This window comes from Streptomyces sp. NPDC005899 (assembly GCF_040629645.1).
In the GTDB taxonomy this organism is placed as follows: Bacteria; Actinomycetota; Actinomycetes; order Streptomycetales; family Streptomycetaceae; genus Streptomyces.
In genome coordinates this window covers 1-57,105 of sequence record NZ_JBEXWB010000008.1, presented here as the reverse complement: position 1 = coordinate 57,105, position 57,105 = coordinate 1, and the positions used below count along the sequence as shown (strand labels likewise).

Genomic DNA, 57,105 nt, shown 5'->3' with positions numbered 1-57,105 from the left:
GGGGGGGGGGGGTCGGGCGGCCGCCGCCCGGGCGCCCCGGCGGGGGGGGCGCCCGCGGCGCCCCCCCCCCCCCCGCCTCGCCGTTCACGGGCGTGCGGCCCGCGGGGTCCTTCGGTCCCTCGCGGGGAGCCGGACGGTCAGGGACCGTTGCCGCCCCGCGCACCACCGTCGTTGCCGCCGTTGCCGCCGCGTGCGCCGCCGTCGTTGCCGCCGATGACGCCCGGCGGGAAGGTGATCCCGCCGATCGGGTCCTGTCCGGGCTTCTCGTTGCCGCCACCGTCGTCATCGCGGCCCTTGTCCTTCTCCGGGTCCGGCTTCGGCTTCGCACGCGGCACCGTGATCGGGTGGAAGGAAGGGGTCTCCGAGGCACTCAGCGCACCCGTCATCGCGGTCTTCCAGATGGGACCCGGAAGGCAGCCGCCGCAGACCTTGTCGTAGTACCGGCCGCCGATGTTGATGTTGTACATCGGCACCTTCTTGCCGATGTCGGCACCGACCCACACCGCTGTGGACAGGTTCGGCGTGTAGCCGACGAACCAGGCGTCCACGCGGTTCTCGGTCGTACCCGTCTTACCCGCGTTGTCGCGGTCGCTGAGTCCGGCCTGGGTGCCGGTGCCGTCCTCGACGACCCCCTTGAGCATCTGGTTGATCGTGTCCGCGGTGTTCTCGCTCATCGCCCGTGAACAGCTGGACGCCGGCACCTTCAGCTTCCTGCCGTTGGTGTCCTTGATCGACTCGATGGCGATCGGGGTGCAGAACGTGCCGCGGTTGGCGAACGCGGCGTACGCGGACGCCATGGCGAGGGGGGTGCTCTCCGTGGTACCCAGCGTGATGGAGGGGTTCTCCGTGAGCGGCTTGCCGTTGCCGCGCTGGTAACCGACCTTCTTGGCCATCGTGAGCGTCTCGCAGAGGCCGGCCTTCTGCTCCAGCATCGCGAAGTAGGTGTTGATGGACTTGCCGAGGGCGCTCGTCATGTCGAAGGAGCCCTTCTCGGACTCCAGCTCGTTCTGCACCGACCAGTCACCGCCGCCGGCGGGGCCGCCGTCGCAGGTCCTGTACGTGTTGAGCGGAAGGGAGGTCTTCCACTCGGTGTCGAAGGTCTGCGCCGGGCTGATGCCCTTCTCCAGGGCGGCCGCCGCGGTGATGGGCTTGAACGTCGACCCGACCTGGAAGCCGAAGGTGCTGCCGCCCATCTTGTTGCTGACAGCGAGGTTGAGCACCGTCTCGTGCTGCTTCTGGTCCAGGCCGTACGGGCGGGACTGGCCCATCGACAGGATCTTGCCGGTGCCCGGCTCGACCTGCACCACCGAAGCGGCGACCTTGTCGTCCTTGTCGACCTTGGAGGTGGCGGCCTCGTTCGCGGCCTCCTGGGCGCGCGGGGACAGCGTGGTCCTGATCGTCAGGCCACCGAGGTTCCAGAGTTTGGAGCGCTCTTCCTCGGTCTTGCCGAAGACGGGGTCGGAGAGGATGGTCTTGCGCACGTAGTCGCAGAAGAACCCCGAACCGCTGACGGCCGTGATGCAGCCGTTCCTGGGCTTCTTCACCTTGAGCTCGATCGGGGCGGCGATGGCCTTGCCGGCCTCGTCCTGAGAGATGTCACCGACGGCGGCCATACGCCGCAGGACCGTGTTGCGGCGCTTGGTCGCCTCTTCCTTGTCGTTGACCGGGTCGTAGCGGGTCGGCGACTGGACGAGGCCGGCCAGCATCGCGGCCTCCTCGAGCTTCAGGTCCTTGGCGTGCTTGGAGAAGTAACGCTGGGAGGCGGCCTCGACGCCGTAGGCCTGCTGCCCGAAGAACGTGATGTTGAGGTAGTTCTCCAGGATCTTCTTCTTGCCGAGCTCCTCCTCGACCTGGATCGCGTACTTCAGCTCACGGACCTTGCGGCCCAGGGTCTGCTGGGTGGCTTCGGCGACCTTGTCCGGGTCGTCGCCCGCCTCCTCGACGAAGACGTTCTTCACGTACTGCTGGGTGAGGGTGGAGGCGCCCTGGGCGGTTCCGCCCGCCTGCACGTTGCGGTTCATCGCGCGCAGGATGCCCTTGAGGTCCACGGCTCCGTGCTCGTAGAAGCGCGAGTCCTCGATCGCGACGATCGCGTCCTGCATGTACGGGGACATGTCCTTGAGCGGGACGACGGTGCGGTCGCGCGAGTAGACGGTGGCGATCGCACCGCCCTCCTTGTCCAGGATCGTCGTCCGCTGGCTCAGCGGTGGGGTCTTGAGGTTGGACGGGATCTCGTCGAATCCCTCGACCGTCCCCTTGGCTGCGAGTCCCAGTGCCCCGGCGGCCGGCAGTGCGATGCCGGCCAGCACCGCCCCGGAGAGCGCGGCGACACCGAGGAACTTGGCGGCCTGCTGGGTCGTGCTGAGACCCCCGCCTGAGCGCTTCTTTGGCATGAGGGCAGCCTAATCCGTGGGTGGCGGCGTTCCGGGGGAGCAGGCGCCTCACGCGGTGTTCCAGTGCCGGATCGTGACATCCGGGGGCCCCCTCCTCCCGGCCGGACCCGTCCCTGGCATCCGCCTCCACCGACGTCAGGCAGGCACCCGACGGGCACACGGGCACGCGTGCCCACGGGCATCGGCCGGCACCGCGCCGTGTCCCGCCGGCCGGTGTGGGGTGTGGTTCCCGACCGGACCGCAACAGGACTGTGCGGCCGGCTTCCCATTCGCCGGACAGGCGGGCAGGCGTTGGCCTAAGCTGCTTTCAACTGTCACAGCAGTCCGATCGCGTATCAACCCCTGTGCACGGCTCTCGCGCAATTCAGCCACATCCGAGGCGCTCCCGAATTCGCCTCATGTGTCACTGTTTGTCCATTGCGACTTGGGCGCTCTGCCCCGATTCAGTCGGGAAGGCCCCGCATGTCTCCGCATCACTCCTCTGGGTGATCTGCCGCGTACGCATAGTCCGTTCGGGCCATTCAAGATTGGGCCCGAAGGGGGTGTTGTGCTGTCGCCACCTTCCGTAACGTCCTCAACTGGTAGCGGTGAATATGCCGTTGCCGCCGTGGGGGAGCCTCGATTCGGGAGAGGACGGCGCCGGGATGGGCTGGGTAACCGACTGGAGTGCGCAGGCAGCCTGCCGCACTACCGATCCGGATGAATTGTTCGTACAAGGGGCAGCGCAGAACAGGGCCAAGGCGGTGTGCACCGGTTGCCCGGTGCGGACCGAATGCCTGGCCGACGCGCTGGACAATCGCGTCGAGTTCGGCGTGTGGGGCGGAATGACGGAGCGGGAGCGCCGGGCGCTGCTGCGCCGCCGGCCCACCGTGACGTCATGGCGCCGGCTGTTGGAGACCGCGCGCGGCGAGTACGAGCGGTCCACGGGCATGCTGCCCGCGGCCGTGGGCCTCGACGACGACGAGTTGCACGAGACGTTGGCCGCCGTGGGGTGAGCGTGTGCGGGACGCTGCGCCACCTCGGCCGACGGTCGTCATGGGGCTGAGCACGGGCGCGACGTGCGCCGGCGCGGAAGATCGCCCCGTGGGGGTGAGGACGGCCGCGACCTGACCGCCGCAGGGCGACGTCGCCGTGGCAGCCTCCGGACCGCTCCTACGGTCCATCCGGCGCGGAAGCGGCCGCGAGCCGTTCCCCGATGGCCCGAAGGCCGGTGAGGTCGTGCACGTCGCCGGGCAGGGCGGCCACTTCGGCGACCGGGACCTCCGGGTGCATCGTCGTGAAGCGGTCACGTGTCAGCCGCTCACGGGCGACGACCTGCATCCGCTCGGCGTGCAGCCGCAGCAGGCCCGCCGCGAGTTGGTCGACGGAGACGGAGACGGTGTCGGTGACCGGGGCGGCTTCCCCGTCCGCCGGGCGTTCGGGCGGCGTGGGCCGGTCGTCGTGAGGTCGGAGCTGTGCCTGCGGGTCGGTTTCCTGTGCGGTTTTGTCCAGCGGATCGGGTGCGCCGGGTGTTCGGTCGCGCGGCTCGGGGGAGAGCGGTGTCTCAGGGGCTTCGGGAGGGGTGACGGCGGGCGCGCCCGCCGGGTCACCAGAGCCAGCCTTCCCGGCCGTCTGATCCACAATGCCGACACCGTCAAGATTTTCTGCGGCCGCGAGCGCCCCCTCCGCGGAGAGCCGGGCGGCCTCGCTGCCGTGCACCCGGTTGAGGACCAGGCCGGCCAGGGGCATCTCCTCAGCGGCCAGTCGCTCGACGAAGTAGGCGGCCTCACGCAGCGCGTCCCGCTCGGGCGTCGCCACCACGAGGAAAGCCGTGCCGGGTGCCTGCAGCAGCTTGTACGTGGCATCGGCCCGGGTGCGGAAGCCGCCGAACATGGAGTCCATCGCCGCGACGAACGTCTGTACGTCCTTGAGGAACTGACCGCCGAGCAGTTTGCCGAGCGTCCCGGTCATCATCGACATACCGACATTGAGGAACTTCATCCCGGCCCGCCCGCCGATCTTCGCCGGGGCGATCAGCAACCGGATGAACTTGCCGTCCAGGAAGGAGCCGAGACGTTTCGGCGCGTCCAGGAAGTCGAGAGCCGAACGGGAGGGCGGGGTGTCGACGACGATCAGGTCCCAGTCGTCCCGCGCCCTCAACTGCCCGAGCTTCTCCATCGCCATGTACTCCTGCGTACCGGCGAATCCGGCGGAGAGCGACTGGTAGAACGGGTTCTCCAAGATGGCGCGGGCCCGCTCGGGATCCGTGTGCGCCTCGACGGTCTCGTCGAAGGTGCGCTTCATGTCGAGCATCATGGCGTGCAGTTCGCCCGAGCCGGCGCCGTCGATCCCCTCGACCCGGCGCGGGACGTTGTCGAGCCGGTCGATGCCCATCGACTGGGCGAGACGGCGGGCCGGGTCGATGGTGAGGACGACGGCCTTGCGGCCTCGCTCGGCCGCCCGCACACCCAGCGCCGCAGCTGTCGTGGTCTTGCCGACCCCGCCCGAGCCGCAGCACACGACGATCCGGATCCCCGGGTCGTCCAGCAACGCGTCCGTGTCGAGACCCGGCGCGGTGCCGGTGCCAGGCACCGGCGTGGTGTCCGTGCCGGGGGCCGGTGCGTCGCCGTCCCGCGGTCCCGGCGTGATGTCCGTACCCGGTGTCATGACCCCGCCCCTCCTCCGGAAGCGCCGCGTCCGGAGCCTCGTCCCCCCGGGCCGCGCCCCCTCCCGTCCCCGGCCGTGTGTTCCGCGATGTCGGCCGCCCCGTCACCCATGTCCTGCTTACGGATCTCGGCCGCCAGGTCGTACAGGCCGGACAGGGTCATACCCTCGCCCATCAGCGGCAGCTCGGCCGTGGGAAGTCCCAGTCCGGCCAGCACCGCGCGCTGCTCGCGCTCCAGGCCCACGCGCTGGGCGTGTTCGGCGGCCTGTTCGACCAAGGGGCGTACGAGCCCCGCCGAGCCGGTCACGCCGGCCCGGGTCAGAGCCTTGGCGAGCTCCTTGCGACGGGCCCCCGACGCCGTGCGGAGCGCGTCCTCGTCCAGCAGGTGGGGCCGCACCATGTTCACCACGATCCGGCCCACGGGCAGCTCGGCGGCGCGCAGCTCCGCGATGCCGTCCGCCGTCTCCTGGACCGGCATCTCCTCCAGCAGCGTCACCAGGTGGACCGCGGTCTCGGGGGACTTCAGGACGCGCATCACGGCCTGGGCCTGATTGTGTATCGGGCCGATCCGCGCAAGCCCCGCCACCTCGTCGTTGACGTTGAGGAAACGGGTGATGCGGCCGGTCGGCGGTGCGTCCATGACCACGTGGTCGTAGACGAAGCGGCCCTGCTTGTCCTTGCGGCGCACGGCCTCGCACGCCTTGCCGGTCAGCAGCACGTCCCGTACCCCGGGCGCGACGGTGGTGGCGAAGTCGATCGCGCCGAGCTTCTTGAGCGCCCGGCCGGCGCTGCCCAGTTTGTAGAACATCTGGAGGTAGTCCAGCAGCGCGCGCTCCGCGTCGATCGCCAGCGCGTGGACCTCCCCGCCCCCCGGGGCCTCGGCGATCCGGCGTTCCTCGTAGGGGAGCGCCTCCGACCCGAAGAGCTGGGCGATGCCCTGCCTGCCCTCGACCTCGACGAGGAGCGTGCGCCTGCCCTCGGCCGCGAGGGCGAGCGCGAGGGCGGCGGCGACCGTGGTCTTACCGGTACCGCCCTTGCCGCTGACGACCTGGAACCTGCTCACGTCTTCGAGCCTAACCAGTCCGCGGGCAGGCTACGCACGAGGCCGCCTGTGCCAGGCATTACAGTCGGCCCATGACCAAGTGGGAATACGCGACCGTGCCCCTTCTCGTGCACGCGACCAAGCAGATTCTGGACACCTGGGGCGAGGACGGCTGGGAGCTGGTCCAGGTCGTGCCCGGCCCGAACCCCGAGCAGCTCGTGGCCTACCTGAAGCGGGAGAAGTCGTAGTGGCGGGCGCCGTAGAGGCACAGCTCGCCGAGCTCGGACTGACGCTGCCGGCTGTCGTACCGCCGCTGGCCTCGTACCAGCCGGCGGTGCGCTCGGGGGTGTACGTGTACACCTCCGGCCAGCTGCCGATGGTGGACGGCAAGCTCGCCGTGACCGGCAAGGTCGGCGCCGAGGTCACCCCGGACGAGGCGAAGGAGCTCGCGAGAACCTGCGCGCTGAACGCCCTGGCCGCCGTGAAGTCGGTCACCGGTGACCTGGACCGGATCGCCCGCGTCGTGAAGGTCGTGGGCTTCGTCGCCTCTGCCGCCGACTTCACCGGACAGCCCGCCGTCGTCAACGGCGCGAGCGAGCTGCTGGGTGCCGTCCTGGGCGACAGGGGTGTGCACGCGCGCAGCGCCGTCGGCGTGGCGGTGCTCCCGCTGGACGCACCGGTGGAGATCGAGATCCAGGTCGAGCTCGTCGAGGACTGAGCCGTACGTCACGCCGATCCCGCCCCGCCGCCCTTCCCGGTGGGGCGGGATCGCGCGCGTCAGGGGCGGCAGCGCGGACCGAACGGCCGCCCCGCCCTCGTGCACCGGCCGGTCTCGAACATCGGCGCGGTTCCGGATAGCCTCCGGGCCATGCCCAACGGTCAGTGGTACCCACCGGAATGGCCCGCCCGGATCCGGGCCCTCGCCAGCGGCGGCCTGGAGGCCGTGACCCCCCGGCGCGCGGCCACGGTGATGCTGCTGCGCGACGGCCTTCCGGGGGCGGACGACCGGGGCCCGGCCGTCCACATGCTCCGGCGGCGGACCTCGATGGCCTTTGCCGGCGGCGCGTACGCCTATCCGGGTGGCGGGGTCGACCCGCGCGACGACGACCACCTCGTGGCATGGGCCGGGCCGCCCCTGGAGAGCTGGGCCGAGCGGCTGGGCCTCGACACGGCCGCCGAGGCGCAGGCCGTCGTCTGCGCGGCGGTCCGCGAGACGTACGAGGAGGCGGGCGTCCTACTGGCCGGGCCGACCGCCGCGTCGGTCGTGAGCGACACCACGGGTGCGGGCTGGGAGGCCGACCGCGAGGCCCTCGTCGCCCGCGAGCTGTCCTTCGCCGACTTCCTGGACCGCCGTGGCCTCGTGCTGCGGTCCGACCTGCTGGGCGCGTGGGCGCGCTGGATCACTCCGGAGTTCGAGCCGCGCAGGTACGACACCTGGTTCTTCGTGGCCGCGCTCCCGGAAGGCCAGCGCACCCGGAACGCCTCCACCGAGGCCGACCGGGCCGTCTGGATGCGCCCCGGGGACGCCCTCGGCGGTTACGACCGGGGTGAACTGCTGATGATGCCGCCGACCGTGGCCACCCTGCGGGCGCTGAGGCCGTACGGGACGGCCGCCGGGGCCCTGGAGGCAGCGGATGCCCAGGACCTCGCCCCGGTGCTGGCAGAAGCCCGTATGGAGGGTGACACCTTGGTCCTGAGCTGGCCGGGACACGATGAGTTCACCAAGCACGTACCGGCTGCGGCCGGGGAGGCGTCCGGTACGGGGGACCCCGGCCGGGCGGACGGGGGCACGCCATGAGCGACGCCGTGGCACTGCCAGGGCAGCCTCGGGGCGGAGTCCTCTCCGGCCCCGCCACGGCCCGTACGGTCAACGTCCTCGCACCCAACGCCTCCGCGATGACACTGGACGGCACGAACACCTGGATCGTCGCCGAGCCCGATTCGGACCTGGCGGTCGTGATCGATCCGGGGCCGCTCGACGACGGGCACCTGCGGGCCGTCGCCGCCGCCGCGGAGCGTGCCGGGCGGCGCGTCGGTCTCACCCTGCTGACGCACGGCCATCCGGACCACGCGGAGGGCGCCGCGCGCTTCGCCGAGCTCACCCGCACGAAGGTGCGCGCCCTGGACGTCGCCATGCGACTCGGGGACGAGGGGCTGGCGGCGGGAGACGTGATCACCACGGGCGGTCTCGAACTCCGGGTGGTGCCCACCCCGGGTCACACCGCGGACTCGCTGTCCTTCCACCTCCCCGCCGACCGCGCGGTGCTGACGGGCGACACGGTCCTCGGCAGGGGCACGACGGTCGTCGCGCATCCGGACGGGCGGCTGGGCGACTACCTGGACACGCTGCGCCGGCTGCGCTCGCTGACCACCGACGACGGGGTCGCCACCGTCCTGCCCGGGCACGGCCCCGTGCTGGACGACGCGCAGGGCGCCGTCGAGTTCTACCTGGCCCACCGGGCCCACCGGCTGGCCCAGGTCGAAACGGCCGTGGAGGCGGGACACCGCACGCCCGGGGAGGTCGTGGCGGCCGTCTACGCCGATGTCGACCGCTCACTGTGGCCCGCGGCGGAACTCTCGGTCCGGGCCCAGCTGGAGTACCTCGCCGAGCACGGACTGATCCGGCCGGGCGAGTAGGTCCGGGCTGTCACCGCCGTCCGGGTCACCGGAACGCGAGAGGCCCCGCAGTCCGGCGGGGCCTCGCGAAGCGGCCGTGCGCAGGGCGTCAGCGCGACCGCTTCGCCAGCCGCTCCACGTCCAGCAGGATCACGGCCCGTGCCTCAAGGCGGAGCCAGCCGCGGCCCGCGAAGTCCGCGAGGGCCTTGTTGACCGTCTCGCGGGAGGCGCCCACCAGCTGGGCCAGTTCCTCCTGGGTCAGGTCGTGCACGACGTGGATGCCCTCCTCGGACTGCACGCCGAAGCGGCGCGACAGGTCCAGGAGCGCACGGGCGACCCGGCCCGGCACGTCGGAGAAGACCAGGTCGGACATCTGGTCGTTGGTCTTGCGCAGCCGGCGGGCGACGGCGCGCAGCAGCGCGGTGGCCACCTCGGGGCGCGCGTTCAGCCAGGGCTGGAGGTCGCCGTGGCCGAGGCCGAGCAGCTTGACCTCGGTGAGCGCCGTCGCGGTGGCGGTGCGCGGGCCCGGGTCGAAGAGCGAGAGCTCCCCGATCAGCTCGCCGGGTCCGAGGACGGCCAGCATGTTCTCCCGGCCGTCGGGGGACGTGCGGTGGAGCTTCACCTTGCCCTCGGTCACCACGTAGAGGCGGTCCCCCGGGTCGCCCTCATGGAACAGCGCGTCACCGCGCGCGAGGGTCACCTCACTCATCGAGGCGCGGAGCTCCGCGGCCTGCTCGTCATCGAGCGCCGCGAAAAGCGGGGCGCGCCGCAGAACGTCGTCCACGAGTTCTCTCCTTGTCGGCCTGTTCAGGGAAGCGTGGTCCCCATGATGCCGGACGGTAAAACAGTGCGATCGATCACAAACCAGTTTGACGCACGGGCGTGCCGGACCCTACGGCAGGGGGCCGATCGGGCATGGATGCGCGATGACCGGGGCGGATGTCGGTCCGTGGCTCTAGGCTGGCGGAGTGTCCGGGAAGCCGGTGAGAGCGCAGGCCAAGGGGGCTGATGGGGTGTCCGAGGACGAGAATTCCGCTGTGGGCGAACAGGCCCCGCGAAGCCGGAAAAAAGCCGCAAAGGGGTCGACCGAGGCGCCACAGGGCCGGAGCGCGGCGCCGTCCGCGAAGGGCGCCGGTGCCGGAGCCGGCGGAGGCCGGCCGGACGCCGCGTCGCGGGCGGCACGGCCGGCGAGGAGCGGCGCGAAGCCCGAGTCACGCCTGGCCATGGTCCGCCGTGCCCGCCGGATCAACCGCGAGCTCGCAGACGTCTATCCGTACGCGCATCCCGAGCTGGACTTCCGCAATCCGTTCGAGCTGCTCGTGGCCACGGTCCTCTCCGCCCAGACCACCGACCTGAGGGTGAACCAGACCACGCCCGCCCTCTTCGCCCGCTACCCGAGCCCCGAGGACATGGCGGCCGCCGTCCCCGAGGAGCTGGAGGAGATCATCCGGCCGACCGGGTTCTTCCGGGCGAAGGCCCGCTCGCTGATGGGCCTGTCGGCCTCGCTCAGGGACGATTTCGGGGGTGAGGTACCCGGCCGCCTGGAAGACCTCGTGACACTGCCCGGCGTCGGCCGCAAGACGGCGAACGTCGTGCTCGGCAATGCGTTCGGCGTGCCCGGCATCACCGTGGACACCCACTTCGGGCGGCTCGTCCGCCGCTGGAAGTGGACCGAGCAGGAAGACCCGGAGAAGGTCGAGGCGGACATCGCCGCGATCTTCCCCAAGAGCGATTGGACGATGTTGTCCCACCGCGTCATCTTCCACGGCCGGCGCATCTGCCACTCCCGTAAGCCCGCCTGCGGTGCCTGCCCGATCGCACCCCTCTGCCCCGCGTACGGCGAGGGCGAGACGGACCCGGAGAAGGCGAAGAAGCTTCTGAAGTACGAGATGGGCGGCTACCCGGGCCAGCGGCTCAGTCCGCCTCCGGACTATCCGGGCAGGCCTGCCCCGCCTTCGGGAGCCGCGTGAGCGGCGGCCCCGCGAGCGTGCCCGACGGCACCGCTCGGAACGAAATGGCCGGCGGCAGGCGTTGGGAGCGACGGGGGTGCCCATGACGGACGTACAGAGCACGAGGACCGCACGAGAGGCGGCCACCAGGGATCCAGGAATGCCGGACGACAGCGCGATCACCGTCTCGACCGAGGGCCTGCCCGGCTGGCTGGGCCCCGTGGCCCGGGCCGCGGGGAGCGTCCGCGCGCAGCAGCTCAGCCGGTTCCTGCCTCCGGAGAGTGGTGCGGGCCGCCAGTCCGCAGTCCTCGTCCTCTTCGGCGAGGGCGAACGCGGTCCGGAGCTCCTTCTGATGGAGCGCTCGGGCAGCCTGCGCTCCCATGCCGGCCAGCCGTCCTTCCCCGGCGGGTCCCTCGACCCCGAGGACGGCGACCCGGGGACCACCGGGCCGCTCAGAGCGGCGTTGCGGGAAGCGGAGGAGGAGACCGGCCTCGATCCCGCGGGTGTCCAGATCTTCGGCGTGCTGCCACGGCTGTACATCCCGGTGAGCAGCTTCGTGGTCACGCCCGTCCTCGGCTGGTGGCGGACGCCCAGCCCGGTCGGAGTGGTCGATCCGGCCGAGACCGCCCGGGTCTTCACCGTCCCCGTGGCGGATCTCACGGATCCGGCCAACCGCGCGACGGCCGTGCACCCGAGTGGCCATCAGGGCCCGGCATTCCTGGTCGAATCCGCACTCGTCTGGGGCTTCACGGCCGGCGTGATCGATCGCCTCCTCCACTACGCGGGCTGGGAACGCCCGTGGGACCGGGACAGGCAGGTGCCGCTCGACTGGCGCGCATGACAGGCTGACCCGTGCTGCGCTGTTCCGGGCCTGGCCCGGACCCCGTCGAACCGGACGGGCCAGGTGACGAATCTGCGAGGCAATAGACGGTGAACGTGCTGGACATCCTGCTGCTGGTCGGCGCCGTGTGGTTCGCGGTGATCGGCTACCGCCAGGGTTTCGTCGTCGGCATCCTGTCCGTGATCGGCTTCCTGGGCGGCGGCCTGGTGGCCGTCTACCTGCTCCCGGTGATCTGGGACAAGACGACCGACGGGTCGGAGGTCTCCTCGACGGCCGCGATCGTCGCCGTGGTGATCGTGGTGGTGTGTGCCTCCGTGGGCCAGGCGTGCACCACCCACCTGGGCAACAAGCTCCGCCGCTACATCACGTGGTCACCGGCGCGGGCCCTGGACGCGACCGGAGGCGCCCTGGTGAACGTGGTGGCCATGCTGCTGGTCGGCTGGCTGCTCGGTCTGCTGCTGGCACAGACCACGCTGCCGACGGTCGGCAGGGCGGTCCGCAACTCATCGGTCCTGCTGGGGGTCGACCGCGTCATGCCGGACCAGGCGTCCAGCTGGTTCAAGGACTTCTCGTCCGTCCTCGCGCAGAACGGCTTCCCACAGGTCTTCAGCCCTTTCGACAACGAACCCATCACCGAGGTCCAGGCGCCCGACCCGGCGCTGGCCGGCAGCCCTGTCGCCTCCCGCGCCAAGAGATCCATCGTCAAGGTCGTCGGCATGGCACCCGGCTGCGGCAAGGTGCTCGAGGGCACCGGGTTCGTCTTCTCCGACCGCCGGGTCATGACCAACGCACACGTGGTCGGCGGGGTCGACGAGCCGACGGTCCAGATCGGCGGCGAAGGCCGGCTCCACGACGCGAGGGTCGTCCTCTACGACTGGCAGCGTGACATCGCCGTGCTCGACGTCCCCGACCTCGACGCCGAGCCGCTGCGCTTCACCGACACGGAGCACGACGCCGCGACCGGTGACGGCGCCATCGTCGCCGGCTTCCCGGAGAACGGCGGCTACGACGTCCGCTCCGCCCGCATCCGTGGCCGCATCGACGCCGGAGGACCGGACATCTACCACCGCGGCACCGTGCAGCGCGACGTGTACTCCCTGTTCGCGACAGTCCGTCAGGGCAACTCCGGCGGCCCGCTGCTCACACCCGACGGCAGGGTGTACGGCGTGGTCTTCGCCAAGTCGCTCGACGACCCCGACACCGGATACGCCCTCACGGCTGATGAGATCCGGGAGGACATCGATCTCGGCAGGTCCGCTGTCCAGCAGGTCGACAGCCAGGGCTGCGCGCTGTAGGCCGTGTCGCCCCGGTGGCGCCCCGTCCGTGCCCCGGGTACCTCGGCACACCGGCCGACCCGACGGCGCAGAGTTCCGTGCATCCGTACCGGTCGTGACGTTCCGCCGAGCCGGCGGGCGTCCCGCGCGTCACGTCCGGGGATGGCGCAGCCGCGCCGACACCCAGCGTGCCCGACGGTGGAGGATGCGCGGAATGCCCAACCGGAGATCATGAAACTCGCTCACATCGTGCACCCGGCTCAGGGAGCCGCCCCCCTCGTGAACGCTCGGACCATCAGGAGCGGTCGAGCGGCGGTTGCGTGCTGCGTCAGTGAAGTCGCGCGTCCAGCCCATACCCGACGTCTGCCCCTGACCCAAGGTCGGTAATCGCGCGCGAGTCAGCCAATCGGCCTATGCGGCAGGCAAGTCGCCGCCCGTCGGACACCTGTTTTACACGGCTACCGATCCGGCTCGGGATCCTTGAGCCAGTTGATGAGTTCGGCTGAGAAACCGGCCGGATCCTCCTCGTGGGGGAAGTGACCCAGACCGTCGAAAAGTCGCCATCGGTAGGGCGCCTCGACGTAGGCCCCCGAACCCGCGGAACTGCGGGTCCTGACCACCGGATCGAGAGAACCGTGCAGGTGCAGCGTCGGTACGCGCACCGGCCGCTTCATCCTCCGGTTGAACTGGATGCCGTCAGGACGGGCCAGGGAGCGCACCATCCAGCGATACGGCTCGACCGAGCAGTGCGCCGTCGACGGGATGCACATCGCCCGCCGGTAGACGTCCAGGGCCGCGTCATCGGGGAATTCGGAAGTGCGGGGACCCGACCAGCCCTGGATGAGCCGTCCGACCAACGCGGCTTCGTCCGCCACCAGCTGACGCTCCGGAACCCACGGCCGCTGAAAGCCCCAGATGTGCGAACCGGCCCGCGACTGCGCCACGTCGGAGAGCATCGATGAGCGCCAGCGACGCGGATGGGGCATCGACGACACCGCCAGCCGGCGTACCAGCTTCGGACGCATCACAGCGGCGGTCCAGGCGAGGTAACCGCCCATGTCGTGTCCGACGAGTGCCGCGTCCGGCTCACCGAGCGACCGGATCACGCCGGTCACGTCGAGCGCCAGATTGGCGGGGTCGTAACCGCGGGGCGTGCGGTCACTGCCGCCCACGCCCCGGAGATCCATCGCGACGGCACGGAAACCGGCGTCGGCCAGTGCCGTGATCTGGTGGCGCCAGGTCCACCAGAACTGCGGGAAGCCGTGCAGCAGCAGTACCAGCGGCCCGTCACCGAGCTCCGCGATGTGGAAACGGGCACCGTTCGCCGCCACGTCGCGGTGGGTCCAGGGGCCGTCGAGGCGGACCGGGCCACCGGTCCCGGCGGCCGGACCCAACGGCACCGTGGGGCCGGCTGCGCTCATATCGGGAACGGTCATGTCGATGAGCGTGCCACAGAACTCGCCTCGTCCTGGACCGGGCGGCTCTCGATGGCCTTGTCCGCGAGGGTGCTCCCCTGCGCGCGCTCGATCGCGCGGGCGGAGACGGCGGGGCGGGGGTGCGGCTTGACGCCCTGGAGGACAGCCGCGGTCTGCTTGGCGGAGGCGATGGACTTCTCCGGCGGCTTGACCTTCTTGAACTTGGCGAGGCCGAACAGGGCGAGCAGGATGCCCAGAAGGATGAACGCGCCACCCACGATCAGGAACGACCAGGCCAGGCCGAGCCCCAGGTTGTGGATCCCGTAGGCCGCCGCGAAGCTCAGCATCGGAATCGCGAACAGGAGCAGCACACCGGTGACGATGAACGCCACGCTGCCGATGGCGCCGCGTTTGACGTCCTGCCGCACCTCGGCCTTGGCCAGGGCGATCTCGTCGTGCACCAGCGCCGACATCTCGGCGGTCGCCGAAGCGAACAGCTGCCCGAGACTACGGTCGGTGCTGCCCGCATAGTTGCTGGGGTCGCTCATCCCTGACTCCCTCTCCTCTTCCGTACATCCGATGTCAGATCATGCCGGACTGTCCGGCTTGCCGCTCGCTCCCCCCGCCTGTTCGGCAAGGCGGCGGTGCTCGGCCGCCTTCCCCTCGTACAGGGCGGCCATCCGCAGGTGATAGTCCGGGTCGTCCTGTTCGTAGACGTCGGGCACACCCGACCGGTCCTCGTCGAGCTCCTCCGCCTCGTACAGGGCCCGGTACCTGCGTACCCGGAGTTTCAGCAGTACACCGGAGAGTACGGCGGCGATCAGCGAACCGAGGAGAACCGCGGCCTTGACTTCGTTGATCATGTCCTCGTCGCCCGTGAACGCGAGCTCACCGATGAGCAGCGAAACGGTGAAGCCGATTCCTGCGAGCGCGGCCAGGGCGAACACGTCCGCCCAGGCCAGATCCTCGTTCAGCCGGGCCTTGGTGAACCGGGTGACCAGCCATGTGCCGCCGAAAACGCCGACGGCCTTCCCGACGACCAGGCCGAGAACCACGCCGAGCGTTTCCGGCCTGGTGAACACGCCGGCCACAGCATCGCCCTTGAGGGTGACACCCGCCGAGAACAGTGCGAACAGGGGCACGGCGATGCCGGCCGACAGCGGGCGTACCAGGTGTTCGACGCGCTCACCAGGGGATTGCGACTCGCCCTCCCGACGACTGCAGCGCAGCATGAGGCCCATGGCCACGCCGGCGATGGTGGCGTGCACGCCGCTGTTGTACATCAGCCCCCAGATGACGAGGGCGAGCGGCAGGTAGACGTACCAGCCCCGGACGCCGGCGCGCAGCAGCACGTAGAAGACGGCCAGGCCGACGACCGCCCCCCCGAGGGCCAAGAAGTCGAGGGTGTCGGTGAAGAAGATCGCGATGATCAGGATGGCGAAGAGGTCGTCGACCACGGCGAGCGTCAACAGAAAGGCGCGCAGCGCCGATGGCAGCGACGCACCGATGACGGCCAGGACGGCGAGCGCGAACGCGATGTCGGTGGCGGTGGGCACGGCCCAGCCGGCCCTGGACCCCCCGCCCACCACCACCGTCAGGGTGTAGACGACGGCGGGGACGGCCATTCCGCACAGTGCCGCGGCGACGGGGAGGACGGCGGCCTTGGGGTCCCGCAGTTCGCCCGCGACCATCTCACGCTTGAGTTCGACGCCCGCGACGAAGAAGAACACGGCGAGCAGGCCGTCGGCCGCCCAGTGGGCCACCGAGAGGTGGAGCCCCAGTGCTTCGGGACCGAAGTGGAAGCTGCTGACGGCCGCGTAACTGGAGCCGAAGGTGTTCGCCCAGATCAGTGCCGCGACAGCAGCGACCAGGAGAAGGACGCCGCCGACCGTCTCGGCACGGAGCGCATCGGCGACGAAGTTCCGCTCGGGCAGGGAGAGCCTGCCGAACAGGGTGGGGCGAGGCGGCTGGGAAGGGGGCGCGGCCACGGGGGACCTCCGGTCGGGGAACGGCAGCTATGGCATGGCGAAGCACATGCCGACCAGACTTCCCGGCGCCCCTGTGGAGATGTGTGTGGAGTTGTGTCGACCGGCGGACCCGCCCTGTCGCAGAAGTCACCACTCTACCCGGATACCGGACTCCGCCCATCGGCTCCGCCCGGGTGCGGCGGGTGTGTCCACGGCGGATCCGCCCCGGGTGAGGTGGCTGTCTCGAGGCGGCTCCGCCAGGGGGTGGGGCGGTGCACCTACCCGAGGGCTCCGCCCGGGGTGAGGCGGGGGGTAGACCCCTGGAAGCAGTGGACGGGCGGGCGCCGCACGCACCGAGGGGCGCGCGGCCTGTTGCCGGGCGCCCCTCGGGGTCGTACGTCTGCGAGCGCTCAGTCCTCGGAGGACGCCGAGGGCAGCTGCGTCTGGATCAGGGACATGACCGAGGAGTCGGTCAGCGTGGTGACGTCACCGAGCTCGCGGTTCTCGGCGACATCGCGCAGCAGGCGGCGCATGATCTTGCCGGATCGGGTCTTCGGCAGCTCGGCGACCGGCAGGACCCGCTTGGGCTTCGCGATCGGGCCGAGCGTGGCGCCGACGTGGTTGCGGAGCTCGGCGACGAGCTCCTCGGAGGTGGTGGCGGTGCCGCGCAGTATCACGAACGCGACGATGGCCTGGCCGGTCGTCGCGTCGTTGGCTCCGACCACGGCCGCCTCGGCGACCGCGGGGTGCGACACGAGGGCCGACTCGACCTCCGTCGTCGAGATGTTGTGCCCGGAGACGAGCATGACGTCGTCGACACGGCCCAGCAGCCACACGTCGCCGTCCTGGTCCTTCTTGGCGCCGTCACCCGCGAAGTACCTGCCCTCGAAACGCGACCAGTAGGTGTCGAGGAAGCGCTGGTCGTCTCCCCAGATGGTGCGGAGCATCGACGGCCATGGTTCGGTCAGCACGAGGTAACCACCCCCGCCGTCCGGGACCTCGCGAGCCTCGTCGTCGACGACCGTCGCGGAGATGCCGGGCAGGGCGCGCTGCGCCGAACCGGGCTTGGTCGCGGTGACACCGGGGAGCGGCGAGATCATCATCGCACCGGTCTCGGTCTGCCACCACGTGTCCACGACAGGGCACTTGTCCGCGCCGATGTGCTTGCGATACCACATCCACGCCTCCGGGTTGATCGGCTCACCCACCGAACCGAGGACGCGCAGCGACGACAGGTCGAACTTGGCGGGGATGTCGTCTCCCCACTTCATGAACGTACGGATCGCGGTCGGCGCGGTGTAGAGGATCGTGACGCCGTACTTCTGGACGATCTCCCAGAACCGTCCCTGGTGCGGGGTGTCGGGGGTGCCCTCGTACATGACCTGGGTCGCCCCGTTGGCCAGCGGCCCGTAGACGATGTAGGAGTGGCCCGTCACCCATCCGATGTCGGCGGTGCACCAGTACACGTCCGACTCGGGCTTGAGGTCGAAGACCGCGTGGTGGGTGTAGGCCGCCTGGGTGAGGTAGCCCCCCGAGGTGTGCAGGATGCCCTTCGGCTTACCTGTGGTCCCGGAGGTGTACAGGATGAAGAGGGGCTGCTCGGCGTCGAAGGCCTCGGGCTTGTGCTCGGCGGACTGCCGGCCGGTGATCTCGTGCCACCAGACGTCCCGGCCCTCGGTCCAGGCGGTGTCCTGCCCGGTGCGCCGGACCACGACGACGTGCTCGACGCTCTCGAAGCGGGAGACGGCGTCGTCCACCGCCGGCTTGAGCGCGGACGGTTTGCCCCGGCGGTAACCGCCGTCGGCGGTGATGACGACCTTGGCGTCCGCGTCCTGGATGCGGGCGGCGATGGCGTCCGCGGAGAAACCGCCGAAGACGACCGAGTGCGCGGCGCCGATGCGGGCGCAGGCCAGCATGGCCACGGCGGCCTCGGGGATCATGGGCAGGTAGACGGCGACCCGGTCGCCCTTGGTGACACCGAGCTCCGTCAGGGCATTGGCCGCCCTCGACACCTCGTCCTTCAACTCGGCGTAGGTGATCGAACGGCTGTCACCCGGCTCACCTTCGAAGTGGATGGCGACCCGGTCTCCGTTACCCGCCTCGACGTGCCGGTCCACGCAGTTGTAGGCGACGTTGAGCTTGCCGTCCGCGAACCACTTGGCGAAGGGCGGATTGCTCCAGTCGAGCGTTTCGGTAGGCTCCGCGGCCCAGGTCAGGCGGCGGGCCTGCTCGGCCCAGAAGCCCAGCCGGTCCGCAGCGGCCTGTTCGTACGCCTCCGCTGTCACGTTGGCGTTCGCGGCCAGATCGGCAGGCGGTGCGAACCGCCGCTCCTCCTTGAGCAGATTGGCCAGGCTTTCGTTGCTCACGACATCTCCCATTCCCAGGGTGTCCGTTGTGTCCCGGAGGACAGCTCATCAGGCTGCGGGCCAGGTGACAAGTGTCTGCCGGGAATTGGTTTAGACCTGTGTTTCGTGTATGGGGCTCCGCTTCCACGCGCATTTCCTGCGGCGCGGAAGCGGAACCACAAGGTCTCACGGACGGGGAGCGGGGGAGGTTCAGACGCCGACCGCGGTGTCGGGCACCTCGCGCGCCGCCGCGGGAGTGGGGGATGTGCGGGACTGTGCACTCGGCGGCGCATGGGGGTCGGTCTCGTATTCGGCCCAGGGAGCGACCCTGGCGAACACCTCGTCAGGTCCCGTCCCGGCACTGGCACCCTCGGTGAGCAGGTAGGCCTGTGCTTCGCCGACGTGGAAGTACATGCCGTGCAACTGCAGGGTTCCGGCGGCGAGTCGGCGCGACACCGAGTCGTGCGCGCGCAGATGTTCCAGTTGCTGCACGACATTGGTCAGGCAGAGTTGCTCCACCGCGTCCGTGGGCAGACGCCCGGCGATCCGGGCCCAGGAGTGGTGCCGGGAGCCCATACGCTCCAGGCTCGGCCGGCCGTGCCGCAGCCACCGCCACAGCGGAGTCACCGGTGCCTCCGGCGGGGCATCCAGCAGGGCCTGCATGGCCCCGCACCCGGAGTGTCCGCAGACCGTGATGGACTCGACCCCCAGCACATCCACCGCGTACTCGATCGCGGCAGCCACGGAGTCGTCGTTGTTTTCCGCGCTGTCGGCTTCCGGAGGCGGCACGAGGTTCCCGACGTTACGCACGGTGAAGAGGTCGCCCGGACCGCTCGCCGTGATCATGCTGGTGATCAGGCGGGAATCGGCGCACGTGATGAACAGCTGGGAGGGGCGTTGACCCTCGGTCGCGAGCCGGGCCAGCTCCTCACGGACCAGCGGCGCGGTGGTGCGCTGGAACGAACTGAGCCCGCTGAGCAACCGGTGCCGGCTCGGTCTGCCGGGCGTGATGGCCGCTGAGGCAATCATCGCCGCTGCACCGAAGGCGTCCTGGGGGGTCGCTTTCGCCAGGGGGACGCCGATGGTGCGGTCGGTCGCGTTGCCAGGTCGGGTGGCGTCGTCGGCGGTGTGCGCGGCCAGTTCGTGACAGTGGTGGTTGCGCCATGGCGTCCATGGGCGGCAGCAGCTGTGGGCGGCCGACCCGGGCTCGGCGATCCGGCCCCCCGCGCGCCCGGTCAGGATGGTCCTGCCGCCGATGGAGGTCCGGGCGGTGTACCAGTCCTGGATGGTCTCGTACGCGGCGTGGTCCATGAAGAACCCGTCCAGCTCCAGGATCACGTCGGCACTCACCGGCAGGTGGTTGAGCAGCCGGCTGAGCCGGGGGACCGCAAGGAAGGTCAGCTGCCCGCGCACGGAGACCAGATACCGGCCGTCCTCCTCGGTGACCGTGATGCGCGTGCGGGCGAGGCGCTGGAGGGCGATGGCCACTGCCGCCAGGATCCCGACGGCCACGCCCATGAGCACGCCCGCGGTGATCACCCCGCTGATCGTGGCCCCGTAGACCACGAACTCGCGGTGTCTGTGGACGTTGCGGATGTGGGCGAAGTTGACCATCTGGATCCCCACCACCATGACGAGGGCGGCAAGGGCGGCCAGCGGAATCCACTCGAGCACCGTGACGAGCAGCGCGGCAGCCAGCAACATCCAGACCCCGTGCAGCACGGTGGCGGCCCGGCCCGTCGCTCCGGCCCGCACGTTGGCCGAACTCCTGACGGCGCCCCCGGATACGGCGAGCCCGCCGAGCGCCCCGGACAACACGTTGGCGATGCCCTGGGCGCGAAGTTCCCTGTCGAGGTCGGAACGTTTGACGGGCAAGGACGGAGTCGCCCCGTCCCTGGCGATGGCGGATGCACGATCGGCAGCCAGTTTGTCCACGGACACGGCGGCGAGCAACGATTCCAGGCTGGCCACGAGCATGACCGTGAACACCGCGGTGGCGAGGGCCGCCACAGGACCGCGCGGCAGTTCGCCGAAGGCGTGCGAACTCCAGGAGGGGAGGTCGACCCGGGCGATCCCGGGCATGGCCACGGCTGCGACGGCCGTCGCGACCCCGACGGCGACGAGCGCGGCGGGAATTCTGCCGAGTGCTCCTCCGAGGCGTCCGGGCAGTCGCGGCCACAGGACGAGCAGGGCGATGGTCAGTGCTCCGACGGCTGGTGCGGCGGGGCTGATGCGTGCCAACTGGGCGGGCAGTGCCCAGGCGTTGTCGAGGGCGGAACTCTGGGGGGTGCCACCCAGCACCACGTGCAGCTGGGCGAGCGCGATGGCCACACCGATGCCCGCGAGAGTGCCGTGCACGATGGCCGGGCTGACGGCGAGTGCGCTGCGAGCCGCCCTCAGTGACCCCAGCAGGATCTGCAGCAGCCCGGCGCCGACGGTGATGGCGCACGTCGTGCGCCAGCCGTACAACTGGATCAACTCGGCTGTGACCACGGTGAGCCCGGCGGAGGGACCACTGACCTGAAGGGGCGTGCCACCGAGTAGGCCGGCGACGATACCGCCGATGGCCGCGGACACCAGCCCGGCTGCGAGCGGGGCACCCATGGCGACGGCTAGACCGAGCGACATGGGAACGGCGATCAGGAAGACCGTGATGGACGCGGACAGGTCGGCACCCGAGACGCGGAACCGGTGACCGTCAGGTGGTGGCGGGCTGTGCGGTCGCTTGAACCCCGACGAGCGGGATGGGCGCGAACTGCGTGATGAGCGGTCGTTGCGTGCAGGGGCACAGGCAGGCATGGTCCCTCTCCTCCGGGGCAGCGCGGTCGCGTGTTCGATAGGGGCGCGGCCGTGGGTCACGGCATGCAGCGGTGGAATGTGGCAACTCTCGGTAAATGAATCGTAATGCTAAGTAAAGAAAACTGTCCATGCTTTCGAGCAGATAGCCTCTTATCTACCTCTTTCAGGTGATTAAGCAGCTTTTCATCTGATGTGTCGTACCGATCTTCCGGCAAGTGCGTGCGACGTTGGCCGCGCCGTATCGGCACTACGAAGCCCGACTCCTGGAAGAAAGAGGGTGGACGGATGGTGGCCGCAAAGAAGAGGCTCGCCGTGAGAACCGTGGCTATGACCCTGGTGCTGGCGGGAGGCCTGGCCGGCTGCTCGGTCCCGGACGGTGCCGGTTCGACGTCGGGCAGGAGGGCGGCACCTGGCTCGGAGGAACGTTCTCCTGCCGCTGCTCCCAAAGGGGCGGTCAGGTTGATCGGTGACGGTTCAACCGCCTACACCGGGGTTCAGCCGCGGCTGCCTTCGGCCACGCGCCTGGCACCGGGCCGGAAGCCGCCGCAGTTCGTGGTCTTCTCCTGGGACGGCGCGGGGGAGGACAGCCAGAAACTGTTCTCCCACTTCCGCGAGGTGGCCAAGAAGTACGACGCGAAGATGACCTACTTCCTCAGCGGCGTGTACCTACTGCCGGAGGACAAAAAGGCCCTCTACGACCCGCCCCAGCACTCCCCGGGCCGGTCCGACATCGGTTTCAACGACACCGAGGGCATTCGTGACACGCTGGCAGAGCTGCGCGCCGCGTGGCTGGAGGGCAACGAGATCGGGACGCACTTCAACGGGCACTTCTGTGGGCCGGACGGCGGCGTCGGGACCTGGTCGGTCGAGGAGTGGAAGAGCGAGATCAGCCAGGCCAAGTCCTTCGTGAAGAGCTGGAAGACCCACACGCCCGCCCTGCGGGGCGAAGCGCCGCTGCCCTTCGACTACGACAAGGAGTTGATCGGCGCCCGTACGCCGTGTCTCGAGGGGCAGGCGAACATGGTGGCGGCGGCCAGGACGATGGGGTTCCGTTACGACTCCAGTGGCGTCGGCAACCAACTGTGGCCCGCCAAGAAGAACGGGCTCTGGGACCTCCCCCTCCAACTCGTACCCGTGCCGGGACGCGCCTTCGAGACTCTCTCGATGGACTACAACTTCATGTTCAACCAGTCCGGCACGACGCAGGGGGATCCGGGCCGGCACGCGTACTGGGGCAACCAGATGCGGGACGGCCTGCTTCAGGCCTTCGACCGTGCCTACAAGGGCAACCGAGCCCCGCTGATCATCGGCAACCACTTCGAGTCCTGGAACGGCGGCACGTACATGCGTGCCGTGGAAGAGACGATCAAGAAGGTCTGCACCCAGCCCGACGTTCGGTGTGTCTCCTTCCGCCAGCTGGCCGACTGGCTCGACGCGCAGGATCCGGCCGTGCTGGCCAGACTCCGGACACTGAAGGTCGGTCAGTCCCCCGAGCCGGGGTGGACGGCGTTCCTCGCGGGCGGTTCACCGGGCAAGTCCGCGGGCAGCTCCGGGCCCGCCGAGCCGGCGGGCCGGTCGGCGGGCCAGGGCGCCGACGGGGACGCGGACCGGTAGGCGCCTGCCCGCACGCCCATCCGGCCGGCCTTTCGGTTTCCGGTCCGTCAGGTGGGTCCTTCGTCAGACCGGCTGGTCGACGCCGACTTCCTGACATAGGTGCTCATGGAGTACGAAGGCCGGGTCGACCTGGGCAGCCAGGTCGGCCCCGGTCTTCTCGTTGCCCCAGCTCTCCGCGTTCTTCAGATGGAAATGCACCATCTGGCGCGTGTACCGCTCCCAGTCGCGCTGCGCGTACGAGTCCTCCGCCGCGTTCTGGAGGGTCTGAAGCGCCATGCGGTTGTCCGCCTCCAGCAGGTCGAACGGAGCCGGCCTGCCCTTCTCCATCGTCCTGACCCAGTCGGAGTGACCGACTCCGGACAAGAGGTCGTCTCCTACGTGCGCACGCAGGAATTCGAGGTCGTCCGGACCCTGCACCTTGTTGCCGACGACCCTCAGGGCGACCCCGAAATCACGTGCGTACTCCTTGTACTGGCGGTACACCGAGACACCCTTCAAGGTGGGCTCGGCGATCAGGAAGGTCATGTCGAAGCGGGTGAACATGCCTGAGGCGAAAGAGTCGGACCCCGCCGTCATGTCGACCACCACGTACTCGTCGGGGCCGTCGACCAGGTGGTTGAGGTACAGCTCCACGGCTCCGACCTTGGAGTGATAACAGGCCACCCCGAGATCCGCCTCGGTGAAGGGGCCCGTAGTCATGAGCCGGATGTCCCCGTGATCCAACGGGAGCGTGGTCGCACAGGCGTCATGGATCGGGTTGTCCTCACGCACGCGGAGCAGACGCGAACCCTCACCCGGTGGTGTCGTCTTGATCATTGTCGAGGCGGACGCGATACGAGGGTTGCTACCGCGCAGGTAGTCCTTGATGAGAGGCAGTTGTGCGCCCATCGCCGGCAAAGCGGCGGCCTTCTGCTCGTCGAGGCCCAGAGCCGTAGCCAGATGCTGGTTGATGTCGGCGTCCACGGCGATGACGTGGGCCTCGTTGGCGGCCAGGTGTCGGATGAAGAGCGAGGACAGCGTGGTCTTGCCGCTGCCGCCCTTCCCCACGAAAGCGATCTTCATGTTCACCTAGGGTAGCCGCTCAATCGCTGAAAGTGGTCACCGATGGTGAAGAAGGCCACTCGCGGGGCGTATCCGCATGCTGTGCGCGTAGCCTCCCTACTTATGAGTACGACTTCCTCGGACCCGCTGTCCGCCCTGGAAGCCCTGCCGGGCGTCGCGGATGCGGTGAATTCCGTACGCAAGGCCGTGGACCGGGTCTACGGGCACCGCGTCATGCGGCGCCGCAGTAACGAGGTGACCGCTGAGGCCGCCTTGCGCGGTGCTCGTGGTTCGGCGGCGCTGTCGGGCGCCGACTGGAATCTCGAGGAGGTGCGCAGGCGCACCGACTTCCGTGGTGACGGCGAGACGGCCACGATGGGCGCGGCTCTCCGTCTGACCGCGGAGGCCGGGCAGTTGCTCTCCATCTGGCGGCAATCGCCACTGCGGGTACTGGCCCGGCTGCACCTCGTCGCGGCAGGGGGGTCGACCCCCGAGGGCGCCGTGGGGCGGCCCCGGCTGGCGGGGGAGCAGGTCGACGAGCCGCTGATCGAGGCGACGGTCCCGGGCCTTCAGGAGATGGCCGGGCGACTCGACGGGCTTTCGCGGCTGGTGATGGCCGGGAGCTCGGCGCCGGCGTTGGTGACGGCCGCGATCGTGCACGGCGAATTGCTGGCCCTGCGGCCGTTCGTGTCACACAACGGCCTGGTCGCCCGCACGGCTGAACGAATCGTGCTGGTCGGTAGTGGCCTCGACCCGAAGTCGATCTGTCCCGCGGAGGTGGGCCACGCGGAGCAGGGCCGGGCGGCGTACGTCGCGGCGTTCGAGGGATACCTCTCGGGGAGGCCGGAAGGCATGGCTGCCTGGATCGCCCACTGCGGGCGATCGGTGGAGCTCGGGGTCAGGGAGTCGACGGCGGTGTGCGAAGCGCTCCAGCGCGGGGCCGCCTGAGGGGCACGCCCTTCGGCCCGGTCCGGGAGGCGGCGAGGCGGGGCTGGCATCGCCCCTCGTGTCCCGGGTCGGTTCTCCCGGCCCCGCCGGGGAGTGTGCGGCGGCCTCCTCGCCGGCCGACGGAAAATGCGGCGGTACCGCGAGCGGTACCGCCGCTGGCACGTCCGCCGAGTTACCAAGCGTCCTCGATGCGTACCCATCAGGCCGGGGTCTTTGCCCGGCGCCTGGTGTGGCTGGCCCGTAATCGACGGGTCGACGTCACGTGGGTGCTCGGCGTTTGTGCGCGGTCCGTGGGGCCTCTGTGCGTGAGGCTTCCTTGCGGAGCCCAGGTCTCGCGGGCCGTTAAGTCCTTTGTACTCCTCCACCGCCACGAGCGAAAGCGAAGGTCACGCTTTTCTGGCATTCCCTTTCAAAAGCGAACTATTGGGACAGTGGTGTATCTGGTTGGTCCCACTGCGTGGCTCTTGTCTGCTGTGCTCCGCTGGCAGGCTTCCTGTGGTCAGGAGTTGAGTGCGGTGGCCCGACGACGGGACGCGTACCAGACCAGACCGGCTGTGACAGCTGCCGCGCCCACCGCGGCAGCGGCCATCAGGGCCGGTCGTGGCGGCATGGAGAAGAGCGGCAGTCGCTGTTTGAGTCGGACCGGACGGTCGAAGACGAGAATCGGCCACTCCCGGAGGGTGGCTTCTCGTCGCAGCGCTCGGTCCGGATTGACGGCGTGCGGGTGCCCGACCGATTCCAGCATCGGGACGTCGGTGAAGGAGTCGCTGTAGGCGTAGCAGCGCGTCAGGTCGTATCCCTCCGAAGCCGCAAGCGATCTGACGGCTTCGGCCTTGGTCGGTCCGTACGCGTAGTACTCGACCTCGCCCGTGAAGCAGCCGTCGTCACCGACGACCATCCGGGTCGCCACGACCCGGTCGGCGCCCAGCAGTTCCCCGATCGGTTCGACGACCTCGGCGCCGGAGGTCGAGACGATCACCACATCGCGTCCGGCGGTGTGGTGTTCCTCGATGAGGGTCGCTGCCTCGTCGTAGATGATGGGGTCGATCAGGTCGTGCAGGGTCTCGGCGACGAGTTCCCTGACCTGCTGGACGTTCCATCCTTTGCAGAGCGCTGAGAGGTACGCGCGCATCCGCTCCATCTGGTCGTGATCGGCGCCTCCGGCGAGGAACACGAACTGCGTGTACGCGGTGCGCAGCACGGCGCGGCGGTTGATCAGCCCACCTTGGTAGAAGGACTTGCTGAAGGTCAGCGTCGATGACTTCGCAATGACCGTCTTGTCCAGGTCAAAGAAGGCTGCGGCGCGCGGCGAGAAGCAGTTTTCCACAAAGATGAGCATAGGGGGCCACCATTCGGCGTAAAATCCGGCGGGTGGGTTTGCCTCAGAAGGCCGTCGGGTACACCATGGAAGTCACGGATCGTTCGCGACCGTGCTAACCCCGGTCCGGCTCCTCCCCCCCCCGAGTCGGCCCGTGGGGACGACCCCCGCTCTCCCCCCCGGCGGGGGTCGTCGCATGTCCGGACGTGTTTCTGCCGCCTCCGGCGCCGCGGCTCAGCCCCTCCCTCCGGCCCGGCCTCCTCGCCCGGCCCTCGGTTCTCCTCCTGCTCCGAGCATGCATGGTCACACTGGGTAGCGAAAGCGCTGCGCTGTGAATGTCGCCTGTACGAGCTACCGAGATATTCACAATCTCGAGCTTGTCCACAGTTTTTGAGCAAGATCGACATCTTTTCCCGGGTCGGTGCATGTTGATTCCGCCCACGAAGTCCGTGGGTTCCGGAATCGCGCCTCTCGGACCACCCCGAGATCACCGCGAACCGTACGGAAGAGCAGTGAGAAGAGGGCGGAGAAGATGGCGGAAACCTGCACGCGAGAGGGTTCCGTGGTCGCGGGAGGGCCGCGGAGCGGGCCGCTGATCGTGACCGAGGACGCCGAGCTGCTGGATGACCTGCTGAGGCTGTGTGCGGCGGCGGGAGCTGTGCCCGAAGTGCGTCACGGGGCTCCTGACGCCGGGCGGGGCTGGGAGGCGGCCGCCCTGGTCCTGGTAGGCGACGACGCTGCCGCGCGATGCCGCGGAGCTGCCCGCAGGCGCGGTGTGATGCTCGTCGGGCGCGATCAGGACGACCCGGACGTGTGGCGCCGCGCGGTGGAGATCGGGGCTGAGTACGTGCTGCGTCTGCCCGATTCGGAGGGCTGGCTCGTCGACCAGATCGCCAACGCTGCCGAGGGTGTCGGCCGCCCGGCCCTGACGGTCGGTGTGATGGGTGGGCGAGGTGGAGCCGGAGCGTCCACGCTTGCTTGCGCGCTCGCCGTGACGGCCGCCGGGTCCGGCCGGCGGACGATGCTGATCGACGGCGACCCCCTGGGAGGGGGGATCGATGTCCTGCTGGGTGGCGAACAGTCGCAGGGCATGCGATGGCCGGATTTCGCCCGTTCCAAGGGAAGGGTGGGGGCCGGCGCCCTCGAGGAGTCACTGCCGTCCATCCACGGGCTGCGCGTACTCAGCTGGGGACGGGACGACGGTGTGTCGATCCCCCCGGATGCCATGCGGGCGGTGCTCGCGGCGGCACGTCGGCTCGGTGGTGTGGTGGTCGTGGATCTGCCGCGCCGGATCGACGAGAGCGTGACGGAAGCTCTGGCGCAACTGGATGTCGGCCTGCTCGTGGTGCCAGGCGAACTACGAGCGGTCGCGGCGGCCACACAGGTGGCGTCCGCCGCCGGGAGGGTCCTGAGGGATCTACGGATCGTCGCTCGTGGGCCCTACTCGGCCGGCCTGGACGAATACTGGGTGGCAGGGGCGTTGGGCAGGCCCCTCGTGGGGGACCTCCCGGTGGAATCGGGCCTCCCGGCGGCACAGGACGGAGGCGTACCGCCGGGGGGCGACGCCCGAGGCCCCCTGGCCCGCTTCTGTGCCGCGTTCTGGGACGCGGCGGACGGTTCGGACAGCACTGGCATCGCCGGGACGGGGCGGGCTCGGGGCGGTTCTTCATGACGGACGCGCTGCTGGACGCCGTGCGGCAGCGTCTTGCCCGAAGCGGGACCGAACCCACCCGAGCAGGAGTGGCGACGGCCCTGCGGGAGCAGGGGCGCCTGCTCGGCGATGCGGAGATTCTCGGTGCCGCGGAGGAACTGCGGGGCGAGCTGGTCGGCACCGGTGTTCTGGAGAGGCTGCTGGCGGACCCGGCGGTCACCGATGTACTGGTCTCCGCGCCGGACCGGGTCTGGGTCGACCGCGGCCGTGGACTCGAACTGACGAGGGTCACCTTCGCGGACGCGGCGGCGGTCCGCAGACTGGCTCAGAGGCTGGCGGCGGTGGCCGGGCGACGGCTGGACGACGCACGGCCCTGGGTGGACGCGAGGCTTCCGGACGGTACGAGGATGCATGCCGTCCTGCCGCCGGTGTCCGTCGGCTCGACATGCCTGTCCCTGCGCGTGGTACGGCCGCGGGCCTTCACCCTGGCGGAGCTGGTGGCAGCCGGGACGGTGCCGCCCGACGGCGACCGATTGCTGCGAGCGCTCGTCGAGGCCAGGGTCTCGTACCTGATCAGCGGCGGGACCGGAGCGGGGAAGACGACCATGCTCTCCAGCCTTCTGGGAGCGGTCGACGGCACGGAGCGCATCGTTCTCGCCGAGGATTCGGCCGAACTGCGCCCCGACCACCCGCACGTGGTGCGCCTGGAAACGAGACCCGCCAATCAGGAAGGAGCGGGCTGTGTGACCCTCCGGGACCTGGTGCGCCAGGCGTTGCGGATGCGCCCCGACCGCCTGGTGGTGGGGGAGGTGAGGGGTGGTGAGGTGACGGAGCTGCTCGCGGCACTGAACACCGGCCATGAGGGCGGATGCGGCACCGTGCACGCCAACGCGGCCGAGCATGTTCCGGCACGACTGGAGGCCCTGGGGACGGCCGCGGGCCTGGACCGGGCGTCTTTGCACAGCCAGGTGGCGGCCGCACTCTCCGTGGTCGTGCATCTGGTGCGGGACCGCGGTGGACGGCGACGCCTCTCCGCGGTCCACGTACTCGAGCGGGACCCGACAGGTCTGGTGATCACTGTCCCCGCGCTTCGTTGGGGGTATCAGGGGTTCGTCCGGGAGCGGGGCTGGGGGCAACTGGCACTGTTGATCGGGGAGACGCCGTGACGGCGGCTGCCCAGCCCGCGGTACATGTCGTGGCGCTGGTGATGGCGATCGGCGCGGGTCTGGCAGGCTGCCTGGCCGTGCCCCATGAGCCGGCCGTTCGACGGGCACGAGTGATGTTTCCCGGTGGGCGTCCCTCGCGCCGGAGCTTCGCGGACCGCTACGCCGGGGCCCGGACACACCTCGACGAACGGCGTGAATGGCTGTGCGCTCCTTTGGCGCTGCTTCTCGCTGTCGTCGGCGAGTCCGTTCTGCCGCTGGTCGCCGGGGCTGTCGCGGTGCCGCTGGTGCGGCGCTGGCTGCGGCGCCGGTCCTCGCGCTGCGCGAGGGAGGCTGCGGCCGACGCGGTGATGGCCCTGTGCGGAACGGTCGTGGGCGCGCTGCGGGCCGGGAGGGAACCCGGGCAGGCGCTGCTTGCCGCCCCTCGGAAGGCCGGCGCGCTCGGTGCGGGAGAGGCCGCCGTGGTCGCGGCCGCCCGGTTCGGCGGCGATGTGGCGGGTGAACTCCGCAGGGCGTCGGCGGGACCGGGCCTGGACGGGCTCGCGGGTATGGCGGCCTGCTGGCAGGTGGCGGCGGACGGTGGAGCCGGTCTCGCGGCAGGTCTGGCACGACTCGAGAAGGCGCTGCGGGCCGACAGACGTCGGCGGGAGGAGCTGAGGGCGCAGCTCGCGGGCGCGTGGTCCACGGTCCTCGTGCTCGCGTTGCTTCCGGTGGTGGGCCTCGGACTGGGGACGGCCCTGGGGGCCGATCCGCTGGGGGTGCTTCTCCACAGTGCGGGTGGACTCGTGTGCCTGGCGGCAGGTGGCGTGCTGGAGGGGGCGGGGCTGTTCTGGGCGTCTCGCATCGTGCGGGCGGGAGAGGCGTCGTGAACGGGTCGTCGGAGGTGTTCCACCGGCTGGCGGCGGGGGGTGTCGCAGTGGGGGCAGCCGTGTACCTCGCGCACGCGCTGGCCGGGTGGCGGAAGCAGCGGGCCGTCCTCCGGCGTGGCAGGCGTGTCACGGCGACCCGTCCCAGCGGGCGGAAGCCTCGATGGTGGAATCGGCCAGGGGCATGCGTCCCCCACATCCGCCTGTGGGCGGCACCCGTGGGGGTGTTGGTGACCGGCTGGGTACTCGTAGGCGGGTTGGCTGGGTGCGGAGTCGGCCTGGTGGCGGCTTACGGGGTGTGGCGCCGGGCGCGTTCCGGCGGTGGCGTCCGGTCCGCGGCCGACAAGGCGGAGGTGGCCGCGGTCGCCCGGCAACTGCCGCTCGCGGCGGATCTGCTGGCTGCCTGTATGTCGGCGGGGGCGGGACCACGGGAGGCCGCGGAAGCGGTCGGAGAGTCCGTGGGCGGCCCGGTCGGCGACGTGTTGGCCCGCACGGCCGCCGAGCTCAGGCTCGGTGGTGAACCCGCTGATGCGTGGGGGCGGTTCGGAGCGATACCAGGTGCCGGCCCACTGGCCGTCTGCCTTGAGCGGGCCGGAGCGACGGGAGCTCCGGCGGCGGAACCCGTGGCCCGGCTGGCCGACGAGATGCGTGCGGAGCGCGCCGCCGCTGCTGTGGCGCGCGCTCAGCGAGCGGGTGTGCTGATCACCGCGCCGGTCGGGCTCTGCTTCCTGCCCGCCTTTCTGGCGGTCGGGGTGGCGCCGGTGGTGATCGGACTGGCCACGGGCCTGCTGGAGGGCCGCTGAGGTGCCAAGACCGGGAATACCGCTGGGCCCTTCCGGGTGCCCTTTCGATCACCGTACGAGAAACACCGTGTGCATTGCCCGTGTGACGGCACGCGGGCCGAGACCGCAGGGGGAACGATGGGAAAGAGCAACATGGGCCGGGCGTGGAGCGCGGTGCGGCGCACCTGGGCCGACCGGCGTGACCGACTGGCCGGCAACCGCCGTGCGGACCGCGGGATGACGACGTCCGAGTACGCGGTGGGGACCTGGTTTATCTAGGGTTGTCAAGTGCCCTAGCAGGTCGAGCGGCTGATCTGACGTGAGGCACGTAAGGCACGTTTTTGTGCGCACGGCTACAGGAGGGGTGATCCGATGGAGGCGCCTGGCCTCAGCCGGACTGGAGGCTCCGGGAAAGATCATGCCGAAGATTTAAATTGGTCGAGCCTGTGGATAGTTTCCGCCAGCGTGCGGCCGCCAGGAGGGCTCGTGCTTCACGCCAACTGTGCACCCCACCCCGTTTCCCGGGTTTCTGCGGCATCTCAGCAGGCCCGGGCCCGGCAGCAACATACCGTGCGGGACTGACAACACCCCTTCCATAGAGCGGAGTTCGCAGGTCGCAAGGGCTGGTTCAGTCCGAGGTGTCGACGCTAGGGTCGTCGGCGCCGCGAAGATCGCTTCGGGGAGGTAGGCGGACGGACGCGTACAGCGTGTCGAGCGAAATTCCCAGCTCGGTGGCCAGAGCGGCGACGGTGAAGAACTCCGGTGTGGACGTACGTCCCTTTTCGATACTGCGCACGGTCTCGACGGAGATCCCCGCACTGCGGGCGACGGCCTCAGCCGAGCGCCCGGAATTCCGCCGAGCCTGCGTTAGGCGGGAGGCCAGGATCTGCCCGCGCCGCCGTGCGTCGGGATCAAGCCTCCTCCGTGACATGGGTGTAACTATACCTGTATCATTACCCCATGACGGTGAACGCGGCGGCCCCTTCCCCCAGTTGGCCTGAGGACGCGCTGCGGCTGAACGCCGTCTGCCCGTACTACACGATGTTCCCGCTGGACTTCCCGCTCCAGCAGCTCGCCGCCCACCCCGAGGCCACCCGAGTGCTGGACCCGTTCTGCGGACGGGGCACCACGCTGTATGCAGCGCGTCTGGCAGGACTGCCGTCGGTAGGCATCGACATCAATCCGGTGGCCGCCGTCATCGCCCAGGCCAAGCTCATCCAGGTCACGCCTGGCGCGGTGGTCCGCCTCGCCCGGCAGATCCTCGACGGCGACTCTCGGGGCGAGGTACCCGAGGGCGATTTCTGGCAGTGGTGCTTCGAGCGGGAGACGCTGCGTGAGCTGGTGACACTGCGCGAGGTACTGCTGGAGATGACCACGCCTACGGCGGCCATGCTGCGGGCTGTCCTGCTGGGCATCCTGCATGGCCCCCGCAACAAGAACCTCCCCTCGTACCTGTCGAACCAGATGCCGCGCACCTACGCCTCCAAGCCCGCTTACGCGGTGAAGTACTGGTCCACACGCGGTATGAAGCCGGTACGTATCCCGACCCTGGAGGTCATCGAGCGGCGGGCCGCACGGCTGCTGGACGCAGCCCCGCTCGCCCACGGCGGGAAGGTCTACCTGGGCGACTCCGTCGCGACCCTCAACGGCCTGCGACAGAAGTTCGATCTGGTCGTCACTTCGCCTCCGTACTACGGCATGCGCACCTACGTGGCCGACCAGTGGCTGCGTTCCTGGTTTCTCGGCGGCCCTGCGGAGGTCCCCTACGGCACCCACGGGCAGATCGCTCGCCAGCCAAACCAGGAGTCCTTCATCCAGGCGCTTGCCGAGGTATGGGCCGCCGCCGCCCGCCGCTGCAACCAGGGCGCCCGGCTCGCGATCCGCTTCGGAGCCCTTCCCTCGGCCCGCACCGACCCAGAGGCCATGCTGGTGGCCTCCGTGAAGGAGGCGAAGGCTGGATGGGTCGTCAGGGAAGTCCGCCAGGCCGGCGTTCCACCGAAGCGCAAGCGGCAGGCCGAGCAGTTCGGCAAGGCCGGTTCCGCCGTCGACGAGATCGACCTGATCGCCGATCTGGTCGGACTACCCCGTTGAGCAGGTAACCCGGTTACTTCCCACAACTTCATAACTGATTGTCAGTGCCCCGTGGCATGCTGTGTGGGCCAGATGAGTGAACCACTCACCTGTGACAGTCATAGCGTGGTGTTGGGGAGAAGCGCATGTTCGACGCGGACCAGATCAAGCAGCTCAAGCAACTGATCGGGGAACAGGTCGAAGCTGGCCGCGCGGAGCTGGACAAGCTGGTCGAGCAGACCCACGCCATCCGCTCCGAGGTCAGGGTGATCAAGCCGAGGGCGGCGACATCGGTCGCGCTGATGGCATCCGACGGGGGCAACAACAAGGTCGCCTTCAACCCCTTCTACCTCCAGGTCGTTCGTGTCGTGGACTCCAGCGGCAAAGAGCTGTGCATGGAGGTGGTCTCCCCGATCTCCGACATCGACGCCCTGGGCCGCCACCAGTTCCACGAGGACGGCAGCCCTCGCACCGCGCTGGGCCGGATGATGCACGGCCTGGGCGTCGAACGCCTCCAGGACCTCTCCCCGATGATGTCCGGCAAGTCCCCCAGCTGGGTGCAGGTCTTCCGCGACCTGTGCGAATGGGCCACGCTGTACGACCTCATCTGCCACCGCGACTATGCGGTCGACACACTGATCGTCCGCGACGGCCTGCTCCGCGCCAAGATTTTCAAGGGCGAACTGTTCGTGAAAATGGGCGAGTTGATGTATGACGCTATAGAGCGCATCCGGCGTCAGGACCGGCGCAGGGTGTGGCTGGTGGGATTGGCGAAGAACACCCAGGTCCTGGAGTACTACCGGCTGGCGATGTCGCTCTCGGGGGTGTTCAACAACGGCTCCCCCTGCTTCGCCAAGGTCCCCGCCGCGATGCTGGACGAGGTGTACCTCTGGGACGAATACACCCGGGACATCGAGGACGACTCCACGGGCGAGAAGCCTAAGTTCAACATTGGATCGATGTACTTCGTGCGCTTCGGCCCGCACTCCGGCGACCCCATCTGGACCGTGGACGTCATGTCCCGCCAGGACAAGGAAGCCCAGGCGATCTTCGGCTACCTGCAGGCCGACGCGGTGGCCGGTTTCCCCATCCCGTTCTACCCGAACTGCATCCAGCAGGCCGACAGCTACTCCCGCGTCGCCGACCTGGACATGGACATCATCGAAGACCAGCTCGTTGACGCCGTCCGCGACCAAGTCGGCGAGGACAAGGCCCCGGTCATCGACGCCCTGCGACTGGCCTCCGATGTGGCCGCCCGCCGCTACGAGTAACGCACCCTGCCCGTTCTGAATCCTGCGGAGTCACGAACCATCATGAGCCTGTTCGAGCGCGACAAAATCGTCGGAACCTTCCGCGGCTTCGCCGAAAGCGGCATGGAGTTCCACGCCGATCTCGTCCTGCCGCACCACGACGACTTCCAGACTATGGCCATGCACGGCCAGTTCGTTCTCGTCCAGCTCGAACACGAGCAGGAGGCGATCCTCGGACGGATCACCACCATCTCTTCCCAGGGGCGCCTCGTCTCTCCTATCGGCGAGGACTACGCCACCCGCGCGGTACGCGACCAGCGGCCTATCCCCGACGAACTGCGTGAGCGCTATCTGAAGTACAAGGTCGACATCCGCATCCTCGGCGTGCTCCGCCAGGAAGGCGACAAACTCATTTTCGTTCCCAGCCACCGCCGCCTCCCCCATGTCGGGGCCCAGGTCGCGCTGCTGGGCGACGACCTGCTCGCCGAGGTCGTCAATGCCAACGACACCGACGGAGGTGCGGTCCCCATCGGTTACCTCGCCTTCGGCGAATTCGTCTACGCCGGCAACGACAAGCGCGTCGGCGACACCTCCTGGATGCAGATCCAGCAGCCGACCATCATGCCGACCTTCCAGATCGACAAGCTCGTCGCCCGCCGCAGCTTCGTCTTCGCCCGCGCCGGCTTCGGCAAGTCCAACCTCGTCAAGCTGCTCTTTTCCGCCCTGTATGAGGAACAGCCCACGGTCCCGCGACGCAACGGGGAAGCGCCGGTGGGCACGGTCATCTTCGACCCGGACGGCGAGTACTTCTGGCCCGACTTCAAGGGCCGCCCGGCCCTGTGCGACGTTCCCCATCTGCGCGACAAGCTCGTCGTCTTCACCAACCGCAAGGGTCCGAGCCCCTTCTACCAGTCCTTCGTCGTCAACGGCGTCAAGATGAACATTAAGGAACTGCAGGCATCCCGCGTCCTGGGCATCGCACTGCCCCCGGAGAAGCAGGACCAGCAGAACGTCGTCAAGCTCAAGTCCCTCAACGGCCCCAAGTGGAGCCGCCTCGTCGACCTGATCCACCGCGACAAGTACGGCGCCGACCGCGACCAGATCCGCGAGATCCTCAACCTCGAAGTCGGCCAGGAAGCGGAGGCTAACGCGGCTGTCAGCAACATGACCCGCGTCGTCAACGCCCTGCACGACCCCGACAGTCAGCTACTCAGCGCACTGAAGGACTGCCTGTCCCAGGGCAAGCTGTGCGTCGTCGACATCTCCCAGATGCGCGGATCCCAGGGACTCCAGCTCGCCGGCGTCATCCTTGGCGACATCTTCGAGCACAACCAGAACCAGTTCACCGAGGCCGAACCGAAGTCCATCCCCACCATCGCCGTCATCGAAGAGGCCCAGTCCGTCCTCGGCGGCTCCAGCCAGAGCGAAGACGGCCCCTTCGTCTCCTGGGTCAAGGAAGGCCGCAAGTACGACCTCGGCGCCCTGCTGATCACCCAGCAGCCCGGCAGCCTTCCCCAGGAACTTCTCAGCCAGGGTGACAACTTCTTCGTCTTCCACCTGCTCTCGCAAGGCGACCTGCTCTCCCTGAAGAAGGCCAACGCCCACTTCTCCGAAGACCTGCTGGCCACCCTGCTCAACGAGCCGCTCGTCGGCAACGGCATCTACTGGTCCAGCGCCCCCGGCACCGACCGCCACTCACGCCCTTACCCCGTCTCCGTCCGAGTCCTCAGCTTCGAGGACTCCTACGACATGGCCGACCCCGACTACGCGCTCCCGGCCCCCGCCAGCTTCGCCGCCCAGGCCCGCACCGCCGTCGAGGAACGCCGCTCCGAAGCACGGGCCGCTTCGGCCAGCCTGGCCGCCAGCCACCCCCAGAATGAAGGACCCACCCCCGACGACGGGGACGCCCCGGCGGCTGACGACACCGCCATCGCTATTGCTCACCTGAGGGACAAACCCGAGTTTCAGCGGAAGATCCAGACCCCTGAAGGGATCAAGTGGGGCCGGATCGGCTTCCTGCTCGCAGAGAAGGCGCCTGCTCATGCACAGCGCACCGACTCGGCGAAGGATTGGGGATTTGGCCTGGTCAAGGAGGCATTGGATCGCCTCTACCCCAACAATTGGGAGTCCGTACCGCGGACGGAGCCCGGCAGCACCGAAACCCGCAAGTGGGTCATGCTCAAGGAACACGCTCCGAAGCCTGAGCCGCAAGCGGACACGAAGAAGGACGCCAAACTCTTCGACACCGTAGAGACTGAAGAGGAGCCCCCCTTCTAAGCTCGTGCCACCGCCGAGGAAGGAGCGGCATTGACCGCCGGCAACAGCAGCACCCCGCTGACCCGGGCCGAGAGCGACCTCCTTCAGACTCTCTCGGCCCGGTGGACGATGCACATCCTGCTGGCACTGCATACCGTCGACGGCTCGGGACGATTCGGTGAGATCCAGGAAGCCGTCTCCGGGATCTCCAACCGTGTGCTCTCCAGCCGCCTTGCGGATCTGGAGGAACGCGGGTTGGTATCCAGGAACGTGACCGCGACCCGGCCGGTCACCATCACCTACCGGCTCACCGACCTCGGCCAACAAGTCGCTACCGCTCTGACCCGCCTACGCGAGGTAGCGAAGACCCCCTTCGACGCTTAGCCGCAGCCATCGCCTCAACGCCTCGGGAGTGAGGGTGCGGATAAGCGACGCAAGGATCAATCGATTGCCTCTGGGGCCACGTTCTCCGCACGGATCATCCGGCGCAGGCTGGACCTGGCCGCGGCGAGGTCCTCCTCAGTCTCGGACAGACGCTCTTCCAGATCGGCCTTGTCCCTCTGCAGCACATCGCGCTCGGCCGTAATTTCCTCGTGCTGTCGAGTGAGTTCATCCACCCTCGCGACCAGATCGGCGTTTCCGACCTGATCCAGCTGGTGCCCGAGCTGCCTCTGAAGCGCCGCCTTGAGCTGATCCCGCTCGGCTCTCAGAGCGCTAACCTGCTGCTTGGACAGCTCCAGATCGGTGGCCAGGCTCGCCGCACTCGATGACCGGCCCACTTGAGCCTCGCGCCGTGGCTGACCCTCCTGCCGCTTTCGGGCAGCCTCGATGTGCTCGCGTACGCCCTCCGCATAGACGAGCCAGCTCGACACCCCGGCCGCCTTTGCGACCGCGGCGAACGTCACCGCGTCGCCCCGGTCCACCATCTCGTCCACAACCGCCAGCACCTTCGCCCGCTTCTCCCGGCTGTCGCGGCGGCGGGACTCCGCCAGCACCTCACGCGGAGTGCGCTTGGTCGTCATGCGCTCGACTCGTTGCGGTTGATCACGGTCAGCGGAAGCATGCGGCCCCGGGCGGCCCGGGACTTCCTCAAGAGCTTGACGGACTCCATTACTTCCTCTCGCTCTTGCTCGGGAAGGGCCTCGACCTGCTCCTGCATGTTCGCAGCGATCTTCTTGAACGAGTTGATCTGGTCCTGAATGTTGCGGATGACGTACTCGTCCACGTCCATGGCCAGCGCGGTTTCCTTGTCCGCCTTCAGATCCCGGATCTGGTCCTCGATCGCTGCCAGGTAGGACGGGTCGGGACGGTAGAAGCCGCAGCCGGCGCACTGGAAACGGATCGGGCAGGCGTGTCCGCCCGCCTTGACGTTGGACGGTTCGGTGCAGCCGCCGAACGGCACCGCCACCGATCGCATCTCATAGGCCTTGTTCGATGCCATCGGGGCAGGGTTGCCGTGGCGGTCCACGACACGTAGCCGCATCGCCTTCACCGCCTCCTTCTTCCGCTTCAAGGAGACCTTGTAATACCGGGCCGTGGTATCGGCACTCCGGTGATCCATCAGCTCTTTCAGCACGTCAATCGGGGTGCCTGCATCCGCATGACGCTGAGCGTAGGAGTGTCTGAAGGCGTAGGGGTAGATCTTGGCGCGGTCGAAGGGGACCGGGCTGCCGTCCCGTGCGGTGCCCTCGGAATGGATCTCCGGAATCGAGTCCACCCACAGCCGCAGGGCCCGCGAGAAGTTGTTTGTCGTCAGGTGAGGGTGCCGTCCGAGCCCGGTGATCGCCGGGAACAGGTACGGAGCGCTCTCCGCAGGCACGGTCAGGCCGTTGCGGCGTTCCTCCCACGCCTGGATGATCTCCTTGGTGTCCTTGTCGATCGGCAGCCGGCGCCGGTGTCGCTTGCTCTTCTGGTTGTTCCAGATCAGGAAGCAGTCGCCACCAATGAACTCGAGCATGCCGCGCTTGAGGCCGCAGACCTCGTGCGGGCGGCGGCCGGTGTCCCGCAGCACCTGGTAGGCGGTCTGGAACATGGCCCCGATGGCGTCCGGCTCCAGCCCGCTGTAGGAGAAGTCTCGCCCCATGGCGTCTAGGTGGGTGTCGAGTTGATGGATCACGGACTCGGGGACGGCCTTGCCGATCTCGTCCTCGTTGCTCTCCTCGACGACGATCCGGTGCGAGCTGTGGCGGGCGAATGTGCCGTGCAGCGTCTCCAGCAGACCGGCACTGCGGCCGAAGTCCAGGATCGTGTAGAGCCCGGCGAGGATGTCCCTTTGGGACTTGCTTCCCAGCAGAGTGACCCCGTCCGCCCGTTTCAGCTGCTTCATCGCCTCGACCACCAAGGTCATGTCCGCGAAGCGGACGGCACTGGGGTCCATTCCGCCGCCCGGCTGCCGGCTCAGCACCCTCGATGCGATCGTGCAGGCCGCTAGGTGTGTCTTGAACCGTTTGCTCTCTGGGCGGGTCGAGCGGGCCCACTCCATCAGCGCCTCCCGCAGCCAGGGCTGGGTGACCACGGAGAAGTCCACCGAGCCCGCACGGCCGGTCGACTTCCCAGCACGCCGGGCGGGCGACAAGAAGGCCGTGGCCCTCTTGTCCCAAACCACCTTCTCGGTCGGGTCGATCCCGCGGAACCGGTCGTAGCCCTGTGCCACCTCCCAGGCCAAGTCTCGGATCATGATCCTGATGTTTCGCTGCCGCAGCTCGTCGGGCACCAAGTCCTCCGGCGCGGCCGTCACCAGGTTCTCCACCCCGACCAGCCGCGCGAGCGCATGCCGGACAGTCGCCGGGTCGATATTCGGCGCCACCTGGTCGCGCTGCTGGAGCGCATAGAGCACCTCCAGGCGGGCCAGGTCACTCAGCGCGGCCAGGGAGAACTGTCGCACCGACAGATACGGCGTCTCGTGCCGCAGCCAGTGCTCCAGGTCCGGGACACGGTCCTCCGACTCGTGCAGAACCCGCCAGCGGCGGTAGTGAATCCGGCAGAGTCCGCCCTCTAGCGTTGTCCGCTCCAGGGGGCAGCCCAGGATCAGACAGGGCGGGAATGCCTCGTAGGGGATGGCGACATCGCGTATCCACTCATTCCGTGTCCCGCCGAACTTGTGGCGTACCCGCACCCGGGACGCCTTGATCCAGTCCGTGTGATGGCGGCGGCACAACCCCGTGGTGTGGTACTCGCGCTGGCAGCGCTTCCCGTCCCGCTTAACAGTGCAGGTGTCCGTGTGGCTGTAGACCCGGTTCGGGTCCGGCCGGTAGGTGGCCTTGAACTCCACCTCGCTCAACCCGCTGGTCTTGAACGTCTTCCGGCAGCCCGTGCACCAGCCGTGCCGGATCCGGGAGACGGCGTTGCAGGAGTCGATGATGCAGTGCCAGGCGCGGGTGCGCGGGCTCTCCAAGTCACCGGTAAACAGTAGCTTTTCACCGTCCCACTCACCCGGACGCCAGTCCTCGATGAGCTGGTCCTTCAGCCAGGCCGTCCACGCACCCAGGTCGATCTCAGAGCGCTCGCCGAGGTCGATGACTCTCGCAAGGTTCCCGCTCACGCTGGCACCTGGCCCTTCCGCAGTGCGGCCACGCGTTCCACGGCATCACGTTTGTCCTGGTCAGTCGAGTGCACGTACGGCTCCATCGACGAATCCGCGACGTGCCCCATGAGGTCCTTCACGACATCCCGCGGAACCTTGTTGCGCACCCACGTGGTCGCCGCGGTGTGTCGCAGCATGTGAGGGCGAGCGGGGAAGCCGACCCGCTTTGCCAGCCGGTCGAACAGGTCCTTGGCGTTGTGATAGGTCATCGCCCTGCCCAGCGGTACCCGGAACAGATTGACGAAGACCATGTCGACGTCGGCTGCCTCCGGCACCTGGTCCCGCTCGAAAGCGTAGTCGGCGTAGAGCGTCACCAACTCGTCCGTCACTGGGATCGACCGAGGCATGCGGGCCTTGGCCAGGGCCCCGTTGGAGTTCTGCCGGCGCCGCACGTGCACGTGTGGTCCGGCGACCTGACAGCCCAGGGCGACGGAGTTCGACAGCAAATGCATGTCCTCACGCCGTAGGCCGAGGGCCTCGCCGATCCGCATGCCCGTGCCGCCCAGCATCGCCACCAGGAAGCGGTCCCGGGCCCGCCGTGTCTGACCGAGGACCTGGGCGAACTGTTCGGGATTCAGCCACTCGTAGCCTTCGACGGCGACCTCGAATTTGATCACCTTCGCCCTCACGGTGCGGAACTGCCCCTCCTCGCCGAGGTTGTAGCCAGGCGGCAGGTAGGCGAGGTACTTCTGCTCGGACAGTTGGGCGACCGTTTCCGGTGCCACCCAGCCCTGCTGAGCGCAGAATCGCAGGTAACCGCAGACCGTCGTCATGATGTGGTTCGCGGTCTTCTTCGTACGAAACCGTGGTCGCGCCGGCTTCTTCTTGCCCTTCGGTGGCAGCGGCTCGTCCACGAGCCAGTGCAAGAACCGGGCCAGCCACGGCAGTCCAGGCTTCCTCCAGTCCAGACCGTGATCCACGCAGTACGACAGGTACAAGGCAACACGGCCCGCGTACGTTCGCTCCGTGTTGATCGACCGGCCTGCCATCTGGAGACCCGCCAGGAAGGCAACTGACTCCAAGTGGAGCTCGTAGCCGGAGGAGATGACCACCCACGACACCGACCCGTCACGGGGCGAGATTGCGCGCTCTGCTGTGTATGCGCGGGGCATAGCCGCGAACGTACCAAACGTGCCAGACACCTCGTAGATACCTCTCAGGATAAGAGATCTAAAGCCCCAGCACTCATGTGCCTGAAGGTTATGAACTCCTAGAGATAACCATCGCCGCCTGTGCCTTCGCGGCGGTGCTCTACAAAGTGGTGACCAGTGGGGCGGTGCTGTCGGCGCTGCAGTCACTGATCAAGGACGCGCTCGATGCGAAGTTCTGAGGCCGCGACGGGGAAGTCCGGAGGCACGCGATCCGGGGCGGCACCCGGGAGCCGCGCGGCCGACCTCGGAGCGGTCACGGCGGAAGCCGCCATGGCCGTACCCGTACTGGTGGCGTTCGTACTGGCACTTGTCTGGGCGTTGGCCGCCGCGGCCGACCAGATCCGGTGCGTGGACGCCGCGCGGGCCGGGGCACGCGCTGCGGCTCGCGCGGAGCCCGAGGCCATGGTCGTGTCCGCCGCGCGAGAGGCGGCGCCGGGCAGGTCCCGCATCGCCGTGAAGAGGGACGGTGATGTGTGGAGGGTCCGGGTCGAGGCACCGACGCCAGGGCCGGCGAGTCTGGCCCTGACGCTGAACGCCGAGGCAGTTGCCCTGGCCGAGGACACGGTGGGGGAGAAACCGTGAGCGGAGCAGCCGGAGGACCTCGGCAGGGAGACGGTGGGCTGGCGACCGTGTGGGTGGCGGTGACCACGGCGACGTTGTGCGCGGTCTTCGCGATGGTGCTCGCGCTCGGACAGGCGGTGGCCGCCCGCCACAAGGCGGGCGGTGCGGCGGACCTGGCAGCGCTCGCCGCTGCGGATCGAGCGCTCCGTGGGGCAGCGGAGGCGTGCAGAGCGGCCGGGGAAGTGGCCGCGGCCCAAGGGGCGGAGGTGGTCCGCTGCGACGTCGAGGGGGAGGTTGCCGATGTGACGGCCCGGGCGCGCTTCGGTCCGTACTCCCCGGAGGTGAGGTCGAGGGCGGGCCCACCGCTCGTGTTGACGTCCGCCAGACCCCGGTCGGTGTGAACGGAACGGGCGGCGTTCCGGCCTCGGTGGGCATCTGCGGGGGCGTACTCGGTCTCGCTCGGGTGAGCATGGATGCGGGCGTACTCGGTCTCGCTCGGGTGAGCATGGATGCGGGCGTACTCGGTCTGTCCGAGCGCAGGCACTCGCGTGCCTACGTGGCACCTGCTGAGTGGGCATCCGGAGCGGGCCACGCAGCACCTGCCTGCGGGCGTCGGCGGTCGAAGGGATGAGTCGGTCACCGACCAGCGCTGCGATACGGACCGCGGCGTGGCCGGTGGTGTCGCCGGCGCTGCCCGGTGGAAAGCCGGGGGCGGCCGGGCGGCGGTCCAGGTGACGGCTTCGGGGCAGATGCTCCTTGGGGACTACGCGACCGGCCGGGAGCAGGCGGGTGCGCGGCCCGGGAACCCGTCGAAAGGGCCTCTGCGTGGGTGCGAGACCGTTGACGGCCGGGAAGGTGACCGCGCACGTGCTGGGCACTCTGCCGTTCTTCCCCGCCGCCACCGGTGTCAGCATCAGCAAGGTGTCCCCGCGCGGGCCGGGGCGCATACCCCCCGGGGGGGGTGGGCCCCGCGCCCGCCCCGTGGCGATGGCACGACCCGGGACCGGCCCCTGCGCCCGCCCCGTGGCGATGGCACGACCCGGGACCGGCCACGCGCCCGTCCCCTCGGCGATGGCTCGGCCGAGAGGAGCCCGCCCGGGAGCCCGCCGGGAAGTGACCGCCGGTGGAGAACGATCGCGCACCGGGCGGCGCCAGTCCTGGGTGTTCACGGCTGTCGGACGGCCTACTGGTCCGGCGGTGCGGTTCGTAGCAGTTCGGCCAGGAGACGTACCGCGCCTCGCTTGTGCAAGGGCTCGTTGCCGTTGCCGCACTTGGGGGACTGGATGCAGGACGGGCAGCCGGCCTCGCACTCGCACGAGGCGATGGCCTGGCGGGTCGCCGTGAGCCATCCGCGGGCCGTGGCGAAGGCCCGTTCGGCGAAACCGGCACCGCCGGGGTGGCCGTCGTAGACGAACACCGTGGGCAACAGGGTGTCCGGGTGCAGAGGTACGGAGACGCCGCCGATGTCCCAGCGGTCGCACGTGGCGAAGAGCGGCAGCATCCCGATGGCGGCGTGCTCAGCCGCGTGCAGGGCGCCACCGAGAATCTCCGGGGTGATCCGGGCGGCGTCGAGCTGTTCCTCGGTCACCGTCCACCACACCGCGCGCGTGCGAAGGGTGCGGGGTGGCAGGTCGAGTTTCGTCTCGCCCAGGACCTCCCCGGTGATGAGCCTGCGCCGCAGGTAGGAGACGACCTGGTTGGTGACCTCGACGGAGCCGAAACAGAGCCGGCCCTCACCCCAAGGCACCTCGGTGTCGGTCTCCAGCACGCTGATGGCGGTGGTGTCGCGTGCGTTGGTCGAGTACGGCGGCACGGCCTCCTCCACCAGGGCGACCGAGTCGCCCAGGTCGAGTTTCCGCACCAGGTACGTCCGGCCCTGGTGGAGGTGTACGGCGCCCTCGTGCACGGCGGTGTGGGCGGCCGACTCGTCGACGGTGCCCAGTAGCCGTCCGGTCCCTTCCTCCACGATCTGCACCGGGCGGCCCCCGCCACCGCGGATGTCGGTGAGGTCGGCAGCCCGTTCACGGCGGGTCCAGTGCCAGCCCGTCGCGCGTCGGCGCAGCAGCTTGGCGGCCTCCAGCTGCGGCAGGAGTTCGGGTACCGCGGGCCCGAAGAGCGTGATGTCGGCCGGAGTGAGGGGGAGCTCGGCGGCAGCGGCACAGAGGTGGGGAGCCAGGACGTACGGGTTGTCCGGGTCAAGGACGGTCGACTCCACGGGCTGCTGGAAGAGCGCCTCGGGATGGTGGACGAGGAATGTGTCCAGCGGATCGTCCCGGGCCACCAGAATGGCCAGGGCGCCCCGGCCCGAGCGTCCCGCGCGGCCCGCCTGCTGCCACAGGGACGCCCGGGTGCCCGGGTAGCCGGCGATGATGACGGCATCAAGACCGGCTACGTCGATGCCGAGCTCCAGGGCGGTCGTGGCGGCCAGGCCGAGCAGCTCGCCGGAGTGCAGGGCCTTCTCCAGGGCGCGGCGCTCCTCGGGCAGGTAACCGCCCCGGTAGGCGGCGACGCGCGCGGGCAGGGAGCGGTCCACCTCGGCCAGGCGTTCCTTGGCGATGACGGAGATGAGCTCGGCACCGCGACGGGAGCGCACGAAGGCCACCGAGCGGACGCCCTGGACGGTCAGGTCGGTCAGGAGGTCGGCGGTCTCGGCCGTGGCGGTACGGCGGACCGGAGCCCCCTTCTCGCCGTGGAGGTCTGTCAGCGGCGGTTCCCAGAGGGCGAAGACCGTCTCACCACGGGGAGACGCGTCGTCGGCGACCTCCTTGACCGGCAGACCGGTGAGGCGGCACGCGGCATCCGCCGGACGCGCCGAGGTGGCCGAGGCGAGGAGGAAGACGGGATCGGAGCCGTATCGGGCACACAGGCGCCGCAGACGGCGGAGCACCTGGGCTACGTGGGACCCGAAGACACCTCGGTAGGTGTGGCATTCATCGATGACGACGAAGCGCAGGGCGCGCAGGAAGGCGGCCCACCGGGGGTGGGACGGGAGGATCCCCCGGTGCAGCATGTCGGGGTTCGTGAGGACGTAGTTGGCGTACTGACGCACCCATTCGCGTTCTTCCACCGGCGTGTCCCCGTCGTAGACGGCCGGCCGGACAGCGGCGCCCAAGGGAGCCGCGAGTGCCTTTACCGCCCTCCTCTGGTCCGCGGCCAAGGCCTTCGTCGGGGCGAGGTACAGAGCCGTCGTGCCGCGGCCGTTCGGGGCCTCCGAGCCGTCGAGGAGGGTGCTGAGCACCGGGGCCAGGTAAGCCAGTGACTTCCCGGACGCCGTCCCGGTGGCGATGACGACCGACTCGCCGGACAGGGCGTGCTCGGCCGCCAGCGCCTGGTGGGTCCACGGATGGTCGATTCCGGCCCGGCCGATTGCGGAGATCACCTCGGGCCGGATGCGGTCCGGCCAGAGGGCATGAGAACCCGCACGCGGGGGCAGGTGCTCCGTATGAGTGATGCGCGCTGCCCGGCCCGCCCCTGCGGCGAGCCGGTCGAGAACCACCTCCGGAGAGGGGCGCGGGCCCGCGTTCTCGGGTGGTCGACTGGGGCGGTGATTCTTGGCCATCGGCATCGAGTGTGTCACTGGCGTGACGGACAATGGCCCCAAGGCGTCGTGCATGGCTGCCGGTAAGTGATTGAATGCCATCGCGGCTGGCGATCCGTCCCCTGGCCTCCGCCGGGGAGACCGAGGGGCGACCGCTCGATAGCAAGGTGCTGGAGGATCCGTGGACCTGTCCCTGTCGACTCGCAATGTGTCTGGCCCTGGTGGCGACCGTACGGTCGTCGAGGTCGGTGGCGAGATTGATGTGTATACCGCGCCCAAGCTGCGCGAGCAGTTGGTCGAGCTGGTGAATGACGGCAGCTACCACCTGGTTGTCGACATGGAAGGTGTCGATTTTCTCGACTCCACCGGTCTCGGCGTTCTGGTGGGTGGCTTGAAGCGTGTCCGGGCCCATGAGGGCTCGCTGCGTCTGGTCTGCAACCAGGAGCGCATTCTCAAGATTTTCCGGATCACTGGCCTCACCAAGGTGTTCCCCATTCACACCACGGTCGACGAGGCTGTCGCGGCCACCGACTGAGCCGTCGGCGTGCGGTCGGCCGCTCCGCGGTCGGCCGGCGAAGGCAGGCCGGTGGGCGGCCCGGAGACGTGCCGCCTCGGAGTAGGCGGCCGACCCATCCGGGCCGGCTGTCGGCTCTGTCGGTTCCGGAGGCGATCGAGAGCAGGGGCACCGGGCGCCACGCCCGGTTCCCCTGAGACGTACACCCGTAAGTTCGAGGGGGATGGCATGCCAACCGTTGAACTCCGCTTCAGCGCTCAGCCCGAGCACGTCAGGACGGCCCGCCTCGTGGCTGCCGCCGTGGCACGCAGGGCCGGCGTCGACGAGGCGGTGCTCGACGAGGTGAGACTCGCCGTGGGTGAGGCGTGCAGCCGCGCCGTCGGACTGCATCGCAGCCATGCCATCACCGCTCCGGTCACCGTTGTGCTGACCGAGGAGGAGAAAGCGTTCTCCATCGAGGTGGGCGACAGCGTCCCCGGCCCTGGGAGTGGCGCCTCTTCGCTCGGTGCCACCGGGAGCGGCGGGTCGGACGAGCCCGATGCCGAAGCGGACAGCGAGGACGACATGGGTCTCGCGGTCATCAGCGGCCTGGTCGACGACATGGACGTGCGCTCGGGGGCCGACGGCGAAGTGATCCGTATGACCTGGCCGACGATGCCGGCGGTCGCGCTGCCCTGAGTGGCCCGACCTACTTCTGGACCTGGTCTCAGGACCTGCCCGACCTACTTCTGGACCTGATCTCAGGACCTGCGGGCCACGCCCCGGGAGCCACGATCCGGTGTCCCCGTGACCTGGTGTGCCATGACCTGGGGCCCCAAGACACCCATGCCATGACCTGCGCCTCCTCGCTCTCCAGGTGGGACGGGCGGTCGGTGGCGCGCCCTGCTGAGCAGGGCTTTTTTGTTTGCCCGGAACGATTCCCTGCTTTTCCGTGCGACTTTCCGTTTCGGGATTTCCGCGCCCGCCACGCGTCTGCCCCATTACTGCGTTCGGGTGCATAAGCGGTAGCGATCAATTGTCATTGGGGGACGGAACTCGATTTCATGGACCATCCACTGTTCTGATCAGGCTGTGCTCCCTACAATCCGTCCACGTCTTGTGCGCTGAGCGTCAAGGAGGACGTATGGCGGAGTTCTTCAACACCCCAATGGCCTTCAACACTCCACTGCTCTTCAACGCCCCAACGGCAGAACCGACGCGCCTCCCCCTGCCTTCCGGCAGTTCCACGTCACTCGCAGCCGCGACCCTCACCCATGACGACCGGGTGATCGTCGTCGTCATCGCGGTCGTCGCCTTGGCCGCGCTGGTCGTCGCCCGGTTGCTGGTACGCCAGGTCCTGGCGGCCGGTGAGGGCACCGACCGCATGAAGGAGATCGCCTCGGCTGTGCAGGAAGGTGCCAATGCCTATCTGGCACGACAACTGGGGACCGTCGGAATCTTCGCGGTCGTCGTGTTCTTCCTCCTTCTCCTGCTCCCGGCCGACAACTGGTCGCAGCGTGCGGGACGCTCGTTGTTCTTCCTGGTCGGCGCCCTTTTCTCGGCGGCCACCGGATACATCGGTATGCGGCTCGCCGTACGCAGCAACGTGCGGGTGGCCGCTGCCGCTCGTGAGGCCACGCCCTCGGAAGGGGAGCCGGAAAGGGATCTCGCCTCCGTTTCCCACAAGGCGACGAAGATCGCCTTTCGCACGGGTGGCGTGGTCGGGATGATCACGGTGGGTCTCGGGCTGCTGGGGGCCTGCTCGGTCGTCCTCGTCTACGCCGCCGACGCGCCCAGGGTGCTGGAGGGGTTCGGCCTGGGAGCTGCGCTGATCGCCATGTTCATGAGGGTCGGGGGCGGCATCTTCACCAAGGCCGCCGACGTGGGTGCCGACCTGGTGGGCAAGGTCGAACAGGGCATCCCCGAGGACGACCCGCGCAATGCGGCGACCATCGCCGACAACGTGGGCGACAACGTCGGCGACTGCGCGGGTATGGCGGCCGATCTCTTCGAGTCGTACGCCGTGACGCTCGTGGCCGCGCTCATCCTGGGCAAGGCCGCCTTCGGGGACGCGGGCCTGGCGTTTCCCCTGATCGTTCCGGCCATCGGTGTGATCACCGCGATGATCGGGATTCTCGCTGTCGCACCCAGGAGCGCGGACCGGAGCGGGATGACGGCCATCAACCGGGGCTTCTTCGTCTCGGCGGTCACCTCGCTCGCCCTGGTGGCGGTGGCGGTCTACGTCTACCTGCCGTCCTCCTACGCCGATCTGGACGGGGTCGACGACAGCGCCGTCGCGTCGCACGGCGGCGACCCCCGGGTCTTCGCCCTGGTGGCCGTCGCCATCGGGATCGTGCTGGCCGCGCTGATCCAGCAGCTCACCGGTTACTTCACCGAGACGAGCAGGCGCCCTGTCCGCGACATCGGCAAGTCGTCACTGACCGGTCCGGCGACCGTCATCCTCACCGGCATCTCCATCGGTCTCGAGTCAGCCGTCTACACGGCGCTGCTGATCGGCCTGGGCGTCTACGGGGCGTTCCTGCTCGGCGGGACATCGATCACGCTGGCGCTCTTCGCGGTGGCCCTGGCCGGGACCGGTCTTCTCACCACCGTGGGGGTCATCGTCGCGATGGACACCTTCGGACCGGTCTCGGACAACGCCCAGGGCATCGCCGAGATGTCGGGTGACGTGACGGGCGCGGGCGCACAGGTGCTGACGGACCTGGACGCCGTGGGCAACACGACCAAGGCCATCACCAAGGGCATCGCGATCGCCACAGCCGTCCTGGCGGCGGCGGCGCTCTTCGGCTCGTACCGGGACGCCATCGCCACGGCGGTCGAGGACGTGGGTGCCGGAGCCGGCGACCTCGGGCTGAGCCTGGACATCTCCCAGCCCAACAATCTGGTGGGCCTGATCCTCGGGGCCGCGGTCGTCTTCCTGTTCTCGGGGCTGGCCATCAACGCCGTCTCCCGTTCGGCGGGGGCGGTGGTCCACGAGGTCCGGCGGCAGTTCCGCGAGCACCCCGGAATCATGGACTTCACGGAGAAGCCGGAATACGGCCGTGTGGTGGACATCTGCACCAAGGACGCGCTGCGCGAGCTGGCGACGCCGGGGCTTCTGGCGGTCCTGGCGCCGATCGCCGTGGGCTTCACCCTGGGAGTGGGCGCGCTCGGCTCGTACCTCGCCGGAGCGATCGCCACGGGTGCTCTGATGGCGGTCTTCCTCGCCAACTCCGGTGGCGCGTGGGACAACGCGAAGAAACTCGTGGAGGACGGTCACCACGGCGGCAAGGGCAGTGACGCGCACGCCGCGACGGTCATCGGTGACACGGTCGGTGACCCCTTCAAGGACACGGCCGGACCGGCGATCAACCCGCTCCTCAAGGTGATGAACCTGGTGGCGCTGCTCATCGCCCCTGCCGTCGTGCAGTTCAGTTACGGCGACGACGCGAGCGCGGGAGTGCGGGCCGTGGTGGCCGTGTTCGCCATCTCCGTCGTCATCGGCGCTGTCCTCGTCTCCAAGCGGCGTGGGATCGCCGTGGGTGACCAGGAGGAGCGGGGCGGGGGCGGCGGTCGCCCCGCTGACTCGGCGGGGCCTCCGGCCGGGTCCTGAGCCGCGCCCCGACGGCCCGTCGGCGGAGCCGGAGCCGCCGGGGAGCCGGTGACCGGTGATCAGGAAGGCTGCGGCCGGGAACAGCTGACTACCCGTCCGCGGTGCCGGTCACCGGGCCGAGTCGCCGGGCGCGGGTGCATCCGCACTGGTGTCTGAGTACGGGGCGAGTGGTATCTCCCTCATTTCCCTTGGTGCAAATGGCTGCAAAAGCCCGCACATCGGATTCTCGGCGCCTGAATGTCGCCCACTTGGCGTGTAAGTTCCGGGGCCGAGAGCCTTGGAAGGGACCCAATCCGGTGAACAAGAAGCTTGCAGCCGCACTGTCCGGCGGTGCGGTACTCGTACTGACGCTGTCGGGCTGCAGCGACGACAGCGACAACAAGGTGAACGACTGGGCGAAGAAGGTCTGCGACCAGGTCCAGCCGCAACTGCAGAAGATCGCGAACGCCAACGCCGCGATCCAGCAGCAGACGGCTGACAACAGCAAGCCCGCCGATGTTCAGAAGACCGACGCGGCAGCCTTCCAGCAGATCTCGCAGGCATACAAGGCGCTGGGCGCGGCTGTGGACTCGGCGGGCCCGCCGCCCGTGGACGACGGCGAGACGACGCAGCGAGAAGCCGTGAAGGAGCTCAACGCCTCCTCCGTGGCCTACGCGAACCTCAAGACGAAGGTGGACGCACTCGACACCGGGGACCAGGCGAAGTTCGCCGACGGCCTCAAGGGCGTCGCGGACGAGCTGAACAAGATCAGCACCAGTGGCGACCAGGCGCTGAAGAAGCTGCAGTCCGGAGAGGTCGGCTCGGCCATGGCGAAGCAGAAGGGCTGCCAGAAGCCGAAGCCGTCCGCCCCGCCCGCCTCCGCCCCCTCCGCCCCGGCGGCGGCGTCGAAGTCGGCTGCGCCGTCGAAGCCCGCCTCGCCGTCGAAGTCCGCTTCACCGTCGGCGTCGGCGACCGGGAAGTCGTAACCGCAGGACGTGTGCCGCGGCCCGGACACCCCTGGTGGGTGCCGGGCCGCTGCCGTTGTCGGCGGGAGCGGTGACAATGGGCGGGTGAGTACGACCAGCCTCCCCGCATCCGCCCGCACCCCCCGGCTCCGCGAAGCCCTGATCGCCGCCGCCTTCACCGCGGACGGGCTCCTGGAGCGCCTCGGCGCGCCCGCCTACGCCGCGCTCGCCCGCAGCGAGACCGTCCCCGCGCTACGGGCCACGCGAGGCGACGCGCCGCTCGACACGCTGGTGCGGTTGTTCCTGCTCCAGCGCCCGGTCCCGGCGGCCCGGGCCGCAGCCGCGCTCCCCCTGGAGGAGTGCCTGGAGGACGGCTGGGTGAGGCGCGAGGGCGGCGACCTGGTGAGCGCGACCGTCGATGTCCGGCCGTACGGCGGGCCCGAGGGCCAGGACTGGTTCATCGTCTCCGACCTCGGGTGCGCGGTCGGCGGAGCCGGAGGCATCGGCTCGCACGAGGAAGGGGTCGTCCTCGGTGTCGGCGGGGCGTCCACCACGCTCGCCGGAATCACCGTGCGGCGGCCGGTGGCCTCCGCCCTCGACGTCGGTACGGGTTCGGGGATCCAGGCGCTCCACGCCGCCCAGCACGCGACCCGCGTCACGGCCACGGACGTCAACCCGCGTGCACTGGAGTTCACCCGGCTCACCCTCGCCCTGTCGGACGCCGCTCCGGCCGATCTGCGGGAGGGTTCCCTCTTCGAGCCGGTCGGCACCGACACGTACGACCTGATCGTCTCCAACCCGCCCTTCGTCATCTCGCCGGGTGCCCGGCTGACGTACCGAGACGGCGGGATGGGCGGTGACGACCTGTGCCGGATTCTGGTGCAGCAGGCCGGGGACCGGCTGAACGAGGGCGGGTACGCGCAGTTCCTCGCCAACTGGCAGCACGTGCAGGGCGAGGAGTGGCAGGACCGGGTCCGCGCCTGGGTTCCGTCCGGCTGCGACGCCTGGATCGTGCAGCGCGAGGTGCAGGACATCACGCAGTACGCCGAGCTGTGGCTGCGCGACAGCGGTGACCACCGCACGGATCCCGCCGTGTACGCCCAGCGGTACGAGGCCTGGCTGGACGAGTTCGAGGCCCGCGGCACGAAGGCGGTCGGATTCGGCTGGATCACGCTCAGGAAGTCCGCCGCGGCCGGAGCCGGGCAGCCGTCCATCGTGGCCGAGGAGTGGCCGCACGCCGTGGAACAGCCCTTGGGGCCGGCCGTCGAGGAGCACTTCGCACGACAGGACTACCTGCGCGCGCACGACGACGCGGCCTTGCTGGCCGCACACTTCACGCTCGCGGAGGAGGTCGTGCAGGAGCAGGTCGGCCTGCCGGGGGCGGAGGACCCCGAGCACGTGGTGCTGCGTCAGAACCGCGGGATGCGCCGGGCGACCAAGGTCGACGCGGTCGGAGCGGGCTTCGCGGGGGTGTGCGACGGGTCGCTGCCGGCCGGCCGGATCCTGGACGCCATCGCCCAGCTGATGGCCGAGGACCCGGTACTGCTGCGCGACCGCACGCCGCAGGCGATCCGCCTGCTGGTGGAGGAGGGCTTCCTGGAGCCGTTGCGGGACGGCACGACCCTCCGGTGACCGGCGCGCTGCCCGCCCCCACCGGGCGGGCAGCGCGCCGGAGCGGGGCACTCGGCCGCTGTGTTCGTCCACGCGGACCCGCGACGAGGTGTACGGCGTGCCCGAACGTGGTGTGACCTGCGACGAGGTGTACCGCGAGCCAGAACGTGGCATGACCTGGGAGGCGGCGTGCCGCGCCCGTATGGGGCGTGACCAGTGCCGCGGTGTGCCATGCGCCCGTACGTATGCGAGGTGCCCAGGCTTTTGCCGTCCGGCGTCTTCCCGGTGGCGTCCGACCCGGGGTGGCGTCTGTACCGGTTGTCCGTGTCCGGCGTCTCCCGTGTGGGTGGTGTCCGCCCCGGCTCCCCGGCCGGTGCCGCTCGCGCCCGCAGGGACCGCCCTCCCGGCGCGTGGAGGCCACCCGGGCCGTTCCCGCGACGGCTGCGCGGTGTTCACCCGCGGTTCGTCCCCGTGCTGCCGCACGGTGGCAGTCTCCCCTCAGCCGACAGCGTGCGGACCGGGTGAGAGGAGTACGGGCATGGAGAGCGTCACAGCGGTCTTCGCCGGAGCGGCCTTCGCCCTCTTCGGTACCGCCCTCCTCGTCTGGACAGGGGCGCGCACCATTCAGCATGCGCCGGTGGCGCACGGTGTGAGCCCCGTCGCCTCCACCGCCCTGGCGACGTTCTTCGGCGCACTCTTCCTCGTTCTCGGCGTGTGGTGCCTCACCCGCGCTTGATCCGCGCCGCCGGCCGGGCCGTATCCCGGCCGGGGAACGGCCCCGCCGCACAGGCCTCGGGACCACCCGGAAACGCGCAGGCGGGAAGGGTGCGAAGTGCGGACCGGGCAGTCCGGGCGGCAGGAATGGCGGAAGTCGGGTTACCGTTCGAGTGGCCGTTGCGGGCTTTTGCCGTTTGACACGGGGGCGGGTTGTACCGTCACACTCCGCAGCGACAGCACCGCAGGCAGCGCCAGAGCGCTGCCCGGATGCCCACGAGTGCCGACCGGAGAGAAGAGCGAAGTTGTCCCCGACCAGCGAGACCGCAGGCCGCCGACTCGTCATCGTCGAGTCGCCTGCCAAGGCGAAGACGATCAAGGGCTATCTCGGCCCCGGATACGTCGTCGAGGCGAGCGTCGGGCACATCCGCGACCTGCCGAACGGCGCCGCCGAGGTGCCGGACGAGTACACCGGTGAGGTACGCCGCCTCGGCGTGGACGTCGAAAACGACTTCCAGCCGATCTACGTCGTCAATGCCGACAAGAAGGCCCAGGTCAGGAAGCTGAAGCAGCTTCTTGCCGAATCCGACGAACTTTTCCTCGCCACCGATGAGGACCGCGAGGGCGAAGCCATCGCGTGGCACCTGCAGGAAGTCCTCAGGCCCAAGGTCCCGGTCCACCGGATGGTGTTCCACGAGATCACCAAGGACGCGATCCGGGCCGCCGTCGCCAATCCGCGTGAGCTCAACCAGCGCATGGTCGACGCCCAGGAGACCCGCCGCATCCTCGACCGCCTCTACGGTTACGAGGTCTCGCCGGTCCTGTGGAAGAAGGTCATGCCGCGGCTGTCCGCGGGCCGTGTCCAGTCCGTCGCCACCCGTCTCGTCGTCGAGCGGGAGCGCGAGCGCATCGCCTTCCGTTCCGCCGAGTACTGGGACCTCACGGGCACCTTCGCCACCGGGCGGACCGGCGACGCCTCGGACCCCTCGACGCTCACCGCCCGCCTCAGCGCGGTCGACGGGCGCCGCATCGCCCAGGGCCGCGACTTCGGCCCGGACGGGCAGCTGAAGTCCGCTTCCGGCCAGACGCTGCACCTGGACGAGACGAACGCCCGGGCCCTGGCCGCCGCCCTCGCCGACTCGGCGTTCGCGGTCCGCTCGGTCGAGTCGAAGCCGTACCGCCGCTCGCCGTACGCCCCCTTCCGCACGACGACCCTCCAGCAGGAGGCGAGCCGGAAGCTGGGCTTCGGGGCCAAGGCCACGATGCAGGTGGCGCAGAAGCTGTACGAGAACGGCTTCATCACCTACATGCGTACGGACTCCACGACCCTCTCGGACACCGCCGTCTCCGCGGCCCGGGCGCAGGTCACGCAGCTGTACGGGGCGAACTACCTGCCCGACAAGCCCCGCACGTACGCCGGGAAGGTCAAGAACGCCCAGGAGGCGCACGAGGCGATCCGCCCTTCGGGCGACCGCTTCCGCACTCCTGCCGAGACGGGTCTCACCGGCGACCAGTTCCGGCTCTACGAGCTGATCTGGAAGCGGACCGTCGCCTCCCAGATGAAGGACGCCGTCGGCAACTCCGTCACCGTCAAGATCGGCGGCCGGGCGAGCGACGGCCGGGACGCCGAGTTCTCCGCGTCCGGCAAGACGATCACCTTCCACGGCTTCATGAAGGCCTACGTCGAGGGCGCCGACGACCCGAACGCCGAGCTGGACGACCGCGAGCGCCGTCTGCCGCAGGTCGCCGAGGGCGACGCGCTGACCGCCGACGAGGTCACGGTCGACGGGCACGCCACCAAGCCGCCGGCCCGCTACACCGAGGCCTCGCTGGTCAAGGAGCTGGAGGAGCGCGAGATCGGCCGCCCCTCGACGTACGCCTCGATCATCGGCACCATCCTCGACCGCGGCTACGTGTTCAAGAAGGGGACGGCCCTCGTTCCGTCGTTCCTGTCGTTCGCCGTGGTCAACCTGCTGGAGAAGCACTTCGGCCGGCTCGTCGACTACGACTTCACCGCGCGGATGGAGGACGACCTCGACCGCATCGCGCGGGGCGAGGCCCAGTCCGTGCCGTGGCTGCGGCGCTTCTACTTCGGTGCCGGCGACGACACGGCCGGTGCCGGTGCGGCCTCCGACGCGGGCAACGGCGACGGGGACCACCTGGGCGGCCTCAAGGAGCTCGTGACCGACCTGGGCGCCATCGACGCCCGGGAGATCTCCTCGTTCCCCGTCGGCAACGACATCAAGCTCCGCGTCGGCAGGTACGGCCCCTACATCGAGCGCGGCGAGAAGGACTCCGAAGGGCACCAGCGCGCGGACGTGCCGGAGGACCTGGCACCCGACGAGCTGTCGGTGGAGTACGCGGAGGAGCTGCTGGCCAAGCCGAGCGGTGACTTCGAGCTCGGTACCGACCCGGTCTCCGGCCACCAGATCATCGCGAAGGACGGGCGCTACGGCCCGTACGTCACCGAGGTGCTGCCCGAGGGCACTCCCAAGACCGGCAAGAACGCGGTGAAGCCGCGTACTGCCTCGCTGTTCAAGTCCATGTCGCTGGACACGGTGACGCTGGCCGACGCGCTGAAACTGATGTCCCTGCCGCGGGTCGTCGGTGAGGACGCCGACGGCGTCGAGATCACCGCTCAGAACGGCCGCTACGGTCCGTACCTCAAGAAGGGCACCGACTCGCGTTCGCTGACGTCGGAGGACCAGCTCTTCGACATCACGCTCGAAGAGGCCCTCGCGATCTACGCCCAGCCGAAGCAGCGCGGGCGTGCGGCCGCCAAGCCGCCGCTGAAGGAGCTGGGAACGGACCCCGTGAGCGGTGCTCCGGTCGTCGTCAAGGACGGGCGCTTCGGTGCGTACGTCACCGACGGCGAGACGAACGCGACGCTGCGCACCGACGACAGCGTCGAGGACATCACGCCGGAGCGCGGGTACGAGCTGCTCGCCGAGAAGCGGGCCAAGGGGCCGGCGAAGAAGAAGACGGCGAAGAAGGCACCCGCCAAGAAGGCCACCACGGCGAAGAAGGCGACCACGAAGAAGGCGGCGGCCAAGAAGACGACGGCGGCCAAGAAGACCACGGCCACGGCGACGAAGACGGTGGCCAAGAAGGCGGCGGCGAAGAAGACGGCCTCGGCGTCCCCGGCGGAGGACTGACCGAGGCCGCCTGATCGAAGCCGCCTGACCGGAGCCGCCTGACCGGACCCGTCCGGCCGAAGCCACCTGACCGTGGCCGCCTGGCCGGCCCGTGAGGTACTCGCGGGGGTGCTCGCAGACGCGGGGTCCGGGGCTGACCGGCTTGCGGGCACCGGCCTGGGTGGCTGGCCTGCGGGGGTGCGGCGAGGTCGGCCCGTGCGTCGAGAGCCCTGCCCAGGGCGGTTCCGCTGCCCAGAAGAGCGACGCGGAGAGCGACACGGAACGGTGGAACGGCCCGTGCCCGGCCCGCGCGTCCGACCCGTGGGACCGGTCCGGCGGGCGCCGCCGGTCCCTTCGGGCGACACCGGTTCCTTCGGCGGATGCCCCGGTCCCTTCCGGACGCCCCGGTCCCTTCCGGTCGCCGCCGGTTCCTTCGGCGGACGCCCCGGTCCCTTCCGGACGCCTCAGGTGCCGTGGGCGGGCGCCGCCGGCCCCGCCCCGGCAAGCTCGGCGGCCGTTTGTTCGGACGCGCCCCCCGGTCACCGTACGGCTGCCGATAGGCTGGGCGGATGACGCGAGCCGAGCAGCCATTGGTCGTGAGCCCCACCTCCGACACACTTGCCGCAGACTCACGCGAGCGCGCCGTACGAGCCCTGTTGCGTGTCCCTCCGCTCAAGCGGTTGTGGAGCGCCCAGCTCGTCGGCAGTATCGGCGATGCACTCGCCCTTCTCGTGCTTGTGCTGTTGTCGCTGCAGGCGGCGGTCCTGGAGGGCTCCTTCGGAGCCGGATACCGCGGGGCGGCCTTCGCCGTCGCCGCCGTGTTCGGCGCCCGCATCCTTTCCACCGTGCTCTTCGGAGCCGTACTCCTCGGTCCGCTGACGGCGCTCACGTCGCCGGGCGGCCCCGTGGACCGGCGCTGGCTGATGATCGGGGCGGACGGGCTGCGGCTCGCTCTGCTCGTCATCGCGCCGCTGTGGATCGACTGGGTCCCCGACAAGGCACTCTTGATGGTCCTCGTCACCGTCTTCGTGGCCGGCTCCGCCGAACGCCTGTGGACCGTGGCCAAGGAGAGCGCGGCCCCCGCGCTGCTGCCCGGCCCGCCCCCCGAGGGCGCCGCGGTGCGCCCGCTGCCCGACCACCACGACGCCCTGCGCCGGCTGTCCGTGCGCACGAACTTCCTCGCCATCCCCGCCGCCGCTGTCGTCCTCCTGGTCGCCGCGCTCGTCGGCAACCTCCTCGGCTCCGGGCTGGACTGGTTCTCCTTCCACCAGGCGGCGCTCGGTTCGTACATCGCGGCGGGGCTCTTCTCGGCGTCGATCTCGATCCTCTACTTCCTCGAGTTCCCCGGCATCCCGACGCCCCGCCCCCGCTCGCCCCTGGAGGGCCTGCGGCGGCCGGCCACCGCTACGGGCCCGGACAGGGGATGACGGCCACGGTCGTCAACGACCTGGAGGTCGGACAGTACGACCTCCGGGACGCGCACTGCTTCTACCAACCGGAACTGGTTGTCACCGCCGAG

45 protein-coding genes and 2 pseudogenes are annotated in these 57,105 nt (G+C 69.6%); 30 read left to right on the top strand and 17 right to left on the bottom strand.

The annotated features are described in order from the left end of the window. Positions 1-137 precede the first annotated feature (137 nt). Entirely contained in the window at positions 138-2,393 is a 2,256-nt protein-coding gene (locus ABZ371_RS02335; protein ID WP_358672698.1) for a transglycosylase domain-containing protein, read from the bottom strand. Between the two features lie 644 nt (positions 2,394-3,037). Here ABZ371_RS02335 and ABZ371_RS02330 point away from each other — a divergent pair. After that, entirely contained in the window at positions 3,038-3,388 is a 351-nt protein-coding gene (locus tag ABZ371_RS02330; protein WP_358672701.1) for a WhiB family transcriptional regulator, read from the top strand. A 157-nt stretch (positions 3,389-3,545) separates the two neighbouring features. Here the strand turns inward: ABZ371_RS02330 and ABZ371_RS02325 are convergent, their stop codons facing one another. Both ABZ371_RS02325 and ABZ371_RS02320 read right to left on the bottom strand, forming a co-directional pair. Then, positions 3,546-5,039 (bottom strand): ArsA-related P-loop ATPase, encoded by a 1,494-nt coding sequence (locus tag ABZ371_RS02325; RefSeq protein ID WP_358672697.1) that lies wholly within the window; start codon positions 5,037-5,039, stop codon positions 3,546-3,548. Next, positions 5,036-6,100, bottom strand: a complete 1,065-nt coding sequence (locus ABZ371_RS02320) for an ArsA-related P-loop ATPase (protein WP_358672696.1) — start codon at positions 6,098-6,100, stop codon at positions 5,036-5,038. The genes ABZ371_RS02325 and ABZ371_RS02320 overlap by 4 nt, the downstream gene beginning before the upstream one ends. Positions 6,101-6,171: 71 nt before the next feature. Between ABZ371_RS02320 and ABZ371_RS02315 the strand changes: the two genes are divergently transcribed. From ABZ371_RS02315 to ABZ371_RS02300, 4 genes are all read left to right on the top strand, one after another. Further along, the gene (locus ABZ371_RS02315; RefSeq protein ID WP_176101022.1) at positions 6,172-6,327 is read left to right on the top strand and encodes a DUF4177 domain-containing protein; all 156 of its coding nucleotides are present in this window, start codon (positions 6,172-6,174) and stop codon (positions 6,325-6,327) included. Next, positions 6,327-6,797 carry a RidA family protein gene (locus ABZ371_RS02310; RefSeq protein ID WP_358672695.1) on the top strand — a complete coding sequence of 157 codons (471 nt, stop codon included), beginning with the start codon at positions 6,327-6,329 and terminating at the stop codon, positions 6,795-6,797. The genes ABZ371_RS02315 and ABZ371_RS02310 overlap by 1 nt, the downstream gene beginning before the upstream one ends. 150 nt (positions 6,798-6,947) lie before the next feature. Then, the gene (locus ABZ371_RS02305) at positions 6,948-7,877 is read left to right on the top strand and encodes an NUDIX hydrolase (protein WP_358672694.1); all 930 of its coding nucleotides are present in this window, start codon (positions 6,948-6,950) and stop codon (positions 7,875-7,877) included. Next, positions 7,874-8,716, top strand: a complete 843-nt coding sequence (locus tag ABZ371_RS02300) for an MBL fold metallo-hydrolase (RefSeq protein WP_358672693.1) — start codon at positions 7,874-7,876, stop codon at positions 8,714-8,716. Before ABZ371_RS02305 ends, ABZ371_RS02300 begins: the two co-directional genes overlap by 4 nt. Positions 8,717-8,804: 88 nt before the next feature. On the opposite strand, the gene ABZ371_RS02295 is transcribed toward ABZ371_RS02300, so the two are convergent. Beyond that, a complete protein-coding gene (locus ABZ371_RS02295) occupies positions 8,805-9,479 on the bottom strand; it encodes a Crp/Fnr family transcriptional regulator (protein ID WP_014046869.1) in 675 nt (224 codons plus the stop codon). Positions 9,480-9,708: 229 nt separating this feature from the next. Between ABZ371_RS02295 and nth the strand changes: the two genes are divergently transcribed. The 3 genes from nth (at position 9,709) to ABZ371_RS02280 (ending at position 12,780) form a co-directional block, all read left to right on the top strand. Continuing rightward, the gene (gene nth, locus ABZ371_RS02290; protein WP_358672692.1) at positions 9,709-10,665 is read left to right on the top strand and encodes an endonuclease III; all 957 of its coding nucleotides are present in this window, start codon (positions 9,709-9,711) and stop codon (positions 10,663-10,665) included. A 139-nt stretch (positions 10,666-10,804) separates the two neighbouring features. After that, positions 10,805-11,485, top strand: coding sequence for a CoA pyrophosphatase (locus ABZ371_RS02285; RefSeq protein ID WP_358672691.1), 681 nt, complete (start codon positions 10,805-10,807; stop codon positions 11,483-11,485). Between the two features lie 89 nt (positions 11,486-11,574). Next, entirely contained in the window at positions 11,575-12,780 is a 1,206-nt protein-coding gene (locus ABZ371_RS02280; protein WP_358672690.1) for a MarP family serine protease, read from the top strand. A gap of 129 nt (positions 12,781-12,909) precedes the next feature. Here ABZ371_RS02280 and ABZ371_RS02275 read toward each other — a convergent pair whose 3' ends face one another. The 6 genes from ABZ371_RS02275 to ABZ371_RS02250 form a co-directional block, all read right to left on the bottom strand. Continuing rightward, on the bottom strand, positions 12,910-13,113 hold the full coding sequence (locus tag ABZ371_RS02275) for a hypothetical protein (protein WP_358672689.1): 204 nt from the start codon (positions 13,111-13,113) through the stop codon (positions 12,910-12,912). A gap of 104 nt (positions 13,114-13,217) precedes the next feature. Then, positions 13,218-14,195: an alpha/beta hydrolase gene (locus ABZ371_RS02270; protein ID WP_358672688.1), complete on the bottom strand. Its 978-nt coding sequence runs from the start codon at positions 14,193-14,195 to the stop codon at positions 13,218-13,220. Next, entirely contained in the window at positions 14,192-14,722 is a 531-nt protein-coding gene (locus ABZ371_RS02265) for a phage holin family protein (RefSeq protein ID WP_358672687.1), read from the bottom strand. Before ABZ371_RS02265 ends, ABZ371_RS02270 begins: the two co-directional genes overlap by 4 nt. Before the next feature lie 39 nt (positions 14,723-14,761). Then, the gene (gene nhaA / locus ABZ371_RS02260; protein WP_358672686.1) at positions 14,762-16,162 is read right to left on the bottom strand and encodes a Na+/H+ antiporter NhaA; all 1,401 of its coding nucleotides are present in this window, start codon (positions 16,160-16,162) and stop codon (positions 14,762-14,764) included. A 389-nt stretch (positions 16,163-16,551) separates the two neighbouring features. Then, positions 16,552-18,519 (bottom strand): acetate--CoA ligase, encoded by a 1,968-nt coding sequence (gene acs, locus ABZ371_RS02255; protein WP_358672685.1) that lies wholly within the window; start codon positions 18,517-18,519, stop codon positions 16,552-16,554. A gap of 177 nt (positions 18,520-18,696) precedes the next feature. Then, positions 18,697-21,285, bottom strand: a complete 2,589-nt coding sequence (locus ABZ371_RS02250) for a SulP family inorganic anion transporter (protein ID WP_358672684.1) — start codon at positions 21,283-21,285, stop codon at positions 18,697-18,699. A 285-nt stretch (positions 21,286-21,570) separates the two neighbouring features. On the opposite strand from ABZ371_RS02250, the gene ABZ371_RS02245 reads away from it, so the two are divergent. Further along, positions 21,571-22,899, top strand: coding sequence for a hypothetical protein (locus tag ABZ371_RS02245; RefSeq protein WP_358672683.1), 1,329 nt, complete (start codon positions 21,571-21,573; stop codon positions 22,897-22,899). Positions 22,900-22,962: 63 nt separating this feature from the next. Here ABZ371_RS02245 and ABZ371_RS02240 read toward each other — a convergent pair whose 3' ends face one another. Further along, positions 22,963-23,967, bottom strand: a complete 1,005-nt coding sequence (locus ABZ371_RS02240; RefSeq protein ID WP_358672682.1) for an ATP-binding protein — start codon at positions 23,965-23,967, stop codon at positions 22,963-22,965. A gap of 96 nt (positions 23,968-24,063) precedes the next feature. On the opposite strand from ABZ371_RS02240, the gene ABZ371_RS02235 reads away from it, so the two are divergent. After that, positions 24,064-24,888, top strand: coding sequence for an oxidoreductase (locus ABZ371_RS02235; protein ID WP_358672681.1), 825 nt, complete (start codon positions 24,064-24,066; stop codon positions 24,886-24,888). A 499-nt stretch (positions 24,889-25,387) separates the two neighbouring features. Here the strand turns inward: ABZ371_RS02235 and ABZ371_RS02230 are convergent, their stop codons facing one another. Beyond that, on the bottom strand, positions 25,388-26,227 hold the full coding sequence (locus ABZ371_RS02230; RefSeq protein ID WP_358672680.1) for an HAD-IB family hydrolase: 840 nt from the start codon (positions 26,225-26,227) through the stop codon (positions 25,388-25,390). 511 nt (positions 26,228-26,738) lie between these two features. On the opposite strand from ABZ371_RS02230, the gene ssd reads away from it, so the two are divergent. From ssd to ABZ371_RS02205, 5 genes are all read left to right on the top strand, one after another. Continuing rightward, positions 26,739-27,878: a septum site-determining protein Ssd gene (ssd, locus tag ABZ371_RS02225; RefSeq protein WP_358672679.1), complete on the top strand. Its 1,140-nt coding sequence runs from the start codon at positions 26,739-26,741 to the stop codon at positions 27,876-27,878. Continuing rightward, complete coding sequence (locus tag ABZ371_RS02220) at positions 27,875-29,023, top strand: TadA family conjugal transfer-associated ATPase (RefSeq protein ID WP_358672678.1); 1,149 nt, start codon at positions 27,875-27,877, stop codon at positions 29,021-29,023. Before ssd ends, ABZ371_RS02220 begins: the two co-directional genes overlap by 4 nt. A gap of 41 nt (positions 29,024-29,064) precedes the next feature. Next, on the top strand, positions 29,065-29,889 hold the full coding sequence (locus ABZ371_RS02215) for a type II secretion system F family protein (RefSeq protein WP_358672700.1): 825 nt from the start codon (positions 29,065-29,067) through the stop codon (positions 29,887-29,889). A gap of 26 nt (positions 29,890-29,915) precedes the next feature. Continuing rightward, positions 29,916-30,689, top strand: a complete 774-nt coding sequence (locus ABZ371_RS02210; RefSeq protein ID WP_358672699.1) for a type II secretion system F family protein — start codon at positions 29,916-29,918, stop codon at positions 30,687-30,689. 117 nt (positions 30,690-30,806) lie between these two features. Next, positions 30,807-30,947: a DUF4244 domain-containing protein gene (locus ABZ371_RS02205; RefSeq protein ID WP_358672677.1), complete on the top strand. Its 141-nt coding sequence runs from the start codon at positions 30,807-30,809 to the stop codon at positions 30,945-30,947. 349 nt (positions 30,948-31,296) lie between these two features. Here the strand turns inward: ABZ371_RS02205 and ABZ371_RS02200 are convergent, their stop codons facing one another. Beyond that, entirely contained in the window at positions 31,297-31,599 is a 303-nt protein-coding gene (locus ABZ371_RS02200; protein ID WP_358672676.1) for a helix-turn-helix transcriptional regulator, read from the bottom strand. A gap of 29 nt (positions 31,600-31,628) precedes the next feature. On the opposite strand from ABZ371_RS02200, the gene ABZ371_RS02195 reads away from it, so the two are divergent. From ABZ371_RS02195 to ABZ371_RS02180, 4 genes are all read left to right on the top strand, one after another. Beyond that, positions 31,629-32,759, top strand: a complete 1,131-nt coding sequence (locus ABZ371_RS02195) for a site-specific DNA-methyltransferase (protein ID WP_358672675.1) — start codon at positions 31,629-31,631, stop codon at positions 32,757-32,759. Between the two features lie 125 nt (positions 32,760-32,884). Next, the gene (locus tag ABZ371_RS02190) at positions 32,885-34,009 is read left to right on the top strand and encodes a hypothetical protein (protein WP_358672674.1); all 1,125 of its coding nucleotides are present in this window, start codon (positions 32,885-32,887) and stop codon (positions 34,007-34,009) included. A gap of 42 nt (positions 34,010-34,051) precedes the next feature. Then, entirely contained in the window at positions 34,052-36,265 is a 2,214-nt protein-coding gene (locus ABZ371_RS02185) for a DUF87 domain-containing protein (RefSeq protein WP_358672673.1), read from the top strand. A gap of 30 nt (positions 36,266-36,295) precedes the next feature. Then, a complete protein-coding gene (locus ABZ371_RS02180) occupies positions 36,296-36,628 on the top strand; it encodes a helix-turn-helix domain-containing protein (RefSeq protein ID WP_358672672.1) in 333 nt (110 codons plus the stop codon). A gap of 56 nt (positions 36,629-36,684) precedes the next feature. Here the strand turns inward: ABZ371_RS02180 and ABZ371_RS02175 are convergent, their stop codons facing one another. The 3 genes from ABZ371_RS02175 to ABZ371_RS02165 are packed head-to-tail and all read right to left on the bottom strand — an operon-like array spanning position 36,685 to position 40,849. Further along, entirely contained in the window at positions 36,685-37,266 is a 582-nt protein-coding gene (locus ABZ371_RS02175; RefSeq protein ID WP_358672671.1) for a DUF6262 family protein, read from the bottom strand. Then, the gene (locus ABZ371_RS02170) at positions 37,263-39,785 is read right to left on the bottom strand and encodes a site-specific integrase (RefSeq protein WP_358672670.1); all 2,523 of its coding nucleotides are present in this window, start codon (positions 39,783-39,785) and stop codon (positions 37,263-37,265) included. Before ABZ371_RS02170 ends, ABZ371_RS02175 begins: the two co-directional genes overlap by 4 nt. Continuing rightward, positions 39,782-40,849 (bottom strand): tyrosine-type recombinase/integrase, encoded by a 1,068-nt coding sequence (locus tag ABZ371_RS02165; protein ID WP_358672669.1) that lies wholly within the window; start codon positions 40,847-40,849, stop codon positions 39,782-39,784. The genes ABZ371_RS02170 and ABZ371_RS02165 overlap by 4 nt, the downstream gene beginning before the upstream one ends. A 197-nt stretch (positions 40,850-41,046) precedes the next feature. On the opposite strand from ABZ371_RS02165, the pseudogene ABZ371_RS02160 reads away from it, so the two are divergent. The 3 genes and pseudogenes from ABZ371_RS02160 to ABZ371_RS02150 all read left to right on the top strand — a co-directional run. Further along, positions 41,047-41,157 (top strand): annotated as a pseudogene (locus ABZ371_RS02160) (DUF4244 domain-containing protein); the annotation flags it as partial. Continuing rightward, the gene (locus ABZ371_RS02155; RefSeq protein WP_358672668.1) at positions 41,144-41,560 is read left to right on the top strand and encodes a TadE family type IV pilus minor pilin; all 417 of its coding nucleotides are present in this window, start codon (positions 41,144-41,146) and stop codon (positions 41,558-41,560) included. The pseudogene ABZ371_RS02160 and the gene ABZ371_RS02155, both read left to right, overlap by 14 nt. Beyond that, on the top strand, positions 41,452-41,940 hold the full coding sequence (locus ABZ371_RS02150; protein ID WP_358672667.1) for an Rv3654c family TadE-like protein: 489 nt from the start codon (positions 41,452-41,454) through the stop codon (positions 41,938-41,940). The genes ABZ371_RS02155 and ABZ371_RS02150 overlap by 109 nt, the downstream gene beginning before the upstream one ends. A 782-nt stretch (positions 41,941-42,722) precedes the next feature. Here the strand turns inward: ABZ371_RS02150 and ABZ371_RS02145 are convergent. Next, entirely contained in the window at positions 42,723-45,179 is a 2,457-nt protein-coding gene (locus tag ABZ371_RS02145) for a DEAD/DEAH box helicase (protein WP_358672666.1), read from the bottom strand. 79 nt (positions 45,180-45,258) lie between these two features. Between ABZ371_RS02145 and ABZ371_RS02140 the strand changes: the two genes are divergently transcribed. From ABZ371_RS02140 to ABZ371_RS02105, 8 genes and pseudogenes are all read left to right on the top strand, one after another. Further along, complete coding sequence (locus tag ABZ371_RS02140; protein ID WP_003967428.1) at positions 45,259-45,612, top strand: STAS domain-containing protein; 354 nt, start codon at positions 45,259-45,261, stop codon at positions 45,610-45,612. A gap of 207 nt (positions 45,613-45,819) precedes the next feature. Continuing rightward, positions 45,820-46,269, top strand: a complete 450-nt coding sequence (locus tag ABZ371_RS02135; RefSeq protein ID WP_358672665.1) for an ATP-binding protein — start codon at positions 45,820-45,822, stop codon at positions 46,267-46,269. 445 nt (positions 46,270-46,714) lie between these two features. Continuing rightward, on the top strand, positions 46,715-49,183 hold the full coding sequence (locus tag ABZ371_RS02130) for a sodium-translocating pyrophosphatase (RefSeq protein ID WP_358672664.1): 2,469 nt from the start codon (positions 46,715-46,717) through the stop codon (positions 49,181-49,183). A gap of 296 nt (positions 49,184-49,479) precedes the next feature. Then, on the top strand, positions 49,480-50,148 hold the full coding sequence (locus ABZ371_RS02125) for a small secreted protein (protein ID WP_358672663.1): 669 nt from the start codon (positions 49,480-49,482) through the stop codon (positions 50,146-50,148). 84 nt (positions 50,149-50,232) lie between these two features. After that, positions 50,233-51,759 carry a methyltransferase gene (locus ABZ371_RS02120; protein ID WP_358672662.1) on the top strand — a complete coding sequence of 509 codons (1,527 nt, stop codon included), beginning with the start codon at positions 50,233-50,235 and terminating at the stop codon, positions 51,757-51,759. Positions 51,760-52,276: 517 nt separating this feature from the next. Beyond that, the gene (locus tag ABZ371_RS02115; protein ID WP_358672661.1) at positions 52,277-52,474 is read left to right on the top strand and encodes a hypothetical protein; all 198 of its coding nucleotides are present in this window, start codon (positions 52,277-52,279) and stop codon (positions 52,472-52,474) included. Positions 52,475-52,757: 283 nt separating this feature from the next. After that, positions 52,758-55,607 carry a type I DNA topoisomerase gene (gene topA / locus ABZ371_RS02110; protein ID WP_358672660.1) on the top strand — a complete coding sequence of 950 codons (2,850 nt, stop codon included), beginning with the start codon at positions 52,758-52,760 and terminating at the stop codon, positions 55,605-55,607. A 548-nt stretch (positions 55,608-56,155) separates the two neighbouring features. Then, a pseudogene (locus ABZ371_RS02105) lies at positions 56,156-57,010 on the top strand (dTMP kinase); the annotation flags it as partial. Positions 57,011-57,105 lie beyond the last annotated feature (95 nt).

Coding starts and splice junctions, on each gene's coding strand:
- ABZ371_RS02325 (WP_358672697.1), bottom strand. CDS start 5,039: ATGACACCGGGTACGGACATCACGCCGGGACCGCGGGACGGCGACGCA.
- ABZ371_RS02155 (WP_358672668.1), top strand. CDS start 41,144: ATGCGAAGTTCTGAGGCCGCGACGGGGAAGTCCGGAGGCACGCGATCC.
- ABZ371_RS02265 (WP_358672687.1), bottom strand. CDS start 14,722: ATGAGCGACCCCAGCAACTATGCGGGCAGCACCGACCGTAGTCTCGGG.
- ABZ371_RS02330 (WP_358672701.1), top strand. CDS start 3,038: ATGGGCTGGGTAACCGACTGGAGTGCGCAGGCAGCCTGCCGCACTACC.
- ABZ371_RS02145 (WP_358672666.1), bottom strand. CDS start 45,179: ATGGCATTCAATCACTTACCGGCAGCCATGCACGACGCCTTGGGGCCA.
- ssd (WP_358672679.1), top strand. CDS start 26,739: ATGGCGGAAACCTGCACGCGAGAGGGTTCCGTGGTCGCGGGAGGGCCG.
- ABZ371_RS02200 (WP_358672676.1), bottom strand. CDS start 31,599: ATGTCACGGAGGAGGCTTGATCCCGACGCACGGCGGCGCGGGCAGATC.
- ABZ371_RS02335 (WP_358672698.1), bottom strand. CDS start 2,393: ATGCCAAAGAAGCGCTCAGGCGGGGGTCTCAGCACGACCCAGCAGGCC.
- ABZ371_RS02130 (WP_358672664.1), top strand. CDS start 46,715: ATGGCGGAGTTCTTCAACACCCCAATGGCCTTCAACACTCCACTGCTC.
- ABZ371_RS02230 (WP_358672680.1), bottom strand. CDS start 26,227: ATGCTCATCTTTGTGGAAAACTGCTTCTCGCCGCGCGCCGCAGCCTTC.
- ABZ371_RS02245 (WP_358672683.1), top strand. CDS start 21,571: ATGGTGGCCGCAAAGAAGAGGCTCGCCGTGAGAACCGTGGCTATGACC.
- ABZ371_RS02270 (WP_358672688.1), bottom strand. CDS start 14,195: ATGACCGTTCCCGATATGAGCGCAGCCGGCCCCACGGTGCCGTTGGGT.
- ABZ371_RS02190 (WP_358672674.1), top strand. CDS start 32,885: ATGTTCGACGCGGACCAGATCAAGCAGCTCAAGCAACTGATCGGGGAA.
- ABZ371_RS02235 (WP_358672681.1), top strand. CDS start 24,064: ATGAGTACGACTTCCTCGGACCCGCTGTCCGCCCTGGAAGCCCTGCCG.
- ABZ371_RS02250 (WP_358672684.1), bottom strand. CDS start 21,285: ATGCCTGCCTGTGCCCCTGCACGCAACGACCGCTCATCACGCAGTTCG.
- ABZ371_RS02185 (WP_358672673.1), top strand. CDS start 34,052: ATGAGCCTGTTCGAGCGCGACAAAATCGTCGGAACCTTCCGCGGCTTC.
- ABZ371_RS02315 (WP_176101022.1), top strand. CDS start 6,172: ATGACCAAGTGGGAATACGCGACCGTGCCCCTTCTCGTGCACGCGACC.
- ABZ371_RS02275 (WP_358672689.1), bottom strand. CDS start 13,113: ATGGGCTGGACGCGCGACTTCACTGACGCAGCACGCAACCGCCGCTCG.
- ABZ371_RS02300 (WP_358672693.1), top strand. CDS start 7,874: ATGAGCGACGCCGTGGCACTGCCAGGGCAGCCTCGGGGCGGAGTCCTC.
- ABZ371_RS02205 (WP_358672677.1), top strand. CDS start 30,807: ATGGGAAAGAGCAACATGGGCCGGGCGTGGAGCGCGGTGCGGCGCACC.
- ABZ371_RS02285 (WP_358672691.1), top strand. CDS start 10,805: ATGCCGGACGACAGCGCGATCACCGTCTCGACCGAGGGCCTGCCCGGC.
- ABZ371_RS02115 (WP_358672661.1), top strand. CDS start 52,277: ATGGAGAGCGTCACAGCGGTCTTCGCCGGAGCGGCCTTCGCCCTCTTC.
- ABZ371_RS02215 (WP_358672700.1), top strand. CDS start 29,065: ATGGCGATCGGCGCGGGTCTGGCAGGCTGCCTGGCCGTGCCCCATGAG.
- ABZ371_RS02135 (WP_358672665.1), top strand. CDS start 45,820: ATGCCAACCGTTGAACTCCGCTTCAGCGCTCAGCCCGAGCACGTCAGG.
- ABZ371_RS02195 (WP_358672675.1), top strand. CDS start 31,629: ATGACGGTGAACGCGGCGGCCCCTTCCCCCAGTTGGCCTGAGGACGCG.
- ABZ371_RS02305 (WP_358672694.1), top strand. CDS start 6,948: ATGCCCAACGGTCAGTGGTACCCACCGGAATGGCCCGCCCGGATCCGG.
- acs (WP_358672685.1), bottom strand. CDS start 18,519: ATGGGAGATGTCGTGAGCAACGAAAGCCTGGCCAATCTGCTCAAGGAG.
- ABZ371_RS02220 (WP_358672678.1), top strand. CDS start 27,875: ATGACGGACGCGCTGCTGGACGCCGTGCGGCAGCGTCTTGCCCGAAGC.
- ABZ371_RS02175 (WP_358672671.1), bottom strand. CDS start 37,266: ATGACGACCAAGCGCACTCCGCGTGAGGTGCTGGCGGAGTCCCGCCGC.